60 protein-coding genes and 1 other RNA gene (2 of these 61 only partly in view) are annotated in these 54,541 nt (G+C 65.0%); 28 read left to right on the top strand and 33 right to left on the bottom strand.

Features of this window, described 5'->3' with window-relative positions; genetic code table 11:
• Positions 1–384, top strand: the 3' portion of a protein-coding gene (gene mog, locus DTA15_RS21445) for a molybdopterin adenylyltransferase (RefSeq protein ID WP_006486883.1). The gene continues 225 nt to the left of window position 1, outside the view; the window shows 384 of its 609 coding nt (coding positions 226–609); its start codon lies beyond the left edge, outside the window; its stop codon occupies positions 382–384.
• 34 nt (positions 385–418) lie between these two features.
• Here mog and orn read toward each other — a convergent pair whose 3' ends face one another.
• The gene (gene orn / locus DTA15_RS21440) at positions 419–1,039 is read right to left on the bottom strand and encodes an oligoribonuclease (protein WP_006486828.1); all 621 of its coding nucleotides are present in this window, start codon (positions 1,037–1,039) and stop codon (positions 419–421) included.
• A 125-nt stretch (positions 1,040–1,164) separates the two neighbouring features.
• Here orn and DTA15_RS21435 point away from each other — a divergent pair, with 125 nt between their 5' ends.
• From DTA15_RS21435 to DTA15_RS21425, 3 genes are all read left to right on the top strand, one after another.
• On the top strand, positions 1,165–2,424 hold the full coding sequence (locus tag DTA15_RS21435; RefSeq protein WP_006486907.1) for a M48 family metallopeptidase: 1,260 nt from the start codon (positions 1,165–1,167) through the stop codon (positions 2,422–2,424).
• On the top strand, positions 2,421–3,362 hold the full coding sequence (rsgA, locus tag DTA15_RS21430) for a ribosome small subunit-dependent GTPase A (RefSeq protein WP_006486937.1): 942 nt from the start codon (positions 2,421–2,423) through the stop codon (positions 3,360–3,362). Before DTA15_RS21435 ends, rsgA begins: the two co-directional genes overlap by 4 nt.
• A gap of 64 nt (positions 3,363–3,426) precedes the next feature.
• Positions 3,427–3,744 carry a putative signal transducing protein gene (locus DTA15_RS21425; RefSeq protein ID WP_006486909.1) on the top strand — a complete coding sequence of 106 codons (318 nt, stop codon included), beginning with the start codon at positions 3,427–3,429 and terminating at the stop codon, positions 3,742–3,744.
• Positions 3,745–3,821: 77 nt separating this feature from the next.
• On the opposite strand, the gene DTA15_RS21420 is transcribed toward DTA15_RS21425, so the two are convergent.
• From DTA15_RS21420 to rpsP, 6 genes are all read right to left on the bottom strand, one after another.
• Positions 3,822–4,760 (bottom strand): CobD/CbiB family protein, encoded by a 939-nt coding sequence (locus tag DTA15_RS21420; RefSeq protein WP_006486900.1) that lies wholly within the window; start codon positions 4,758–4,760, stop codon positions 3,822–3,824.
• 120 nt (positions 4,761–4,880) lie between these two features.
• Positions 4,881–5,567: a CoA pyrophosphatase gene (locus tag DTA15_RS21415; RefSeq protein WP_006486824.1), complete on the bottom strand. Its 687-nt coding sequence runs from the start codon at positions 5,565–5,567 to the stop codon at positions 4,881–4,883.
• Between the two features lie 87 nt (positions 5,568–5,654).
• The gene (rplS, locus tag DTA15_RS21410; RefSeq protein WP_006486838.1) at positions 5,655–6,047 is read right to left on the bottom strand and encodes a 50S ribosomal protein L19; all 393 of its coding nucleotides are present in this window, start codon (positions 6,045–6,047) and stop codon (positions 5,655–5,657) included.
• A 133-nt stretch (positions 6,048–6,180) separates the two neighbouring features.
• Complete coding sequence (gene trmD / locus DTA15_RS21405) at positions 6,181–6,975, bottom strand: tRNA (guanosine(37)-N1)-methyltransferase TrmD (RefSeq protein ID WP_006486979.1); 795 nt, start codon at positions 6,973–6,975, stop codon at positions 6,181–6,183.
• Between the two features lies 1 nt (position 6,976).
• The gene (rimM, locus tag DTA15_RS21400) at positions 6,977–7,654 is read right to left on the bottom strand and encodes a ribosome maturation factor RimM (protein WP_006493547.1); all 678 of its coding nucleotides are present in this window, start codon (positions 7,652–7,654) and stop codon (positions 6,977–6,979) included.
• 42 nt (positions 7,655–7,696) lie between these two features.
• Entirely contained in the window at positions 7,697–7,951 is a 255-nt protein-coding gene (gene rpsP / locus DTA15_RS21395; RefSeq protein WP_006476550.1) for a 30S ribosomal protein S16, read from the bottom strand.
• A gap of 152 nt (positions 7,952–8,103) precedes the next feature.
• On the opposite strand from rpsP, the gene DTA15_RS21390 reads away from it, so the two are divergent.
• Together DTA15_RS21390 and DTA15_RS21385 are read left to right on the top strand one after the other, a co-directional pair.
• A complete protein-coding gene (locus DTA15_RS21390; RefSeq protein ID WP_006486929.1) occupies positions 8,104–9,243 on the top strand; it encodes a PQQ-dependent sugar dehydrogenase in 1,140 nt (379 codons plus the stop codon).
• Positions 9,244–9,354: 111 nt separating this feature from the next.
• The gene (locus DTA15_RS21385) at positions 9,355–9,822 is read left to right on the top strand and encodes an NINE protein (RefSeq protein ID WP_006486876.1); all 468 of its coding nucleotides are present in this window, start codon (positions 9,355–9,357) and stop codon (positions 9,820–9,822) included.
• 51 nt (positions 9,823–9,873) lie between these two features.
• Here DTA15_RS21385 and DTA15_RS21380 read toward each other — a convergent pair whose 3' ends face one another.
• Positions 9,874–11,052 (bottom strand): PA0069 family radical SAM protein, encoded by a 1,179-nt coding sequence (locus tag DTA15_RS21380; protein WP_034178295.1) that lies wholly within the window; start codon positions 11,050–11,052, stop codon positions 9,874–9,876.
• A 90-nt stretch (positions 11,053–11,142) separates the two neighbouring features.
• Positions 11,143–11,631: an Lrp/AsnC ligand binding domain-containing protein gene (locus tag DTA15_RS21375; RefSeq protein ID WP_012492860.1), complete on the bottom strand. Its 489-nt coding sequence runs from the start codon at positions 11,629–11,631 to the stop codon at positions 11,143–11,145.
• Between the two features lie 146 nt (positions 11,632–11,777).
• On the opposite strand from DTA15_RS21375, the gene DTA15_RS21370 reads away from it, so the two are divergent.
• Positions 11,778–13,064 (top strand): D-amino acid dehydrogenase, encoded by a 1,287-nt coding sequence (locus DTA15_RS21370; protein WP_006486941.1) that lies wholly within the window; start codon positions 11,778–11,780, stop codon positions 13,062–13,064.
• Positions 13,065–13,290: 226 nt separating this feature from the next.
• On the opposite strand, the gene DTA15_RS21365 is transcribed toward DTA15_RS21370, so the two are convergent.
• The 5 genes from DTA15_RS21365 to DTA15_RS21345 form a co-directional block, all read right to left on the bottom strand.
• Positions 13,291–14,226 carry an electron transfer flavoprotein subunit alpha/FixB family protein gene (locus DTA15_RS21365; protein ID WP_006486854.1) on the bottom strand — a complete coding sequence of 312 codons (936 nt, stop codon included), beginning with the start codon at positions 14,224–14,226 and terminating at the stop codon, positions 13,291–13,293.
• 16 nt (positions 14,227–14,242) lie between these two features.
• On the bottom strand, positions 14,243–14,992 hold the full coding sequence (locus tag DTA15_RS21360) for an electron transfer flavoprotein subunit beta/FixA family protein (RefSeq protein ID WP_012492861.1): 750 nt from the start codon (positions 14,990–14,992) through the stop codon (positions 14,243–14,245).
• A gap of 228 nt (positions 14,993–15,220) precedes the next feature.
• The gene (locus tag DTA15_RS21355) at positions 15,221–16,015 is read right to left on the bottom strand and encodes a MetQ/NlpA family ABC transporter substrate-binding protein (protein ID WP_006486939.1); all 795 of its coding nucleotides are present in this window, start codon (positions 16,013–16,015) and stop codon (positions 15,221–15,223) included.
• Positions 16,016–16,043: 28 nt separating this feature from the next.
• Positions 16,044–16,697: a methionine ABC transporter permease gene (locus tag DTA15_RS21350; RefSeq protein ID WP_006486982.1), complete on the bottom strand. Its 654-nt coding sequence runs from the start codon at positions 16,695–16,697 to the stop codon at positions 16,044–16,046.
• Complete coding sequence (locus DTA15_RS21345) at positions 16,687–17,721, bottom strand: methionine ABC transporter ATP-binding protein (RefSeq protein WP_012492862.1); 1,035 nt, start codon at positions 17,719–17,721, stop codon at positions 16,687–16,689. Before DTA15_RS21345 ends, DTA15_RS21350 begins: the two co-directional genes overlap by 11 nt.
• A gap of 216 nt (positions 17,722–17,937) precedes the next feature.
• Here DTA15_RS21345 and DTA15_RS21340 point away from each other — a divergent pair, with 216 nt between their 5' ends.
• Positions 17,938–18,846 carry an alpha/beta hydrolase gene (locus DTA15_RS21340; protein ID WP_006486872.1) on the top strand — a complete coding sequence of 303 codons (909 nt, stop codon included), beginning with the start codon at positions 17,938–17,940 and terminating at the stop codon, positions 18,844–18,846.
• A 28-nt stretch (positions 18,847–18,874) separates the two neighbouring features.
• Here the strand turns inward: DTA15_RS21340 and DTA15_RS21335 are convergent, their stop codons facing one another.
• Complete coding sequence (locus DTA15_RS21335; protein ID WP_006486840.1) at positions 18,875–19,798, bottom strand: histone deacetylase family protein; 924 nt, start codon at positions 19,796–19,798, stop codon at positions 18,875–18,877.
• 43 nt (positions 19,799–19,841) lie between these two features.
• Between DTA15_RS21335 and mltB the strand changes: the two genes are divergently transcribed.
• On the top strand, positions 19,842–21,185 hold the full coding sequence (mltB, locus tag DTA15_RS21330) for a lytic murein transglycosylase B (protein WP_077021933.1): 1,344 nt from the start codon (positions 19,842–19,844) through the stop codon (positions 21,183–21,185).
• A gap of 77 nt (positions 21,186–21,262) precedes the next feature.
• Here the strand turns inward: mltB and cysM are convergent, their stop codons facing one another.
• From cysM to gyrA, 16 genes are all read right to left on the bottom strand, one after another.
• On the bottom strand, positions 21,263–22,165 hold the full coding sequence (gene cysM, locus DTA15_RS21325; protein WP_012492863.1) for a cysteine synthase CysM: 903 nt from the start codon (positions 22,163–22,165) through the stop codon (positions 21,263–21,265).
• A 209-nt stretch (positions 22,166–22,374) separates the two neighbouring features.
• Positions 22,375–22,722 carry a ComEA family DNA-binding protein gene (locus tag DTA15_RS21320; RefSeq protein ID WP_006486871.1) on the bottom strand — a complete coding sequence of 116 codons (348 nt, stop codon included), beginning with the start codon at positions 22,720–22,722 and terminating at the stop codon, positions 22,375–22,377.
• A 73-nt stretch (positions 22,723–22,795) separates the two neighbouring features.
• On the bottom strand, positions 22,796–23,788 hold the full coding sequence (gene rfaD / locus DTA15_RS21315; protein WP_006486849.1) for an ADP-glyceromanno-heptose 6-epimerase: 993 nt from the start codon (positions 23,786–23,788) through the stop codon (positions 22,796–22,798).
• Between the two features lie 64 nt (positions 23,789–23,852).
• Positions 23,853–24,803, bottom strand: coding sequence for a D-glycero-beta-D-manno-heptose-7-phosphate kinase (gene rfaE1, locus DTA15_RS21310; RefSeq protein WP_006486931.1), 951 nt, complete (start codon positions 24,801–24,803; stop codon positions 23,853–23,855).
• 7 nt (positions 24,804–24,810) lie between these two features.
• Positions 24,811–26,211, bottom strand: coding sequence for a UDP-glucose dehydrogenase family protein (locus tag DTA15_RS21305; RefSeq protein WP_006486856.1), 1,401 nt, complete (start codon positions 26,209–26,211; stop codon positions 24,811–24,813).
• Positions 26,212–26,301: 90 nt separating this feature from the next.
• Positions 26,302–27,474 carry a lipopolysaccharide assembly protein LapB gene (gene lapB / locus DTA15_RS21300; RefSeq protein ID WP_006486912.1) on the bottom strand — a complete coding sequence of 391 codons (1,173 nt, stop codon included), beginning with the start codon at positions 27,472–27,474 and terminating at the stop codon, positions 26,302–26,304.
• Positions 27,475–27,527: 53 nt separating this feature from the next.
• Positions 27,528–27,821, bottom strand: a complete 294-nt coding sequence (locus tag DTA15_RS21295) for a lipopolysaccharide assembly protein LapA domain-containing protein (protein ID WP_006486935.1) — start codon at positions 27,819–27,821, stop codon at positions 27,528–27,530.
• A gap of 210 nt (positions 27,822–28,031) precedes the next feature.
• Positions 28,032–28,355 (bottom strand): integration host factor subunit beta, encoded by a 324-nt coding sequence (locus DTA15_RS21290; RefSeq protein ID WP_006486894.1) that lies wholly within the window; start codon positions 28,353–28,355, stop codon positions 28,032–28,034.
• Positions 28,356–28,377: 22 nt separating this feature from the next.
• A complete protein-coding gene (gene rpsA / locus DTA15_RS21285; RefSeq protein WP_012492864.1) occupies positions 28,378–30,090 on the bottom strand; it encodes a 30S ribosomal protein S1 in 1,713 nt (570 codons plus the stop codon).
• Between the two features lie 142 nt (positions 30,091–30,232).
• Positions 30,233–30,919 carry a (d)CMP kinase gene (gene cmk, locus DTA15_RS21280; protein WP_006486962.1) on the bottom strand — a complete coding sequence of 229 codons (687 nt, stop codon included), beginning with the start codon at positions 30,917–30,919 and terminating at the stop codon, positions 30,233–30,235.
• 13 nt (positions 30,920–30,932) lie between these two features.
• Complete coding sequence (gene aroA, locus DTA15_RS21275) at positions 30,933–32,237, bottom strand: 3-phosphoshikimate 1-carboxyvinyltransferase (RefSeq protein ID WP_006486921.1); 1,305 nt, start codon at positions 32,235–32,237, stop codon at positions 30,933–30,935.
• Positions 32,238–32,250: 13 nt separating this feature from the next.
• Complete coding sequence (locus DTA15_RS21270) at positions 32,251–33,177, bottom strand: prephenate dehydrogenase (protein ID WP_006486923.1); 927 nt, start codon at positions 33,175–33,177, stop codon at positions 32,251–32,253.
• A gap of 186 nt (positions 33,178–33,363) precedes the next feature.
• Positions 33,364–34,446 carry a prephenate dehydratase gene (gene pheA, locus DTA15_RS21265; RefSeq protein ID WP_006486947.1) on the bottom strand — a complete coding sequence of 361 codons (1,083 nt, stop codon included), beginning with the start codon at positions 34,444–34,446 and terminating at the stop codon, positions 33,364–33,366.
• A gap of 33 nt (positions 34,447–34,479) precedes the next feature.
• A complete protein-coding gene (gene serC / locus DTA15_RS21260) occupies positions 34,480–35,562 on the bottom strand; it encodes a 3-phosphoserine/phosphohydroxythreonine transaminase (RefSeq protein ID WP_006486951.1) in 1,083 nt (360 codons plus the stop codon).
• Positions 35,563–35,717: 155 nt separating this feature from the next.
• The gene (locus tag DTA15_RS21255) at positions 35,718–36,317 is read right to left on the bottom strand and encodes a DUF2059 domain-containing protein (RefSeq protein WP_006486966.1); all 600 of its coding nucleotides are present in this window, start codon (positions 36,315–36,317) and stop codon (positions 35,718–35,720) included.
• Positions 36,318–36,400: 83 nt separating this feature from the next.
• On the bottom strand, positions 36,401–39,004 hold the full coding sequence (gene gyrA / locus DTA15_RS21250) for a DNA gyrase subunit A (protein ID WP_012492866.1): 2,604 nt from the start codon (positions 39,002–39,004) through the stop codon (positions 36,401–36,403).
• Positions 39,005–39,559: 555 nt separating this feature from the next.
• Here gyrA and ompA point away from each other — a divergent pair.
• The 5 genes from ompA to DTA15_RS21225 all read left to right on the top strand — a co-directional run bounded on the left by ompA (position 39,560) and on the right by DTA15_RS21225 (position 43,601).
• A complete protein-coding gene (gene ompA / locus DTA15_RS21245; protein WP_006476579.1) occupies positions 39,560–40,228 on the top strand; it encodes an outer membrane protein OmpA in 669 nt (222 codons plus the stop codon).
• A 152-nt stretch (positions 40,229–40,380) separates the two neighbouring features.
• A complete protein-coding gene (gene ubiG, locus DTA15_RS21240) occupies positions 40,381–41,079 on the top strand; it encodes a bifunctional 2-polyprenyl-6-hydroxyphenol methylase/3-demethylubiquinol 3-O-methyltransferase UbiG (protein WP_006486844.1) in 699 nt (232 codons plus the stop codon).
• A gap of 13 nt (positions 41,080–41,092) precedes the next feature.
• The gene (gene gph / locus DTA15_RS21235) at positions 41,093–41,806 is read left to right on the top strand and encodes a phosphoglycolate phosphatase (RefSeq protein WP_006486842.1); all 714 of its coding nucleotides are present in this window, start codon (positions 41,093–41,095) and stop codon (positions 41,804–41,806) included.
• A gap of 17 nt (positions 41,807–41,823) precedes the next feature.
• Positions 41,824–42,193, top strand: a transfer-messenger RNA (tmRNA) gene (gene ssrA, locus DTA15_RS21230).
• A 163-nt stretch (positions 42,194–42,356) separates the two neighbouring features.
• A complete protein-coding gene (locus tag DTA15_RS21225; protein ID WP_006486943.1) occupies positions 42,357–43,601 on the top strand; it encodes a tyrosine-type recombinase/integrase in 1,245 nt (414 codons plus the stop codon).
• 98 nt (positions 43,602–43,699) lie between these two features.
• Here DTA15_RS21225 and DTA15_RS21220 read toward each other — a convergent pair whose 3' ends face one another.
• Positions 43,700–44,326 (bottom strand): hypothetical protein, encoded by a 627-nt coding sequence (locus DTA15_RS21220; RefSeq protein WP_127837582.1) that lies wholly within the window; start codon positions 44,324–44,326, stop codon positions 43,700–43,702.
• A 340-nt stretch (positions 44,327–44,666) separates the two neighbouring features.
• On the opposite strand from DTA15_RS21220, the gene DTA15_RS21215 reads away from it, so the two are divergent.
• From DTA15_RS21215 to DTA15_RS21170, 12 genes are all read left to right on the top strand, one after another.
• Positions 44,667–44,969, top strand: a complete 303-nt coding sequence (locus DTA15_RS21215; RefSeq protein WP_006486852.1) for a hypothetical protein — start codon at positions 44,667–44,669, stop codon at positions 44,967–44,969.
• Positions 44,953–45,927 carry a coiled-coil domain-containing protein gene (locus DTA15_RS38345; RefSeq protein WP_012492868.1) on the top strand — a complete coding sequence of 325 codons (975 nt, stop codon included), beginning with the start codon at positions 44,953–44,955 and terminating at the stop codon, positions 45,925–45,927. Before DTA15_RS21215 ends, DTA15_RS38345 begins: the two co-directional genes overlap by 17 nt.
• Positions 45,928–46,130: 203 nt before the next feature.
• Positions 46,131–46,388: a helix-turn-helix transcriptional regulator gene (locus DTA15_RS21210; protein WP_006486977.1), complete on the top strand. Its 258-nt coding sequence runs from the start codon at positions 46,131–46,133 to the stop codon at positions 46,386–46,388.
• Between the two features lie 3 nt (positions 46,389–46,391).
• The gene (locus DTA15_RS21205; RefSeq protein ID WP_012492869.1) at positions 46,392–47,105 is read left to right on the top strand and encodes a KilA-N domain-containing protein; all 714 of its coding nucleotides are present in this window, start codon (positions 46,392–46,394) and stop codon (positions 47,103–47,105) included.
• Positions 47,102–47,392 carry a helix-turn-helix domain-containing protein gene (locus DTA15_RS21200; RefSeq protein WP_006486964.1) on the top strand — a complete coding sequence of 97 codons (291 nt, stop codon included), beginning with the start codon at positions 47,102–47,104 and terminating at the stop codon, positions 47,390–47,392. The genes DTA15_RS21205 and DTA15_RS21200 overlap by 4 nt, the downstream gene beginning before the upstream one ends.
• A gap of 293 nt (positions 47,393–47,685) precedes the next feature.
• A complete protein-coding gene (locus DTA15_RS21195; protein WP_012492870.1) occupies positions 47,686–47,886 on the top strand; it encodes a hypothetical protein in 201 nt (66 codons plus the stop codon).
• Complete coding sequence (locus tag DTA15_RS21190; protein WP_006493726.1) at positions 47,879–48,118, top strand: hypothetical protein; 240 nt, start codon at positions 47,879–47,881, stop codon at positions 48,116–48,118. The genes DTA15_RS21195 and DTA15_RS21190 overlap by 8 nt, the downstream gene beginning before the upstream one ends.
• The gene (locus DTA15_RS38340) at positions 48,111–48,386 is read left to right on the top strand and encodes a hypothetical protein (RefSeq protein WP_012492871.1); all 276 of its coding nucleotides are present in this window, start codon (positions 48,111–48,113) and stop codon (positions 48,384–48,386) included. The genes DTA15_RS21190 and DTA15_RS38340 overlap by 8 nt, the downstream gene beginning before the upstream one ends.
• A gap of 347 nt (positions 48,387–48,733) precedes the next feature.
• Complete coding sequence (locus tag DTA15_RS21185; RefSeq protein ID WP_006486879.1) at positions 48,734–51,538, top strand: DUF927 domain-containing protein; 2,805 nt, start codon at positions 48,734–48,736, stop codon at positions 51,536–51,538.
• Positions 51,539–51,766: 228 nt separating this feature from the next.
• Complete coding sequence (locus DTA15_RS21180; protein ID WP_006493714.1) at positions 51,767–52,105, top strand: hypothetical protein; 339 nt, start codon at positions 51,767–51,769, stop codon at positions 52,103–52,105.
• Positions 52,106–52,119: 14 nt separating this feature from the next.
• Complete coding sequence (locus DTA15_RS21175) at positions 52,120–52,329, top strand: hypothetical protein (RefSeq protein ID WP_006486834.1); 210 nt, start codon at positions 52,120–52,122, stop codon at positions 52,327–52,329.
• Positions 52,330–52,345: 16 nt separating this feature from the next.
• Positions 52,346–53,371 (top strand): phage protein, encoded by a 1,026-nt coding sequence (locus tag DTA15_RS21170; protein ID WP_012492873.1) that lies wholly within the window; start codon positions 52,346–52,348, stop codon positions 53,369–53,371.
• Here the strand turns inward: DTA15_RS21170 and DTA15_RS38335 are convergent.
• Complete coding sequence (locus DTA15_RS38335) at positions 53,362–53,760, bottom strand: hypothetical protein (RefSeq protein ID WP_034195724.1); 399 nt, start codon at positions 53,758–53,760, stop codon at positions 53,362–53,364. The two genes, DTA15_RS21170 and DTA15_RS38335, sit on opposite strands and share 10 nt — an antisense overlap.
• An 11-nt stretch (positions 53,761–53,771) precedes the next feature.
• Between DTA15_RS38335 and DTA15_RS21165 the strand changes: the two genes are divergently transcribed.
• Together DTA15_RS21165 and DTA15_RS21160 are read left to right on the top strand one after the other, a co-directional pair.
• Positions 53,772–54,482: a Gp138 family membrane-puncturing spike protein gene (locus DTA15_RS21165; RefSeq protein ID WP_006486847.1), complete on the top strand. Its 711-nt coding sequence runs from the start codon at positions 53,772–53,774 to the stop codon at positions 54,480–54,482.
• 10 nt (positions 54,483–54,492) lie between these two features.
• Positions 54,493–54,541: the start of a single-stranded DNA-binding protein gene (locus DTA15_RS21160; RefSeq protein WP_006486916.1), read on the top strand. The gene runs 362 nt beyond the window's last position; 49 of the gene's 411 nt are visible here — the first part of the coding sequence; the start codon lies at positions 54,493–54,495; its stop codon lies off the right edge, out of view.

The raw sequence follows: 54,541 nt of genomic DNA, 5'->3' as shown, positions 1-54,541 counted from the left end.
CTCGTGCTGACGACGGGCGGCACCGGCCCCGCGCGCCGCGACGTGACGCCGGAAGCCACGCTGGCCGTGGCGACGAAGGAAATGCCGGGATTCGGCGAACAGATGCGGCAGATCAGCCTAAATTTCGTGCCGACCGCGATCCTGTCGCGGCAGGTCGCGGTGATCCGAGAAACGGCCGACCATGCGGCGCTGATCATCAACCTGCCCGGCCAGCCCAAGTCGATCCGGGAAACGCTGGAAGGGCTGCGCGACGCCGACGGCAAGCCGACCGTGCCCGGCATCTTCGCCGCGGTGCCCTACTGCATCGACCTGATCGGCGGCCCGTATGTCGAGACCGACGCCGCGGTGGTCGCGGCGTTCCGGCCGAAAAGCGCGCGGCGCTGAGCGTTTGCCGGGCGCTGCGCGCGTGCCGGCCCGCTCACGCGGCCGGCGCGGATTCCCCTGCCGACACCGACGCGGCCGGAATCAGGAAATGCTCGCGGTAATACTTCAGCTCGTCGATCGATTCGTGGATGTCCGCGAGCGCAGTGTGCATCGCCCGCTTCTGGAAACCCTTGTAGATGGCCGGCTGCCAGCGGCGGCACAGCTCCTTGAGCGTGCTGACGTCGAGGTTGCGGTAGTGGAAGAATCGCTCGAATTCCGGCATCCAGCGCGCCATGAAGCGGCGGTCCTGGCAAATCGAGTTGCCGCACATCGGCGACTTGCCGGGCGACACGTACTGCGCGAGGAACGCCTGCAGTTGCGCGGCGGCGTCCGCCTCGGTCACGGTCGATGCGCGCACGCGGTCGATCAGGCCCGAACGGCCGTGCGTCGACTTGTTCCAGTCGTCCATCTTCGCGAGCGTCTCGTCGCTCTGGTGGATCGCGAACACCGGGCCCTCGACGGCAATGTCGAGCGTGGAGTTGGTCACGACGACCGCGATCTCGATAATGCGGTCGTTATCCGGGTCGAGGCCCGTCATCTCCATGTCGAGCCAGACGAGGTTCAACTCGTTGCGCACGAGCGCGGGCTGGCTGGCGGAAGCGGCGGTATCGGTCATGATTCATCCTGGAAAATGGCGGACCGGGCGCGCCGATGCAGCGCCGCCCGGGCGGCCGGCATCGCATCAGCGGGGCCGGTCCGCAAGAACATATAATTCTCGCATAGAACCCTTTGGCGCCTTCGATGTCACCCTTTTCGTTCACCCTGCTGTTCGCGCTCGCCGTACTCGCGATGGTCGTCACCAAGCTGTGGCTCGCGTCGCGGCAGATCCGCTTCGTCGCCGCGCACCGTAACGGCGTACCCGCGCAGTTCAGCGCCACCATCCCGCTGACCGCCCACCAGCGCGCGGCCGACTACACGGTCGAGCGCACCCGGCTGACGATGCTCGAGATCGTCGTCAGCGCGGCCGTGCTGGTCGGCCTCACGCTGCTCGGCGGCGTCGGCGCGCTCGACACGCTGCTGACCGGCTGGCTCGGCCGCGGCTACGGGCAGCAGGTCGCGCTGGTCGCCGCGGTGCTCGTGATCACGAGCGTGATCGACGTGCCGTTCGAGTATTACCGCCAGTTCGGGATCGAGCAGCGCTTCGGCTTCAACCGGATGACGAAGCGGCTGTTCTTCACCGACATGCTGAAGAATTCGCTGCTCGGCGCCGCGCTCGGCCTGCCGCTGCTGTTCGTCGTGCTGTGGCTGATGAACCAGGCCGGCAGCCTGTGGTGGCTGTGGACCTGGATCGTGTGGGTCGCGTTCCAGATGCTCGTGCTGCTGATCTACCCGACCTTCATCGCGCCGCTCTTCAACAAGTTCGAGCCGCTGAAGGACGACGCGCTGCGCGCGCGCATCGAGTCGCTGATGAAGCGCTGCGGCTTCGCGGCCAAGGGGCTGTTCGTGATGGACGGCAGCCGCCGCTCCGCGCACGGCAACGCGTACTTCACGGGCTTCGGCGCATCGAAACGAATCGTGTTCTTCGACACGCTGCTCGCGCGCCTGTCCGGCCAGGAGATCGAGGCCGTGCTCGCGCACGAACTCGGCCACTTCAAGCGCCGCCATGTGATGAAGCGGATGCTCGTGTCGTTCGTGCTGAGCCTCGTGCTGCTGGCGCTGCTCGGCTGGCTCGCGCAGCGCACGTGGTTCTATACGGGGCTCGGCGTCACGCCGTCGCTCGACACCAGCAACGCGGGCGCCGCGCTCGTCCTGTTCTTCCTCGCGATTCCCGTGTTCCTGTTCTTCGCGACGCCGTTCAGCAGCCTCACGTCGCGCAAGCACGAATTCGAGGCCGACGCGTTCGCGGCCAGCCAGACCGACGCGCAGGATCTCGTCAGCGCGCTCGTGAAACTCTACGAGGACAACGCGTCGACGCTGACGCCCGACCCCGTCTACACGGCCTTCTACTACTCGCATCCGCCGGCCTCGCAGCGGATCGACCGCCTGCTGCAGCACGCATGAGCCGGCCGACCTCCCGCAAGCCGGCCCCGCGCGCGTCGAGCGCGCAACGGGCCGAAGGCCGCGTGATCGCGGCGCACGGCCGCCACTACATCGTCGCCCCCGACGACGGCGGCCCGATGCTGCAATGCTTCCCGCGCGGCAAGAAGAGCGACATCGCGGTCGGCGACCGCGTCGCGTACGAACTCGCGTCGGCCGACCAGGGCGTGATCGTGGAAATCGGCGAACGGCGCAACCTGCTGTACCGCTCCGACCAGTTCAAATCGAAGCTGTTCGCCGCGAACCTCGACCAGTTGCTGATCGTGCTCGCGACCGAGCCCTATTTCAGCGAGGATCTGCTCGGCCGCGCGCTGATCGCCGCCGAAGCGAACGAGCTGAAGCCGCTCGTCGTGCTGAACAAGATCGACGTCGAGGCCGCGCTGCCGGTCGCGCGCGAACGCCTCGCCCCGTACCGCGCGCTCGGCTACGACGTGCTCGAGCTGTCGGTGAAAGGCGCGCCGGACGATGCGCGCGCGCAGCTGATGCCGCACCTCGCCGGGCATTCGACGATCCTGCTCGGCCAGTCCGGGATGGGCAAGTCGACGCTCGTGAACCTGCTCGTGCCCGACGCCGAAGCCGCAACCCGCGAAATTTCGGCCGCGCTCAACAGCGGTCGTCACACGACGACGTTCACGCGCCTGTACCCGCTGGAAGGCGGCGGTGCGCTGATCGATTCGCCGGGCTTCCAGGAATTCGGCCTCTACCACCTGACCGAAGGCCGCCTCGAGCGCGCGTTTCCGGAATTCCGGCCGCTGCTCGCGGACTGCCGTTTCTATAATTGTCATCATCTGCACGAGCCCGGCTGCGCGATCCTCGAAGCGGTCGCCGACGGCCGTATCGCGCCGTCGCGGCACGCGCTGTACGCGCAGCTCGTGCACGAGGCGAGCCAGATCGTCCGCTGACCGCGCGACGTGCACGACGGCCGGCCGGCGCCAGCCGGGCCGGCTTTCATCGACAGGAGCCGCGATGCGTTTCAAGGCACCCGACCTCGCGACCGCGCAGCATTGGGCCAACGTGCTCCAGGTAGCCGGCATCGGTTGCGAGCTGCACAACTGCTACGCGACCGGCGCGCTCGGCGGCCTGCCGGCCGATGCGTGCACGCCCGAGCTGTGGCTCGACGACGAACGTGACGACGCGTTCGCCCGCCGGCTCCTCGACGCCGCGTCGCACGGCCCGTCGGCGGGCGCGGCGCCCTGGCGCTGCCGGCAGTGCGGCGAAGCGCTCGAAGCGCAATTCACCGCGTGCTGGCAATGCGGCGCCGTGCGTGACCCGCTCGATGACTGAATGCACCGCGCTGACACACAGCGAAAAGGCCGGCATCGAGCCGGCCTTTTCATTTCATCGCGCGTCAGGCTGCCCCGTCACGACACCCAGACGGCAAGCGTCAGCATCAGCAGCAGGATCATCCACAGAATCACCGCGCGCCATACGAGGCCGACCGCCGACTGCAGCGTGCGCGGCGTGCAATCGTCACCAACCGTCAACGGGCCGCTGTCGCCGACTGCCAGCGCATCGAGGCTCGACGGTTCCGCGAGCGGCCCGGCGAGACGCGCGCCGAGCGCCCCGCTGCCGGCGGCCAGCAGTACGCCGTCGTTCGGGTCGGGCCACTGGCGCGTGTGATTGCGCCACGCGTAAATCGCATCCTCGAAATTGCCGACGATCGCGAAACCGAGCGCCGTCAGTCGGGACGGAATCCAGTCGATCACGAAGAACGCACGCTGCGCGAACGTCGAGAACGCGGCCGTACGGTCGTCGCCCGGCGTCGCCCAGCTGCGCGCGAGATATTCGGAAATCCGGTACAGCACGGCGCCGGCCGGGCCGATCGGCAGCACGTACCAGAAGAACACGCCGAACACGTGGCGATGCGACGCGACGACCGCATGGATCAGCGTATGGCGGACGATTTCACCCACCGGCATGTCGACCGTGTCGATGCCCGTCCATTCATGGAGGATTTCACGCGCGCGCGGCACGTCGTCGTTGTTGAGCGCGAGGTGGATGTCGGTGAAGTAGTGGCTGAACTGGCGGAAGCCGAGCGTGAAATACACGACGGCGACGTTCCACAGGAACGCGAGCACGAAGCTCACCTTGTACAGCAGGAAATAGATCAGCGCGACGATCAGCACCCACGGCAGCACGACCGCGAGCCATGCGAGGATCCCGTGCTTCTGCTTGCCGGCGTCGAGGCCATGCGCGACGGTTTCCGCATGAAACTGGAACAGCGCGAATACCGGATTGCTCGGCGACAACGCGCGGACCTGTTCGATGATGAGAGCGAGGAGAACCGAAAAGAAAGTCATGCGTGGCGCCGTCTTCGGAGTTATGTCATTTTTTGCATAACGATAGCACAGCGTCAGCCGCGCATGGCTGCCGGCGCGGTTGCCCGGCAGCCGGTCGCGCGCGCCAGTCGGCGCGCCCGCCTAGCCGGCGGCCAAGAAGCGATACAGATTGCGAAACATGCCGGCAGTTGCGCCCCAGATGAAGTAATGCCCGCCCGGTTCGCCATTCGGATAGGGCATGGCAAAAAAACGACGCTCGCCGCCTTCCCACCGGAACACGCGGACCTGATGGTTCGCGGGATTCATCACGAACGCGAGCGGCACTTCGAAAATCTCGGCGACTTCGAACGTATCGGCCTGCACGGTAAACGGCGGATGCACGAGGCCGACGACCGGCGTCACGCAGAAACCCGTGCCGGTCAGGTAGTCGGGCAGCGCGCCGAGAATCTCGACGCGTTCGGCGGCCAGCCCGATCTCTTCCTTCGCCTCGCGCAACGCGGTGGCGGTCGCATCGCGGTCGAACGGCTCGCGACGGCCGCCGGGAAAGCTGATCTGTCCGGCGTGGTCGTTCAGGTGATCGGCGCGCTGCGTCAGCAGCACGGTGAGGCCTGACTCGCGGACGACGAGCGGCACGAGGACGGCCGCGCTGCGCGGATCGACGCCCTCCTGCAGCCTCGCCTCGCCGGGCTCGACGCTCCATTCGAGCGTGCGCGCAAAACGTTCGCGCAGGCCGGACGGCGTCATCAGCCGGGAGTCGATGACGGGCAGGCCGGCGCCGGTGCCTTCGACCGGCAAGACTTCGGGATCGATGATGGGGCGGCGATTCAATGGGGCTCTCGGGTTCGTGTCGTATCGAGCATATTGTCGCGCCAGAATGAAAAAAGCACCCGGTTGGGTGCTTTTTCCTTACAGCTCTTACTCTTGGGAAGCTGCTGCGGCGCGATCCTTCGACACCAGCTTTTCCTTGATACGAGCCGACTTGCCCGAACGCTCGCGCAGGTAGTACAGCTTCGCACGACGCACATCACCGCGACGCTTCACGACGATGCTTGCCAGCAGCGGCGAGTACGTCTGGAACGTACGCTCGACGCCTTCGCCCGACGAGATCTTGCGAACGATGAAGTTCGAGTTCAGACCACGATTGCGAATCGCGATCACGACGCCTTCGTAAGCCTGAACGCGCTTGCGGTTACCTTCAACCACGTTCACGTTCACGATCACCGTGTCGCCCGGGGCGAAATCGGGGATCGTCTTGCCGGCGAGCGCGCGCTCGATTTCTTCCTGCTCAAGTTTTGCGATCAGATTCATTACTGACTCCTTATGCCATCGTGTCGGCGTTGGCACCCGCCTGCTTCCAGGCCTGGCCCCGATAGAGGATGGATTCACATCAGGCACCGTACACGCATGTACGGCACCGCCAATTCCCGCTCGCGCAGCCGCCTCAGGAGGCGTCCTTCGCTTCGCGTGCGAGGTTCGCAAGCCACGCCTCGTCGGCCCGGCTCAACAACTTTTCGCGGCGCGCCCGGACGATCAGGTCCGGCCGCTTCCGCAACGTATTCCTCAATGCTTCCTGACGCCGCCACTTCTCGATCTCGGCATGATGCCCGCCGAGCAACACGTCCGGCACGCGCACGCCGTCGTATTCCTCGGGACGCGTGTAGTGCGGACAATCGAGCAGACCATCGGCGAAGCTGTCCTGCACGGCCGACAGCGAATCGTTCAGCACACCGGGCAGCAACCGCACGACTGCATCCATCATCGCCATCGCCGGCAGCTCGCCGCCCGACAGCACGAAATCGCCGAGGCTGATTTCCTCGTCGACGCAACGGTCGAGCAGGCGCTGATCGATCGCTTCGTAACGACCGCACAGCACGACGACGCCGGGTTCCTGCGCCATCCGCACCGCGCGATCATGCGTGAGCGGCGCGCCTTGCGGCGACATCATCACGACGCGCGTGCTCGCGATGCCCTGCTCCGCCTGTGCCGCTTTCGCGGCATCGATCGCGGCTTCGAGCGGCCTCGCCAGCATCACCATGCCCGGACCGCCGCCGTACGGACGATCGTCGACCGTGCGGTAGTTGTCCGTCGTGAAATCACGCGGGTTCCAGGTGCGCAGCCCGAAGCGCCCCTGCTTGACGGCCCGGCTGGTGATTCCCCAGTCGGTCAGTGCGCGGAACATCTCGGGAAAGAGCGTGATGACGTCGAACTGCACCGCGCTCTCGGTAACCTGGTTCATTTCAGTAATCGGCTTCCCAGTCGACGACGATGCGACGCGCCGCCTGATCCACCGTTTTGACGTAGACGCCGACGAACGGAATCAACCGCTCGTCGGTGGTCGGCCGACCGTCTTTGCCGGTCGCCGGATACTCGACACGCATGATCGAATGCACGCCGTTGTCGATCATCCCGCTCACCTTCCCGAGCGCCACCGATTGCTCGTTGACGACCTCGAGACCGATCAGGTCGACCCAATAGAATTCGTCCGCGGCCAGTGCCGGGAAATCTTCCCGGCGCACGAACACGCGAAAGCCGCGCATGGACAGCGCAGCATCGCGGTCGCTGACGCCCGCGGGTTGCGCAACGACAGTGTCGCTGTGCGTCTTCGACTGCATGATGCGGACGGAAAGCCGCTCCGCACCGCGTTCCAGCCACCAGCGACGCGCATTGAGCAGCGCGTCGCCACCGCGACCGGCATCGGCATGCGCCGCCACCTTGACCCAGCCTTTCAGGCCGTAGGCGTCGACCACCGCCCCGACCTCGACGGCATCGTCGGGCCAGGTTTGCGTCGCGTCGGGGCCGCCTGGTTCGGCAGCCTGACCGGCGTTCGCGACCATGTCGCGCTCGACCGGTTTGCGGACGAATGCGCCGAATGACGCACGCCCGCGCCTTGCATTACCGGAATCGTGACCCGCCATCAATGCACCTCATAGCCGGCACGACCGGCACACCGTGCCATGTTAGGCAGCCGGTTGCGCCTTTTGCGCTTCCTTCACGAGACGCTGGACGGTCGGCGACAGTTGCGCGCCAACGCCTTGCCAGTACGTCAGGCGATCCTGAGCGATACGCAGCGATTCGCCCTTCGTGGCGACCGGGTTGTAGAAGCCGACGCGCTCGATGAAGCGGCCGTCACGACGGTTGCGCGAATCGGTAGCAACGATGTTGTAGAACGGGCGCTTCTTCGAGCCGCCACGAGCCAGACGGATGATAACCATATGATGTCCTTCGGGAAAACCGGGTTCGAAACTACTGAAACACGCGATTATAGCCGGAAACCAGAGGTACAACAAACACTTACGCGTAAAAATCCGCGGACGGCCCGTCCGCCGGGCCTACAATCGTCGTGTCCAGGACGCTCCCGACCGTCATGTTGCCCCTTCGCGCCGCCCTCGTGCGCCGCGCACGGCGCCCATTCGCGACGCTGCTTGCCGGCCTTGCTAGCTCCGTGTCCGCGCCGGCGTTTACCGCGCCGCTGCCGGTGAACGAACTCGTCGTGCCGCCCGGCTTCCACGTGGACGTGCTGACCGACGCCGTACCGGCCGCGCGCGAAATGGCGTGGTCGCCGCGCGGCATCCTGTATGTCGGCACACGAGACGGCCGCGTCCACGCGTTCGTCATGCACGAGGGCCGGATCAGCGCGCGCTACGTCGTCGCGTCCGGGCTCGACATGCCCGTCGGCGTCGCCTACCGCGACGGCGCTCTCTATATATCCGCCGTGTCGCGCATCGTGCGCATCGACCATATCGACGACCGGCTCGCCAGACCGCCCGCCCCTGTCGTGGTGACCGACGCGCTGCCGACCGACCACCATCACGGCTGGAAATTCATCGCGTTCGGCCCCGACGGCAAGCTGTACGTGCCGACCGGCGCACCGTGCAACGCCTGCCTCGCCGATCGCAACCGCTACGCGATCATCGCGCGAATGAACGCCGACGGCAGCGGACGCGAAGTGGTCGCCCGCGGCATACGCAATACGGTCGGCTTTGCATGGCACCCCGATTCGGGCGAGCTGTGGTTCACCGACAACGGGCGCGACATGATGGGCGACGACGTACCCGACGACAAGCTGAACCGCGCGCCCCGCGCCGGCCTCGACTTCGGCTTTCCCTACTGCCACGGCGGCGATACACCCGACCCCGAATTCGGCAGCGCCGAGGTTTGCCGCCGTTACGTGCCGCCCGTCCTGAAACTCGGCGCGCACGTCGCGGCGCTCGGGATGCGCTTCTATACCGGGCCGATGTTTCCGGCGTCGTATCGCAATAATGTCTTCATTGCCGAACACGGCTCGTGGAACCGCAGCACGAAGGTCGGCTACCGCGTGATGCGCGTGTTCGTCTCGGCGGACGGCAGCCATGCACGCCAGACGCCGTTCATTACCGGCTGGCTGCGACCCGACGGCACGGTATGGGGACGCCCGGCCGATGTACTGCCGCTGCCGGACGGCTCGCTGCTCGTCAGCGACGATTACGCAGGCGCGATCTATCGCGTGACCTATGCGGCACCTTGACGCAGGCGAGGGGTGACCGGGCCCGACCGGGCATCGTAGAATGCGTGCCGGGCCGCGCGCCCGCGCCGGCCTGCCGGCCCCGCCCATGCCAACGACAAGACGCCGCCATCCATGTCCAGCAGCACCGCATCGCCCCGCCGCTTCCGCTCCAAGACGCTCACCGCCGCCCTCGCGTTCCTGCTCGGATCGCTCGGCGCGCACCGCTTCTATCTGTACGGCTTTCGCGACGTGTACGGCTGGGCCCACCTGCTCGCGACGATCGTCGGCATCCCGGGCTTCCTCCTGCTCGCGGCTACCCAGCGCAGCGCCGGCCTCGGCTGGTGGCTCGCGGTCCCCGGCGCAATCTCGCTGCTGGCGGCGTTCCTCGCCGCACTCGTCTACGGGCTGCGTCCCGACGAAAAATGGGATGCGCAATTCAACGCGGACACCGGCAAGCACAGCAAGTCGGGCTGGACCGTGATCTTCGTCGTGATCTTCTCGCTGCTGATCGGCGCGTTCCTGTTGATGACCGCGCTCGCGCTGTCGTTCCAGACTTACTTCGAATCGCAGGTCGAAGCAGCCAAGCAGATTTCGCAGTAAGCACCACCGATACGGTCGATACGGCACACCGGCAACCGTATCGCTCGTCCATCAGAACAGGCTCAACTGCATGTCGTCGCGCGGCTTCGCGCCGGCTGAGCGAACCGCAACACGCGGCGCCGGCACCGCAGCGGCCGGCGCCCCGCTGAACCGCGACAGATCGAGAATGCCGTTCGTGCGCTCGTTCAACCCGAGCCGCTTGACCGCCTGACGGAAGCGCTGCCGCAACAGGTCGGCCCAGATCCCCTCGCCCTTCATCCGTTTCGAGAAATCCGAGTCGTAATCCTTGCCGCCGCGCATGTCGCGCACGCGGTTCATCACGCGCTCCGCACGATCGGGAAAATGCGCGGCAAGCCAGCTCTTGAACAGCGGCGCGACCTCCCACGGCAACCTCAGGATGATGTAGCTCGCATGCGTCGCACCGGCTTCCGCGCACGCCTCCAGCACGCGCTCCATGTCCGGCTCGGTCACGAACGGAATCACCGGCGCGATGCTCACGCCGACCGGCACGCCCGCCTCGCGCAGCGCGCGGATCGTGCGCAACCGCCGCGCCGGCGTGGCCGCGCGCGGCTCGAGCATGCGCGCGAGTTCGGCATCGAGCGTCGTGATCGTGACCGCCGCCATCACCTGCCCGCGTTCGGCCATCGGCGCGAGCAGGTCGAGATCGCGCTCGATCAGCGACGATTTCGTGATCGCCGCGAACGGCAGCCCGCGATCGTGCATCACCTGGACCACGCTGCGCGTGATGCGCAGGTCGCGCTCGACCGGCTGGTATGCGTCGGTGTTGACGCCGAGCGCGATCGGCTCCGGCACGTAGCGCTTGCGGGAAATCTCGCGTTCGAGCAGCTCGGCCGCGTTCACCTTCGCGTAGATGCGGCTTTCGAAATCGAGCCCCGGCGACAGCCCGAGATAGCTGTGCGTCGGCCGCGCGAAACAGTAGATACAACCGTGCTCGCAACCGCGATACGGATTGAGCGACACGCTGAACGGAATATCGGGCGACTGGTTGTGCGTCAGGATGCTCTTCGCCCGCTCCTCGAATACCTGCGTGCGCAGCGGCGCGGGGAAATCGGCATCGTCGGACTCGTGCGTCCAGCCGTCGTCCACCGCTTCGCGCTGCGCGAGTTCATACCGCCCCTGCAGGTTGTCGACCGCACCGCGCCCCTTGCGGGGCACGGGCGGCGCTATCGGAAATTCGTTGTCGGACCGATCGTCCATGTGCCCACCCATTCGCCTGCGCCCAATACTGTACATTTATACAGTATTGGGCGCAGCATGCCAAGGGCGGGATAAAGGGCCCGACAACGGGCCGCCGGCACGTCATTCGCCGACGGCGATCGTCAGCGTTTCCTTGATTTCTTCCATCACGACGTAGCTCTTCGACTGCACGGCGCCGGGCAACTGCAGCAGGATGTCGCCGAGCAGCTTGCGGTAGTCGGCCATCTCGCCGATCCGCGCCTTGATCAGATAGTCGAAATCGCCGGAGACGAGATGGCATTCGAGCACCTCATCGATCTTCATCACTTCCCGGCGGAATTGCTCGAACATGTTGCCGCCCTTGTGGCCGAGCGTGATCTCGACGAACACCAGCAGCGCGGCGCCCAGCTGGCCCGGGTCGACCCGCGCGTGATAACCGGTGATCACGCCGTCGCGCTCCATGCGCCGCACACGCTCGATACACGGCGTGACGGTCAGGCCGACCTGTTCCGCAAGGTCTTTCATCGCCATCCGGCCGTCGTCCTGGAGCAGTTTCAGGATGCGTCGGTCGAGCTTGTCGAGCGAGCGTACGGGCTGACGTTGCGTTCTCATTTGTTTATGCTGAAAACCGAAAAAATACGATAACAAAAACTGCACATTCGACAATACCATAGCTCAAAAAACTAGATCAGCTAGAGGTTACACGGAGCCGCAGGGTGCGCCCGGCCTCAACCTGGTCCCTTCCATCTGGAGCAGCTATGCGAGTCGTCATTCTGGGCAGCGGTGTGGTGGGCGTGGCAAGCGCGTATTACCTCGCGCGCGCCGGCCATGAAGTCACGGTGATCGACCGGGAAGCCGGCCCGGCGCTGGAGACGAGCTTCGCGAACGCAGGCCAGATCTCGCCCGGCTATGCCGCGCCGTGGGCCGCGCCCGGCGTGCCGCTGAAGGCGGTCAAGTGGATGTTCGAAAAGCACGCGCCGCTCGCGATCCGCCTCGACGGCACGCGCTTCCAGCTCCAATGGATGTATCAGATGCTGCGCAACTGCACGGCCGAGCGCTATGCAGTCAACAAGGGCCGCATGGTCCGTCTCGCCGAATACAGCCGCGACTGCCTGCAGGCGCTGCGTGCCGATACCGGTATCCAGTACGAAGGCCGCACGGGCGGCACGCTGCAACTGTTCCGCACGCAGCAGCAGCTCGACGGCGCGGCGAAGGACATCGCCGTGCTGCAGGAAGCGAACGTGCCGTTCGAACTGCTGTCGCCGGCCGAACTGAAAAAGGCCGAACCGGCGCTCGCCGCCGTCTCGCACAAGCTGACGGGCGGCCTGCGCCTGCCGGGCGACGAAACGGGCGATTGCCAGCTGTTCACGACGCGCCTCGCCGCGCTCGCCGAATCGCTTGGCGTCAAGTTCCGCTACAACACGCCGATCGATGCGCTCGCGATCGCGGGCGGCAAGATCGCCGGCGTGCAGTGCGGTAGCGAGACGGTACGCGCGGACGCGTACGTCGTCGCGCTCGGCTCGTACTCGACGAGCTTCATCTCGAACCTGATGAAGGTTCCGGTCTATCCGCTCAAGGGTTATTCGATCACCGCGCCGATCGTCAACGAAGCCGCCGCGCCCGTGTCGACCGTGCTCGACGAGACCTACAAGATCGCGATCACGCGCTTCGACCAGCGCATCCGCGTCGGCGGCATGGCGGAAATCGTCGGCTTCGACAAGAAGCTGCGCGCGGCACGCCGCGAAACGCTGGAGATGTGCGTGAACGACCTGTTCCCGGGCGGCGGCGACACGTCGAAGGCGACGTTCTGGACGGGCCTGCGCCCGATGACACCGGACGGCACGCCGATCGTCGGCCGCACGCCGGTGTCGAACCTGTTCCTGAACACCGGCCACGGCACGCTCGGCTGGACGATGTCGTGCGGCTCGGGCCAACTGCTCGCGGACCTGATCTCGGGCAAGATGCCCGCGATCCAGGCCGACGACCTGTCGGTGCATCGTTACCTGAAGGACGTGCCCGGCCAGACGCGCCCGGCATACGCGTAAGTCGGAACGGCCCGCGGCGATGCGGGCCCGTTGCATCAGCGAGAAAGGCGCCCGAGGGCGCCTTTCTCTTTTGGGCGACTGCGAGCGTGCGAGCGCCGCTCGGCACGAGACGATCGCGGATCGTCCAGGCGCACGCCGCTCGCGCCTCTTCCGCGATGACACAACAAAAAGGGGCGCTCGTCGCGCCCCTCTTCTCGTGTGCTTACCGCTGAAGCATCACACCGCGTCAGCCGAGCTCGGTCACGAGTTCCGGCACGAGCGCGAACAGATCGCCGACGAGGCCGTAATCGGCCACGCTGAAGATCGGTGCTTCGGGATCCTTGTTGATCGCGACGATCACCTTCGAATCCTTCATGCCGGCCAGGTGCTGGATCGCACCCGAAATGCCGACCGCGATGTACAGCTGCGGCGCGACGATCTTGCCGGTCTGGCCGACCTGGTAGTCGTTCGGCACGTAGCCGGCGTCGACTGCCGCGCGCGATGCGCCGAGCGCTGCCGACAGCTTGTCGGCCAGCGGCTCCAGCACCTTCGTGTAGTTCTCGCCGCTGCCCAGGCCGCGGCCGCCCGACACGATGATGCTCGCCGACGTCAGTTCCGGACGGTCCAGCTTCGTCACTTCGCGGCTCACGAACTGCGACTTGCCGGCGTCGGCCGCCGCTTCGATCTTGTCGACCGCCGCGCTGCCGCCTTCCGCCGCCACCGGATCGAAGCCCGTTGCACGCACCGTGATGACCTTGATCGGGTCGCTCGACTGCACCGTCGCGATCGCGTTACCCGCGTAGATCGGGCGCTCGAACGTGTCGGCCGAATCGACTGCCGTGATGTCCGAGATCTGCGCGACGTCCAGCTTCGCCGCGATACGCGGCGCGATGTTCTTGCCGTAGGCCGTCGCCGGCGCGAGGATGTGCGAGTAGTCCTTCGCGATGTTCAGCGCGGTCGCTTCGACGTTTTCCGCCAGGCCTTCGGCCAGTTGCGGCGCGTCGGCCAGCAGCACCTTCGACACGCCTGCGATCTTCGCTGCAGCGTCTGCCGCCGCTTGCGCGTTGTGGCCCGCGACCAGCACGTGGATGTCACCACCGATCTTCGCTGCCGCCGCCACCGTGTTCAGCGTCGCGGCCTTGATCGACGCGTTGTCGTGTTCTGCAATCACCAGAATCGTCATTTCTTTCCGCTCCCTCTTACAGCACCTTGGCTTCGGTCTTCAGCTTCTCGACCAGCGTCTTCACGTCCGGCACCTTCACGCCGGCTGCGCGCTTCGGCGGCTCGACCACCTTCAGCGTCTTCAGACGCGGCGCGACGTCCACACCGAGGTCTTCCGGCTTCACGGTTTCCAGCGGCTTCTTCTTCGCCTTCATGATGTTCGGCAGCGTCACGTAGCGCGGCTCGTTCAGGCGCAGGTCGGTCGTGACGACCGCCGGCAGCGTCAGCGACAGCGTTTCCGCGCCGCCGTCGACTTCGCGCGCCACCGTCGCCTTGCCGTCGGCCACCGTCACCTTCGACGCGAACGTCGCTTGCGGCAGGCCTGCCAGCGCGGCCAGCATCTGGCCCGTCTGGTTCGAATCGTCGTCGATCGCCTGCTTGCCGAGGATCACGAGCTGCGGCTGTTCCTTGTCGACCAGCACCTTCAGGATCTTCGCGACGGCCAGCGGCTCGACGCTGTCGTTCGACTCGACGAGGATCGCGCGATCCGCGCCGATCGCCAGCGCCGTGCGCAGCGTTTCCTGCGCTTGCGTGACGCCCACCGACACCGCGATCACTTCGGTCGCGACACCCGCTTCCTTCAGGCGCACGGCTTCTTCAACGGCGATTTCGTCGAACGGGTTCATCGACATCTTCACGTTCGCGATGTCGACGCCCGTGTTGTCCGACTTCACGCGGACCTTCACGTTGTAATCGACCACTCTTTTCACTGGCACCAGGATTTTCATGCACACGCTCCAAAGTTACGAATACGACCAGAGGCCATTTTATAGCGAGGCCTCATGACTGCGCGGCCAGGCGGACCCAACCATGATGGTTGTCGAGGATACCGCTTCTTGGCGACGCGCCAATGATAGCGAACGGTCGTTCTATTTTAAAAGAGAAAAAACCCGGACGCAAAGCCCGGGTTTTCGATCATCGACTCTAATCCCGCCGGGCATCCCGTGCTTCGCCCGTTACCAGGCGGCGATGACCGCGCCGCCGAACTTGCCTTCGATGAACTGCTTCACGTCGGCCGAGTGATACGCCGCAATCAGCTTCGCGACCCACGGCTTGTTCCGGTCCGCCTCGCGAATCGCGAGGATGTTCGCGTACGGGCCGTTCGGGCCCTCGATCGCGATCGCGTCCTGTTTCGGCTTCAACCCCGCTTCCATCGCGTAGTTGGTGTTGATCGCGGCCGCGTCGACGTCGCCGAGCGAGCGCGGGATCTGCGCCGCGTCGAGCTCGACGATCTTCAGCTTGCGCGGATTGTCGACGATATCGAGCGGCGTCGCCTTCAGCCCCGCATCCGCGCGCAGCTTCAGCAGCCCCTGCTTCTGCAGCAACAGCAGCGCGCGACCGCCGTTGGTCGGATCGTTCGGAACCGCGACGCGCGCGCCCGGCTTCAGCTCGGCCAGCGACTTCACGCGCTTCGAATAGATGCCCATCGGGAACGTGACGGTATCCGCGACCTTGATCAGCTTGTAGCCGCGATCCTTCACCTGCGCCTGCAGATACGGATCGTGCTGGTAGCTGTTCGCGTCGAGGTCGCCCGACGCGAGCGCGGCGTTCGGCTGCACGTAGTCGGAGAATTCGACGATGCGGATCTCCAGGCCGCCCTTCGCCGCGACCTGCTTCACCACTTCCATGATCTGCGCGTGCGGGCCGCCCGTCACGCCCACCTTGATGGTTTCGGCCCGGGCGTGCGCGCCCGCGAACAGTGCGGCCGCGCCCAGCGCCGCGGCAAATTTCAGCATGAAGCGTCGTTGCATCGTGTCTCCCCTATCGGATCGGTCTGTCTTATTTGTGGCTCAGCCGGCGCACCAGCCAGTCGCCGAACGATTGCACGATCTGCACGAACACGATCAGGATCGCGACGACCGTCCACATCACTTCCGGCAAATAGCGCTGGTAACCGTAGCGGATGCCGAGATCGCCGAGGCCGCCGCCGCCGATCGCACCCGCCATCGCCGAATAGCCGACCAGCGACACGAACGTGATCGTCAGGCCCGCGACGACGCCCGGCAGCGATTCGGGCAACAGCACCTTGAATACGATCTGCGACGTGGTCGCGCCCATCGATTGCGCGGCCTCGATCAGCCCGCGGTCGACTTCGCGCAGCGCCGTTTCGACGAGACGCGCGATGAACGGCGCGGCCGCGAGCGTCAGCGGCACGACCGCCGCGGCCGTGCCGATCGACGAGCCGGTGACGAGCCGCGTGAACGGAATCACCGCGACCAGCAGGATGATGAACGGCGTCGAGCGGACGGCGTTCACGATGCCGCCAAGCACGCGATTCACCGCGAGGTTCTGCAGCACGCCCTGGCGATCGGTCAGGTAGAGCAGCACGCCGAGCGGCAGGCCGACGAGCGCGCCGACCGCTCCGGAGATGCCGACCATGATCAGCGTCTCCCAGAAGGACTGCACGAACATATCGAACATCTCACTCAACATACGAAAGCTCCTCTACCACCACGCCTTGCTCGCGCAGGAACGCGAGCGCCTGCCCGACCTTGCCCGGCTCGCCGCCCGCGAGCACCGCGAGCGAACCGAATGCCTGCCCCTGGATCTCGTCGATCTGGCCATGCAGGATGTTGAAATCGAGTTCGTACCGGCGGATCGTCTCCGACAGGATCGGCTGGTCGACCCCCGAGCCCGTGAAGGCGAGCCGCAGCAGATGGCCGCTGCCCGTCTTCAGCCGCTCGGCCACGCGCGCCTTCAGCGCGGGCGGCAGCTCCTGCGCGATCACGTCGCCGATCAGCGCGCGCGTCACTTCGTGATGCGGCTGCAGGAACACGTCGATCACGCGACCTTCCTCGACCACGCGTCCCGCATCGAGCACCGCGACGCGATCGCAGACCTGCTTGATCACTTCCATCTGGTGCGTGATCAGCACGATCGTCAGGCCGAGCTCGCGGTTGATGCGCTTCAGCAGGTCGAGGATCGAACGCGTGGTTTCGGGATCGAGCGCGGACGTCGCTTCATCCGACAGCAGTACCTTCGGCTGGCTCGCCAGCGCGCGAGCGATGCCGACGCGCTGCTTCTGGCCGCCGCTGATCTGCGATGGATAGCGATCCTTCTGCGCGGACAGCCCGACCAGATCGAGCAGCGGCAGCACGGCGGCTTCGATGTCGGCACGGCTCGCACCGGCCAGTTCGAGCGGCAGCGCGACGTTGTCGAACACCGTGCGCGACGACAGCAGGTTGAAGTGCTGGAAGATCATGCCGATCTCGCGGCGTGCCTCGCGCAGCGCACCGGCCGACAGCAGCATCAGGTCGCGCCCGCCGACGACGACATTGCCTTCGTTCGGCCGCGTGAGCAGGTTGATGGTGCGCACGAGCGTGCTCTTGCCGGCGCCGCTTCGGCCGATGATGCCGAACACCTCGCCTTGCGGGATCGTCAGGTTGACGTTGCGCAGCGCATCGACCCAGCCGCCCGGGCCGGGGAAACGCTGCGAGAGATTGCGTAATTCGATCATGTAAACAAAACGGCGGCCGGCCGGCGAGTTGGCCCGCCAGTCGGCCGCCGATGCATCTGGAATAACCGGCGATTTTACCGCAAACCCCTCATTCCCCTTAATAATCGATTTCGATCTTTTCATAACCGGACGAAATTAGAGGGGCGCCGCTGGGCTCGCGCGGGAAGGCCGCGTCTATGATCCGGAACACCGACCAACGAACAGGGGACACGCCAGATGAGTATCACCACCACGCCGGCCGCCGCACCCGCCGCCACCGGATCGGCACCCGCGCCGCGCATGGGCCGGCTGCGTACCGCGGACGGGCTCGAATTGGCGTCGTACCGCTGGCCGGCCGGCGACGGCACCGCGCCGCCGCGCGCGACGATCGCGCTGGTGCATGGCCTCGCCGAACACGCGGGCCGCTATGCCGCGCTCGCCGGCCGGCTGAATGCAGCCGGCATCGACGTGCTGGCGATCGATCTGCGCGGGCATGGCCAATCGCCCGGCAAACGCGTGTGGGTCGAGCGCTTCGACGGCTACCTGAACGATGCGGATGCGCTGGTCGCCGAAGCCGCGCGTGGCGATGCGCCGCTGTTCCTGATGGGACACAGCATGGGTGGCGCGGTCGCGGCGCTCTATGCGATCGAACGCGCACCGGCCCGTGGCCATGGGCTGACAGGCCTCGTGCTGTCGAGTCCGGCGCTCGCGCCGGGGCGCGACGTGCCGCGCTGGATGCTTGCGGTCAGCCGCGTCATCAGCCGGGTGTGGCCCACGTTCCCCGCGATCAGGATCGATGCGGCGCTGCTGTCGCGCGATCCGGCCGTCGTCGCCGCCAATCGCGCCGATCCGCTCGTGCATCACGGCGCGGTGCCCGCCCGCACCGGCGCGGAGATTCTCGACGCGATGGCGCGCATCGAGAATGGCCGCGGCGCGCTGCGGGTACCGGTGCTCGTCTATCACGGCACCGAGGACAAGCTGACCGAACCCGACGGCAGTCGCGCGTTCGGCGCGCGCGTCGGCTCGCCCGACCGTACGCTGACGCTGTACGAAGGCGGTTTCCACGAAACGATGAACGATCTCGAACGCGATCGCGTGATCGACGCGCTGATCGCGTGGATTCATGCGCGCGTGCCGGCGCACTGAACACGCCGGCCCGCCGGTCAAGCGGAAATCAGATCCCGGCCAGCACGCGCAGGTGCGCGACTACGCTGCGCCCGAGCGCGGACAGGTTGTAGCCGCCTTCGAGGCAACTGACGATGCGGCCCTGCGCATGCCGGCGCGCCACGTCGACGATCTGCGCGGTCAGCCATTCGAAGTCGGCTTCGACGAGGCCGAGATTGCCGATGTCGTCCTCGCGATGCGCATCGAAGCCGGCCGACACGAACAGCATCTGCGGCTTGAACGCGTCGAGACGCGGCAGCCAGAACATGTCGACCGCTTCGCGGATCGCCATCCCGTTGCTGCGGGCTGGCATCGGCAGGTTGACCATGTTCGGCGCCTGATGATCGACGCCCGAGAACGGATACAGCGGATGCTGGAAGAAGCTGCACATCAGCACGCGCTCGTCGTTCGCGAACGCCGCCTCGGTGCCGTTGCCGTGATGCACGTCGAAATCGATGATCGCGACACGCTCGATGCCGTGTACGTCGAGCGCATGCCGCGCGGCGATCGCGACGTTGTTGAAGAAGCAGAAGCCCATCGCGCGCGCCGGCTCCGCATGGTGACCGGGCGGACGGACGCCGCAGAACGCATTCGCATAGCGGCCTTCGATCACCGCGTCGGTCGCCGCGATCGCCGCGCCGGCCGCGCGCAGTGCCGCGCGCCACGTGTCGCGATTCATCAGCGTATCGGGATCGATCTCGACGTAACCGTCGACCGGCGTCATGCTGCGGATGTAGTCGATGTGCGCCTGCGTATGCACGCGGCCCAGCGCGACCTCGCTCGCGAATGGCGCGGTTTCGTGCACGATCAGGTCGTCGATGCGGCTCGCAATCAGTTGATCCTGGATCGCCGACAGGCGGGCCGGACATTCCGGATGCCATTCCCCCATCTCGTGCAGCATGCAGTCGGGGTGCGTGTAGAAAGCGGTTGCCATAAGCTGTCATCCGCGGCGCACGATGCGCCGCAGGTCTCCCTCAATGATGTCCATCGTCTGCCGCGAATTCGCCGCTAACTTACCACAACGGGGGCCAGCTTCGTCCCGGCGCGCCGGATGCGTCGGGTATACTGCGCCGAACACCATCGCCCTGTCCGCCCGCTTCGACATGAATTCCAGCAAGCCTGCCGCCCTTCTCTCCGCGCTGTTCCGTGTTCGCGCTCCGCTCGTCGTCGCTGCCATCGCCGCGGCTCTCGGCACCGCGCCTGCCATGGCGCAGACGCAGCCTGCGAAGTCCGCCGGCACGCTCGTCGCCCAGGCCCAGCCGCAGCAGCCGACACCGCAAGGTCAGACCTTCGAAGAGGAAATCGTTCCACAGCGTTACGCGAGCAACGCGAAGGTCGACGCGTTCATCGACGAGATGGTGAGTCGCAACGGCTTCGATTCGGCGAGCCTGCATGCGCTGTTCTCGCGCGTCAGCTACTCGGCGACGGCCGTCAAGCTCGTGAGGCCGGCCCCGTCGCCGACGGTCAAGAACTGGCGCGTGTATCGCTCGCGCTTCATCGAGCCGATCCGCATCAACGCGGGCGTGAAGTTCTGGAAGGCGAACCAGGCGACGCTGCAGCGCGCATCCGAGCAGTTCGGCGTGCCGCCCGAGGTGATCGTCGGCATCATCGGCGTCGAGACCATCTACGGCCGCTACATGGGCAATTTCCGCGTGCTCGACGCGCTGACGACGCTCACGTTCGACTACCCGGACACGCCGAATCGCGACAGCCGCCAGGCAACCTTCCGCAAGAACCTCGAAGACTTCCTGGTCTGGACCCGCGACAACCAGCTCGACCCGACCACCGTGCTCGGCTCGTACACCGGCGCGATCGGGATTCCGCAGTTCCTGCCGAGCAGCATCCGCGAATATGCGGTCGACTTCGACGGCACGGGCCATGTCGATCTGCGCAGCAGTCCTGTCGATGCGATCGGCAGTGTCGCGAACTACCTGAAGCAGCACGGCTGGGAAACCGACCGCCCGGTGGTCTGGCAGATCACGCCCGACACGGGCAGCCTGGGCATCGCACAGGCCGCCGCCGACGGCCAGCCCGAACCGCACTGGGCGCTGTCGCAACTGCTGCGCGCGGGCATGACGCTGAACGAGCCGACGGTCAACATCACGACCGAAGCCGGCACGCCGGTGACCGTGGTCGACCTGCCGACGCCGGGGCGCGCGACCGAATACATGCTCGGCCTGAAGAACTTCTATGTGCTGACGCGCTACAACCGCAGCTTCTTCTACGCGCTCACCGTGTACCAGCTCGGCGAGGCCGTGAAAGCGCAGATGGAAGCGAGCGGCGCGCTGCAGCCCGCCGCTGGCGAGGCTCAGTCGCAATAAGCGCCGGCCAGCCAAAGAAAAAGCGCCGCACGAGCGGCGCTTTTTTTATCGCGGCGCGAATCGCGCCTCTCTCTCGCTCAAGCCGGAAACACGCCCGTGGACAGGTAACGGTCGCCGCGATCGCAGACGATGAACACGATCGTCGCATTCTCGACCTGACGCGCGATGCGCATCGCGACTTCGCATGCGCCGCCCGATGAAATCCCCGCGAAGATGCCTTCGACCGCCGCGAGCCGGCGCGCCATCGTTTCCGCCGCGGCCTGGCTCACGTTTTCGACGCGATCGACGCGGCTGCGATCGAAGATGGTCGGCATGTAGGCTTCCGGCCACTTGCGAATGCCCGGAATACGCGAGCCGTCTTCCGGCTGCGCACCGACGATCTCGATCGCCGCATTCTGCTCCTTCAGGTAGCGCGATGTGCCCATGATCGTGCCCGTCGTGCCCATGGCGGACACGAAGTGCGTGACGCGCCCTTCGGTATCGCGCCAGATCTCCGGCCCCGTTGCTTCGTAGTGCGCGATCGGATTGTCGGGGTTGCCGAACTGGTCGAGGATCACGCCCTTGCCTTCGCGCTGCATCTGCTCCGCGAGGTCGCGCGCCAGTTCCATCCCGCCCTTCACCGGCGTCAGGATGATTTCAGCACCATAAGCCGCCATGCTCTGGCGGCGCTCGACCGACAGATCCTCCGGCATGATCAGCACCATCTTGTAGCCGCGGATTGCTGCGGCCATCGCGAGCGCGATGCCTGTGTTGCCGCTCGTCGCCTCGATCAGCGTATCGCCCGGCTTGATGCGCCCGCGCGCCTCGGCCTTGCTGATCATCGACAGCGCCGGGCGATCCTTCACGGAACCGGCCGGATTGTTGCCCTCGAGCTTCGCGAGCACCACGTTGTTGCGAGCGCGAATCTCGTCGTCCGGCAGGCGGACCAGTTGCACGAGCGGCGTATTGCCGATCGTGTCTTCGATAGTTTTGTAAGCCATGGGTATACCGTGAGTACGAGGCCGATCAATCGATCGATTGTAAACCAGCACCGGCACGCGCGCCGGCAACCCCATTGCGCCGATGGAATACGCGTGCCGCGGTTCGTGATCGCCCCGCACGCCGCCCCACGCAAAAAACCCGCGGCATGCCGCGGGAAGCCGTCGCAACGACGGCGACTGAAGGAGCGCTTTGTCGGTTGCGTGACGCGTTATTTCTGCGCGGTGCGGGCCGGTGCGACAGCAGGCTTCGCTGCCGCCGGCTTGCCCGCGGCGGCGGGCGTCGTACCGGCGCCGGCCGCCGCACCGATCGTCAAGCCTTCCTGCTGAAGCCGCTCGACGGTGTGCCCGCCCATGCCCTTCACACGCTTGGCGAGATCGTCCGCATTCCTGAACGGACCGCGTGCGCCGCGCTCGTCGAGAATCGCCTTCGCGCGTGCCGGGCCGATGCCCTTGATGCCGACGAGCGCATCCTCGTTCGCGGTGTTGACGTCGACGGCCGCCCAGGCCGACGCTACTGCGCCGAGCATGACCGCTGCGGCAAACCATTCCCTGAACATGTGCTGGATCTCCGAAGAAAACGGCCGGCGGCTGCCGACCGTGAGACCCAGTCTATCGATGCAACGCGCCGGTTTAAACCTGGCCGGATAGCCAACGCACGTAACGATCGACGCCTTCCTGCACGGTCAGGAACGGTGCGTCGTAGCCAGCCGCGCGCAGTTTCGTCTGGTCGGCCTGTGTGAAGCACTGGTACTTGCCGCGCAGCGCATCGGGGAACGGCACGTACTCGATCAACCCTTGCTCGACCTGCTGCGCGAGCGTCAGCGGCGGCTGGTTGTCGAGCGCGCGCAACGTGTTCACGACCGTCGAAGCGATATCGTTGAACGGCTGCGCCCGGCCCGTGCCGAGATTGAAGATGCCCGACTTCTCCGGATGGTCGAAGAAGAACAGATTCACCTTGGTCACGTCCTCGACCGACACGAAATCGCGCGTCTGCTCGCCCGGCGCATAACCGTTGTATTCGCCGAACAGCTTCACCTTGCCTTCCGCGCGGAACTGGTTGAAGTTGTGAAACGCGACCGACGCCATGCGGCCCTTGTGCGTCTCGCGCGGGCCGTACACGTTGAAATAGCGGAAGCCCGCGATCTGGCTCTTCGCGCTCGGCAGCACGCGACGGATCACCTGGTCGAACAGGAACTTCGAATAGCCGTACACGTTCAGCGGCGCCTCGACGTCGCGCTCCTCGACGAAACGCGTCGAGCCGCCGTAGATCGCGGCCGACGATGCATACAGGAACTGCGTGCCCTGCATGAGGCAGGTATCGAGCACCGCGCGGCTGTAGCGGAAGTTGTTGTCCATCATGTAGCGGCCGTCGGTTTCCATCGTGTCCGAACAGGCGCCTTCATGAAATACCGCGCGTACCTTGCCGAAATCGCCGCGCGCAAAGCGCTCGACGAATTCGGTCTTGTCGAGATAGTCGTCGATCTCGCAATCGACGAGATTGCGAAACTTGTCTGCGCGGGTCAGGTTGTCGACCGCGATGATGCGCGTCTCGCCGCGCTCGTTGAGCGCCTTGACGATGTTCGCGCCGATAAAACCGGCTGCGCCGGTGACGATGAGGGTCATGATCGTCCTGCCTGAAAAGTGCGAGCCCACTCGGGCGACGCGCTCGTCGCGCCGCCGAATGCGCTCAGTGAAACAGTTCGTCGTAATCCACCGTGGCCGTGCCGAGCTTGCCGACCACGATGCCTGCCGCGCGATTCGCGAGCACCACCGCGTCGACGAGCGGCACCCCGGCGCCGAGCATCGTCGCGACCGTCGCGATCACGGTGTCGCCCGCGCCCGACACGTCGAACACTTCGCGCGCGAGCGCCGGCGCATGCAGTTCGCCGCCTGCGGAAAAGAGCGTCATGCCCTCTTCCGAACGGGTGAGCAACAGTGCGTCGATGTCGAGCTCCGCACGCAGATTCGCGACGCGCGCGCGCAGGTCGTCTTCCGATTTCCACTGCCCGACCACCTCGCGCAGTTCCGCGCGATTCGGCGTGATCAGCGATGCGCCGCGATAGCGTGCCCAGTCGTCACCCTTCGGGTCGACCAGCACCGCCTTGCCCGCCGCACGCGCCTTCTCGATCATCGTCGTGACGTGCGTGAGGCCGCCTTTGGCGTAATCCGACATGAGCACGACGTCGTGCTGCGGCAGCAGCACATCGAAGCGCGCGAGCCCCGCAAGCAATACCTCGTGCGTCGGCATCGCCTCGAAGTCGACGCGCAGCAGTTGCTGCTGGCGCGCGAGCACGCGCAGCTTGATCGTGGTCGGCAGCGCCGGATCGCGCTCGAGATGCGGCGTCACGCCGCTGCTGCCGAGCAACTCGACGATCCGCTCGCCGGGTTCGTCGCAACCGACGACGCACAGCAGCCCGGCCTGGCCGCCGAGCGTCACGGCATTGCGCGCGACGTTGGCCGCACCGCCGAGCCGCTCCTCCTGACGCTGCACGTGCACGACCGGCACCGGCGCCTCAGGCGAAATGCGGTCGACGTTGCCGAACCAGTAACGGTCGAGCATCACGTCGCCGACGACGAGCACACGCGAGCGCGCGAGTTGCTCGCGCGGCACCGGAACGACTTCGCGAAGAGTATTCATCGTAGGTTCAGCCACGGGAGGACAACTGGGGATCGACATACGGCCGGCCGATCGCGTAGTAGTCGATGCCCAGCTCGGCCATCGCATCCGGCTCGTACAGGTTGCGCCCGTCGAAGATCACCGGTGCCTTCAGCTCCGCCTTCAGGCGCGTGAAATCTGGGCTGCGGAATTCCTTCCATTCGGTCACGATCACGAGTGCATCCGCACCGGTGACCGCGACGTCCTGCGTATCGACGAGATGCAGCCGCGCCAGTGCGTCCGCATCGTCGCCGAAATCCAGCGCGAACACGCGGCGCGCTTCGTCGACTGCGACCGGATCGTAGGCGCGCACGGTCGCGCCGCGTTCGAGCAGCGCGGCGATCAGGCGACGGCTCGGCGCTTCGCGCATGTCGTCGGTGTTCGGCTTGAACGCGAGGCCCCAGACCGCGAATTCGCGGCCCGTCAGGTCGGCGCCGAAGCGCTGCTCGATCTTGCCGATCAGCACGTCCTTCTGCGCATGGTTGGCGGCCTCTACGGCCTCCAGGATACGCAGCGGCTGGCCGTTCTCGCCCGCGGTGCGGATCAGCGCCTGCACGTCCTTCGGAAAGCACGAGCCGCCGTAGCCGACGCCGGCATACAGGAAGTGATAGCCGATGCGCGGATCGGAGCCGATCCCGCGGCGCACGGCCTCGATGTCGGCGCCGACCTTGTCGGCGAGATTCGACATTTCGTTCATGAACGAGATGCGCGTCGCGAGCATCGCGTTCGCCGCATACTTCGCGAATTCCGCCGAACGCACGTCCATGTAGATCGTGCGCTCGTGGTTGCGGTTGAACGGCGCGTAGAGCTTCTTCATCTTCTCGCGCGCGATCGTGCCGGTTTCGTCGTCGTCGACGCCGATGATGATCCGGTCGGGGCGCATGAAGTCCTCGACCGCGGCGCCTTCCTTCAGGAACTCCGGGTTCGACACGACCGAGAAGCGGTGCGCGACGCTGCCCGCGAGCCCGCGTGCCGCAAGCGCTTCGTCGACCACGCCGCGCACGCGCTGCGCGGTGCCGACCGGCACCGTCGACTTGTCGACGATCACCTTGAAGCTCGTCATGTGGCGACCGATGTTGCGCGCGGCCTCGAGCACGTATTGCAGGTCGGCCGAGCCGTCCTCGTCGGGCGGCGTGCCGACCGCGATGAACTGGATCTCGCCATGCGCGACGCTCGCCTCGATGTCGGTCGAGAAGCGCAGGCGCCCCGCCGTGCGGTTGCGCGCGATGATGTCCAGCAGCCCCGGTTCGTGAATCGGCATCCCGCCGTTGTTCAGGATGTCGATCTTGCGCGGATCGACGTCGAGACAGAAGACGTCGTGACCGATCTCCGCGAGGCAGGCGCCCGTGACGAGACCGACATAGCCGGTGCCGATGATGGTGATTTTCATAGATGTTCCGGTACTTCCCGGTAATGGACTAACTTGGCCGCCGGGACGAGCCCGGCGGCAACCGCAGCGCGTTGGCTCCGCGTGCCGGGATCAGCCCGGCATCGCAGGTTCGACGCGGCGCGGCGCATAGGTTTCCCAGCCGCTGCATCCGGGGCACTGCCAGTAGAAGAGCCGTGCCCGGAAACCGCAATTCTGGCACGTATACCGTGGCAGATTTTTCGTGCGCTGCTTGATCAGCGCACGCATCATTTCAAGTTCCTTACGACGCGGTTCGTCGGCCGCCGCGATCTGCGCATCGAGCAGATGCAGCATCCCGGACAGGTTCGGCGACTTTTCCATTTGCGTGCGCGCGAGCGTGTGGGCCGCATCCTGGCCGCACAATCCGGCGATATGCTGATAGGCGATGTCGAGCAGGTCGTTCGACGGATATCGATCGACGTACCCCATCAGCAATTCCGCGCCCTCGACGTTCTTGCCAAGCGCGACGTACGCCTTCATCAGCTTGTCCGCGACGAGCGGCAGATACGCCGGATTCTGCGCTTCGACGCGCTTCCAGTGCTCGATTGCGGCCGCGTGATCGCCCGCCGCCTCGGCCGCGTCGCCGGACAGGACCGTCGCCCGGACGTTCTGCGGATTCACCGTCAGCGCGAGGCGCAACTGTTCGGCCGCCGCGGCGGCGTTCTTGCGCTGCAGCGCGTCCTGCGCGAGTTCGCAGTGGAACTGCGCAATTTCGGTGCCGAGCGGCTTGTCGCTCATCGATTCGATGCGCCTCGCGGTATCGATCGACTTGTTCCAGTCCTTCTCGATCTCGTAGATCGTCAGCAGCGCCCGCTGTGCGCCAAGCGCGTAGTCGCCGTCGGCGAGCTTGTGGAACGCCTCTTCGGCGCGATCGAGCAGGCCGGCTTTCAGGAAATCCTGGCCGAGCTCGTACAGCGCGTGGTCGCGCTCGTTGACCGGCAGATCGGTGCGGCTCAGCAGGTTCTGGTGCACGCGGATCGCGCGATCGGTCTCGCCGCGACGGCGAAACAGGTTGCCCAGCGCGAAGTGCAACTCGACCGTTTCGGGATCGAGCTTGGCCACCTCGATGAACGCATCGATCGCCTTGTCGGGTTGTTCGTTCAACAGAAAATTCAGGCCGCGAAAATACGAGCGCGGCAGGTTGGCACTCTCCGACAGGAGATTCTTCAGGTCATAGCGTGACGCCGCCCACCCGAGCGCGAACGCGACCGGAATCGCGAGCAACCACCAGAAATCCAGATCCATGCGAAATATCGAAGCAGAGACGAAAACCGCGCGATGATCGCGCGGCGTCCGTGTTAAATGACGGGCGGCATCGGCGGCTGGTCGATGACGGCAGGCGTTTCGCGCGCCGCACGCAGATCGCGCTTCAAACGCCCGTTCTCGATGCGCAGCCGGAAGATCGAAGGCAGCGCGGACAGCAGGCCGGCCAGCAGCCCCACGGCGAAGAATGCCAGGCCGATCAGGATCAGCGGCGCTTGCCATGCGTAGCCGGCAACGAAATTCAGCGTCGCGGTTTGTGTATTGGCCAGCGCAAGCACCAGCAGCAGGACGAACACCAATACCCGGATCAGCCAGACGATAAACTTCATGAAGCCCTCTCTTTGTTGAGGTTTGCCGCGGCGCGCGACTCCCCTTCGTCGCACCGAATCGACCCGTATTGTAAAGGAAGCGTTTCCGCGACTGCGCAGATCCTGTGCGCCACGTTGCGCGTCAGGTTGCCGGAAATGAAAAAAGCGCCCGCAAGGGGCGCTTTTCTTTTCAGCCTTCGCCGGACAGGTTCCGGGTAAACCGAACGACGCTCAACGCTCGTCGTCCGGATCGTCAGCCTTCAGCGGTTCACCGGCGCGGCCGTCGACGCGTTCACGCAATTCCTTGCCAGGCTTGAAGTGCGGCACGAACTTCTCGGGCACCTGCACTTTCTCCCCCGACTTCGGGTTGCGTCCGACGCGCGCCGGGCGACGATTGAGGCCAAAGCTGCCGAAACCCCGAATTTCAATGCGATGCCCTTTCGCCAGGGCGTCGGACATCGCATCGAGCATCGTTTTCACCGCGAAATCCGCGTCCTTGAGGACAAGTTGCGGAAATCGCGATGCCAGCTGCGCGACCAACTCGGATTTGGTCATACTTCAGCAGACCTCGTAAGGCTTACTGGTTCTGGCCGTCGAGCTTCGCCTTCAGCAGCGCGCCGAGGTTGGTCGTACCGGTCGCAGCAGCGCTGGAGTCCGACTGCAGGCCGCGGATCGCTTCCTGTTGTTCAGCCGAATCCTTCGCCTTGATCGACAGGTTGATGCCGCGCGACTTGCGATCGATGTTGATCACCATCGCGTTGACCTTGTCGCCCTCCTTCAGCACGTTGCGTGCGTCTTCGACGCGATCCTGCGAGATTTCCGACGCACGCAGGTAGCCTTCGACGTCGCCCGTCAGCGTGACGACCGCACCCTTCGCATCGACCGTCTTCACGACGCCGTCGACGATCGAGCCCTTGTCGTTCATTGCAACGTAGTTGCTGAACGGGTCGCCTTCGAGCTGCTTGATGCCGAGCGAAATGCGCTCCTTCTCGACGTCGATACCGAGCACGATTGCTTCGACTTCGTCGCCCTTCTTGTACTTGCGAACGGCTTCTTCGCCGGCTTCGCTCCACGACAGGTCCGACAGGTGGACCAGGCCGTCGATGCCGCCCGGCAGACCGATGAACACGCCGAAGTCGGTGATCGACTTGATTGCGCCCGTGATCTTGTCGCCCTTCTTGAAGTTGCGGCTGAAGTCATCCCACGGATTCGGCTTGCACTGCTTCATGCCGAGGCTGATACGACGACGGTCTTCGTCGATCTCGAGGACCATGACTTCGACTTCGTCGCCCAGCTGGACAACCTTCGACGGCGCAACGTTCTTGTTGGTCCAGTCCATTTCCGACACGTGGACGAGGCCTTCGATGCCCGATTCCACTTCGACGAATGCGCCGTAGTCGGTGATGTTCGTGACCTTGCCGAACAGGCGCGTGCCCGACGGGTAACGGCGCGAGATGCCTTCCCACGGATCGTCGCCCAGTTGCTTGATGCCCAGCGAGACGCGGTTCTTCTCTTGGTCGAACTTGAGGATCTTCGCGGTGACTTCCTGGCCAACCGACAGGACTTCGCTCGGGTGACGCACACGACGCCATGCGATGTCGGTGATGTGCAGCAGGCCGTCGATGCCGCCGAGGTCGACGAACGCGCCGTAGTCGGTGATGTTCTTGACCACGCCGTTGACGATCGCGCCTTCCTTCAGCGTCTCGAGCAGCTTCGCGCGCTCTTCGCCCTGGGTTGCTTCGATCACTGCACGACGCGACAGCACGACGTTGTTACGCTTGCGATCGAGCTTGATCACGCGGAACTCGAGCGTCTTGCCTTCATACGGGGTCGTGTCCTTGACCGGACGCGTGTCGACCAGCGAACCCGGCAGGAACGCGCGGATGCCGTTGACCATCACGGTCATGCCGCCCTTCACCTTGCCGGTGATCGTGCCGGTGACGAGCTCGTTGTTGTCGAGCGCCTTTTCCAGCGACAGCCACGATGCAAGGCGCTTCGCCTTGTCGCGCGACAGGATCGTGTCGCCGTAGCCGTTTTCGAGTGCGTCGATCGCGACGGACACGAAATCGCCCGACTGCACCTCAACCTCGCCCTGATCGTTCAGGAATTCCTCGATCGGAATGTAAGCCTCGGACTTCAGGCCTGCATTGACGACCACGAAGTTGTGGTCGACGCGCACGACTTCGGCGGAAATCACTTCGCCGGCGCGCATGTCTTGGCGGGTCAGCGACTCTTCGAACAGAGCCGCAAAGGATTCGGTATTCGGGTTGGAGGTTTGCAGGTCGGACATAAAAATCTGATTGTGCATGGCTCGCTGTGCCACGCCGGCCGGAATGGCAGGCTGAAAGGGCCAGATCGAGGACCACACGGGGTTAAGGGTTCGAAACACGCTCCGCGCTTGCGACGCGGAGCACCTACCGCTGCCCGCCTACTCAGGCGGGCTGGCCGAGCGCCCGGTACCACTGCAGCACCTGATCGACGGCTTCATCGACCGAAAGTGCCGACGTATCGAGCAGCTTGGCATCTGCCGCAGGCTTCAGCGGCGCGGCCGCGCGATTGCTGTCGCGCGCGTCACGTTCACGAAGATCCCGGAGCAAGTCATCTATATTAGCAGAAAAACCTTTTTGCATCAATTGCTTATGCCGCCTGGTCGCGCGCGCCTCGGCGCTGGCCGTCAGGAACACCTTCAGCACGGCGTCCGGGAAGATCACGGTGCCCATGTCGCGCCCGTCCGCCACGAGGCCCGGCGTCTTGCGGAACGCGCGCTGGCGCGCGACGAGCGCGGCGCGCACGGGGCCGTGCACGGCAATGGCCGACGCGCGGTTGCCGACCGCTTCGGCGCGAATGTCGTTCGACACGTCGACGCCGTCGAGTTGCGCGCACCCCTCACGGAACGTGATGTGCAGATCGTCGATCAGCTTCACGAGCGCGTCGATGTCCTCCGCCGCGATGCCGTAGCGCACGCTCGCGAGCGCCGCGAGCCGGTACAGCGCGCCGCTGTCGAGCAGGTGGAAGCCAAGGTGCGCGGCGACGAGCGCCGCGACGGTGCCCTTGCCGGAAGCGGTCGGGCCGTCGATCGTGATGACGGGAGTCGGGTGAAAGGGTCGGGTCGATTTCATCGGAACAGTCGGGTCAGGCTTTGGCGAGCGCGGCGAAGCGGTCGAAATAGTCGGGGAACGTCTTGCCGACGCACTTCGGATCGTTGATCCGCACGGGCACGCCGCCCAGGCTGACGAGCGAGAAGCACATCGCCATCCGGTGATCGTCGTACGTATCGATCGCCGCGTTCGGCGTGAGCTTGGCCGGCGGCGTGACGACGAGATAGTCGGGGCCTTCCTCGACGATCGCGCCGACCTTGCGCAGCTCGGTCGCCATCGCGGCGATGCGGTCCGTCTCCTTCACGCGCCAGCTCGCGATGTTGCGCAGCGTGCTCGTACCGTTCGCGAACAGCGCCGCGACCGCGATGGTCATCGCGGCGTCGGGAATCAGGTTGAAGTCCATGTCGATCGGCTCGAGCTTGCCGTGATCGTGGCCGATGCCGCGCACGTCGATCCAGTCGTCGCCCATCGTCACGTTCGCGCCCATCTGCATCAGCGCATTCGCGAAGCCGACGTCGCCCTGGATGCTCGCGCGCCCCACGCCCTCGACCCGCAGCGGGCCGCCGCCGAGCGCGCCGGCCGCGAGGAAGTACGATGCGGACGACGCGTCGCCCTCGACCATGATCCGCCCCGGCGAGCGGTAGCGGACGCCGGCCGGCACCACGAAGCGCTGCCAGCCGTCGCGCTCGACGGTCACGCCGAAGCGCGCCATCAGCCGGATCGTGATGTCGATGTACGGCTTCGAGATCAGCTCGCCGTCGACTTCGACGACGGTCCGGCCGTCCTTCGCCTTCACGAGCGGCAGCGTCATCAGGAGCGCGGTGAGGAACTGGCTCGACACGTCGCCGCGCACGCGGATCGGCGCATCGACCGAAATCGTCGCGGGCTTGATCCGCAGCGGCGGGTAGCCTTCGTTCAGCTCGTAGTCGATCTGCGCGCCGATCTGGCGCAGGCCGTCGACGAGATCGCCGATCGGCCGCTCGTGCATGCGCGGCACGCCGTGCACACGGTAGTCGCCGCCGTTCACCGCGAGTGCGGCGGTCAGCGGCCGCACGGCCGTGCCCGCGTTGCCGAGGAACAGATCGGCCGTCTTCGCGGTGAACGCGCCGCGCGTGCCGGTGACGACACAGGTGTCGCCGTCGCGCGCGAGCTTCACACCGAGCTTGCCGAGTGCGTCGAGCATCACGCGCGTGTCGTCGGAGTCGAGCAGGTTGGTGATCGTCGTTTCGCCTTCGGCGAGCGCCGCGAGCAGCAACACGCGGTTCGAAATGCTCTTCGAGCCGGGCAGGCGCACGGTGCCCGATGCGCTGGAGTACGGGCCGAGATCGAGGTAGTCCATGGGAATCGTCCTGTTATTTCTTGACCGGTTCGGCAGCGGGCGTGCCGCCGCGTTCCTGCCATGCCTTGCGCGCGGCGCGCGAGCGCGTGAAGACGGCTTCGAGCGCCGCGCCGTCGCCAGCATCGATCGCCGCGCGCAGCCGCGTGAGCACGCGCGTGTAGCCGTCGAGTTCGTCGAGCAGCGCCGCGCGGTTCGCGACGCATACGTCGCGCCACATTTCCGGGTTCGACGCCGCGATGCGCGTGAAATCGCGGAAACCGCCGGCCGCGTACGAGAATTTCAGCTCCGCGTCGGCCTCGCCGAGAATCTGCTCGACGAGCGCGAACGACAGCACGTGCGGCAGATGGCTGATCGACGCGAATACGCGATCGTGCTGTTCGGTGCTCATCATGCGCACGTCGGCGCCGGTCGCGCGCCACATCGCGTCGATCCTGGCCACCGCGTCGGGCGCATTCTCCGGCAGCGGGCACAGCACGACGTTGCGGCCGACGTAGAGGTCGGGCAACGCCGCCTCGACGCCGCTCGACTCGCGCCCCGCGATCGGATGACCCGGCACGAACTGCGCGATCCGCGCGCCGAGCGCGTCGCGCGCGGCCGCGACGACATCGGACTTGGTGCTGCCCGCATCGGTGACGATCGTCGCGCCGTCGAGCCACGGCGCGATACGCGCGAGCAACGGGCCCGTCTGCGCGACGGGCGCGGCCAGCAAGACGAGATCGGCGCCGGCGAGCGCGTCGCGCACCTGCACGTCGTCGTCGAGTGCCGCCGCGCGATCGATCACGCCGAGCGACAGCGCGCGCTCGACCGATGCGCGCGAGCGGCCCACGCCGACGATCTCGCCCGCGCCGCCCGGCGCGCGCTCGCGCAGCGCGCGGGCCAGCGATCCGCCGATCAGGCCGACGCCGAAGATGACCAGTTTGTTGAATGCAAAGCCTGACACGACAAGAGCCAAGTTACGCGCACGAAACGACGCCCGCACGCGGAATTCCAGATTCCGGGCACCGGGCCAGCACCCGGCGCAGCCTGCACCGGATACCGCCCGAACCCGCCTTCGGCAGCGCCGACCGGCCTGCCCCACCCGCCCGGCCGCCACGCCTGCCTCAAGCAGGCGCTGGGCCGCCGCGCGTCAGCGTGCGCGCGGATACGAACCGAGTATCTTCAGGAACGCAGCCTTCTGGCCGAGCTCCGTCAGTGCGGCCGCCACCGCCGCATCGTCGCGGTGCCCTTCGATGTCGATGTAGAAGTAGTACTCCCACGTGCCGACGCGCGCCGGACGCGATTCGAAGCGCGTCATCGACACGCCGTGCCGCGCGAGCGGCTCGAGCAGCTTGAACACGGCGCCCGGCTCGTTCTTCACCGACACGATCAGCGACGTCTGGTCGTGACCGCTCTGGCCGGCCGGCTGCTTGCCGATGATCACGAAGCGCGTGCGATTGTGCGGATCGTCCTGGATCAGCGAGAACGCGATCTGCAGGCCGTAATGCGCGGCTGCACGATCGCCCGCGATCGCGGCGACGGTCGGATCGGCCGCCGCAAGACGCGCGGCCTCCGCGTTGCTCGCGACGGCCTGCCGCTCGAGCTGCGGCGCATTCGCCGCGAGCCACTGCTGGCATTGCGCGAGTGCCTGCGCGTGCGCGCAGACGCGCTTCACGCCGTCGAGCGTGCCGCTCTGCGTGAGCAGGTTGTGATGGATCGGCAGCGCGAGCTCGCCGCTGATCAGCAGCTGGGTCTGCAGCAGCAGGTCGAGCGTGCGCGATACGGCGCCTTCGGTCGACTTCTCGACCGGCGCGATGCCGAACGCGGATGCCCCAGCCTCGACCGAGCGGAACACCTCGTCGATCGACGGGCACGGCAGCCCTTCGATCGACTGGCCGAAATACTCGAGCATCGCCTGCTCGCTGTACGTGCCGACCGGCCCGAGGAACGCGACGTGGATCGTCTGCTCGAGCGCGCGGCTCGCCGCCATGATCTCGCGCCAGATCGCGCTGATGTGCTCGCTCGCGAGCGGCCCGGCGCTCATGTCCTGCAGCCGCGCGATCACCTGCAGCTCGCGCTCCGGCCGGAACACCGGCGCGTTGAAATGCTTCTTGACCTCGCCCACCTCGAGCGCCACCGCGGCGCGCTGGTTCAGGAGCGCGATCAGCTGCGCGTCGATCGCGTCGATGCGGTCGCGCAGCGGTTTCGGGCGGGAATTCAGTTCGTCGTCCATGCGTTTTGCCGTGCTGATTGAACAGCGCCGCCGTCAGGCGTCGCGCTGCTCGAAGTCCTTCATGTACTCGACGAGCGCCTTCACGCCCTCGAGCGGCACCGCGTTGTAGATCGACGCCCGCATGCCGCCGACGGACTTGTGGCCCTTCAGCTGCAGCAGCCCGCGCGCCTTTGCGCCGGCAAGGAAGTCTTCGTTGCGCGTTTCGTCGGCCAGGAAAAACGGCACGTTCATCCGCGAACGTGCTGCCGGCTCGACCTTGTTCAGATAGAAACTGCTCGCATCGATCGTGTCGTAGAGCAGCTTCGATTTTTCGATATTGCGGGCCTCGATCGCTTCGAGGCCGCCCTGCCGCTTCAGCCACTGGAACACGAGGCCCGCGATGTAGATCGCGTAGGTGGGCGGCGTGTTGTACAGCGAGTTGTTCGCGGCGATGGTCTTCCATTCGAACGCCGACGGGCAGATCGACAGCGCACGATCGAGCAGATCCTCGCGCACGATCACGACCGTCACGCCGGCCATCCCGATGTTCTTCTGCGCGCCGCCGAACAGCACGCCGTACTTCGCGACGTCCATCGGGCGCGACAGGATGTGCGACGAGACGTCCGCGACCAGCGGCACGTCGCCGAGATCGGGGATCTCGAACGTCTCGACGCCGTCGATCGTCTCGTTGGTGCACAGGTGCACGTAGGCCGGATCGTCCGACAGCTGCCATTCGGCGCGCGTGGGCGCACGCGTGAAGCCGTTCTCCGTCTTGCCGCTCGCGGCGAGATGCGGCGTGCAGAACTTCTTCGCCTCGCCGAACGATTTCTGCGACCACGAACCCGTCACGACGAAGTCGGCCGTGTTGCGCGCGCCGAGCAGGTTCATCGGCACGATCGCGTTTTCCGCGATGCCGCCGCCCTGCAGGAACAGGATCCGGTGGCTCGCCGGCACGCCGAGCAGGTCGCGCAGGTCGGTCAGCGCGGCCTCGTGGATCGACATGAATTCCTTGCCGCGATGGCTCATCTCCATCACGCTCATGCCGCTGCCATGCCAGTCGAGCATTTCGTCGGCGGCCTGCCGCAGCACTTCCTCGGGCATCGCCGCAGGGCCGGCGGAGAAATTAAAGACGCGCATCGTGAAAACCTCGGGAGGGACGCGACCGGCTTGCCGCCGGCAAAACGCGCCAGAAAAGAAATGGCCGCTTGCGCTCGCGCGCAAACGGCCATTATCGCACTGTCGTCAGGCTCCCGCCAAACCCGGCCGAACGGCCGGGGGCGCGCCCGGACAGCTTACTTGCCCGGCTTGACTGCTGCGACTTCCTTGTCAGCCTGCGTACGCGTTGCCTGGATCGCTTGCGGCATGTACTTCTGCATCAGGCCGTTGACCACGTCGCGACCGACCTGATCCTGAACCTGGATGAACTTGCGGCCCGTCGGGCTCTTGTAGAACGTCGTCAGATCCTTGATCTCCGACGTGCTGTAGTACTTCGCGTACGCGTCGTACTGAGCCGACATCGCGTCGCTCTGGAACTGTTGCGTGCCGAACACCTTGCCTGCGCCGTCGACCAGCTTCGGCACCGCGTTCTTCTGCAGCGTCGGAACGGCAGCCTGCTTCTGCTTGTCGTTCAGCGTCTTGTTTTCCGACAGCGCGTCCGACAGGATCGCCGGCACGAGTTGCTTGGCCTGCATTTCGGCGCTGTTGCCGATTGCCGACACGAGCTTCGGCGCGTCGATCGCGTCGAGCAGATCCTTGATCGCCGCCTTCTTGTCGGCGTCGATCGGCGCAGCTGCCGCCGGTGCAGCCGGTGCGGAATTCGACAGCGCCTGCGCCATCGCGAACGTCGGCACCAGTGCAGCCAGCAGGACCAGTTGCTTGAATTGCTTTTGCATCATCACTCCCTTTTGGAAATATGAATGGTTGCTCGCCGGCCGCGGCGCTTTTCGCCCGCGGCGGCCAGAGTCTCATCCGTTCTTCAGGCTTCGCCGTCCGACGCCTCGTCGGCCTCGCCCTCTCCCTCTTCGGCCTCGGCGATCTGCTGCAGGCCAGAGAGCTTGGTACCCTCATCGAGACTGATGAGTGTAACACCTTGCGTGGCGCGCCCCATCTCGCGAATCTCGGATACGCGGGTGCGAATCAACACGCCGGCCGTCGTGATCAGCATGATCTGATCCTCGGCGTCGACGAGCGTTGCAGCCACGACCTTGCCGTTGCGCTCGGACGTCTGGATCGCGATCATACCCTTCGTGCCGCGGCCATGGCGCGTGTACTCGGTGATCGGCGTGCGTTTGCCGTAGCCGTTTTCGGTAGCGGTGAGCACGGTCTGCTCCTCGCTGCCCGCGACCAGCAGCGCGATGACCTGCTGCCCGTCCTCGAGCTGCATGCCGCGCACGCCTCGCGCCTCGCGCCCCATCGGGCGCACGTCGTTCTCGTCGAAACGCACGGCCTTGCCGGAGTCCGAGAACAGCATCACGTCGTGCGCACCGTCGGTGATCGACGCGCCGATCAGGTAGTCGCCCTCGTCGAGGCCGACCGCGATGATGCCCTTCTTCATCGGGCGGCTGAACGCTTCGAGCGGCGTCTTCTTCACGGTGCCGAGCGACGTCGCCATGAAGATGAACTTGTCGGCCGAGAATTCCTTGACCGGCAGCACGACGTTGATCTTCTCGCCTTCCTGCAGCGGGAACATGTTGACGATCGGACGGCCGCGCGAGTTGCGCGAGCCTTGCGGCACCTCATAGACCTTGACCCAGTACACGCGGCCGCGGTTCGAGAAGCACAGGATGTAGTCGTGCGTGTTCGCGATGAACAGCGTCTCGATCCAGTCGTCTTCCTTCATCTGCGTCGCCTGCTTGCCGCGACCGCCGCGCTTCTGCGCGCGGTACTCGGACAGCGGCTGCGACTTCACGTAGCCCGCATGCGACATCGTGACGACCATGTCCTGCGGCGTGATCAGATCCTCGGTGTTCAGCTCGGTCGCGTTCAGCTCGATCCTCGAGCGGCGCGCGTCGCCGAATTCGGCCTTCACCGCGGTCAGCTCCTCGCCGATCATCGTCGTGATCCGCTCGGGGCGCGCGAGGATGTCCAGCAGGTCGGCGATCTGCGCCATCACGTCGCGGTACTCGCCGATGATCTTGTCCTGCTCGAGGCCGGTCAGGCGCTGCAGGCGCATCTGCAGGATTTCCTGCGCCTGCGTGTCGGACAGGCGGTACAGCCCGTCGGCCTGCATCCCGAACGCCGGGTTCAGGCCTTCCGGACGGTACGCGGAACGGCCGCCGGCCGCCGCGTTCTCGCTCTCGGCGCGCGTCAGCATCTCGCGCACGAGTGACGAATCCCACGGCTTGGCCATCAGTTCCTGCTTCGCGATCGGCGGCGTCGGCGCGGCCTTGATGATCGCGATGAACTCGTCGATGTTCGCGAGCGCGACCGCGAGACCTTCGAGCACGTGGCCGCGTTCGCGGGCCTTGCGCAGTTCGTAGATCGTGCGGCGCGTCAGCACTTCGCGTCGGTGCGACAGGAAGCACTGCAGGATTTCCTTCAGGTTCAGCAGCTTCGGCTGACCGTCGACCAGCGCGACCATGTTCATGCCGAACGTGTCCTGCAGCTGCGTCGCCTTGTACAGGTTGTTCAGCACCACTTCCGGCACTTCGCCGCGCTTGAGCTCGATCACGACACGCATGCCGCTCTTGTCGGACTCGTCGCGGATGTCGGAAATGCCTTCGAGCTTCTTCTCGTTGACGAGCTCGGCGATCCGCTCGAGCAGCGAGCGCTTGTTCACCTGGTACGGCAGCTCGTCGACGATGATCGCCATCCGCTGGCCGCGGTCGATCTCCTCGAAGTGCGTGGCCGCGCGCATCACGACGCGGCCGCGCCCGGTGCGGTAGCCGTCGCGCACGCCGGCGACGCCGTAGATGATGCCGGCCGTCGGGAAGTCCGGCGCCGGGATGATCTCGATCAGCTCGTCGATCGTCGCTTCCGGGTTGCCCAGCAGGTGCTGGCACGCGTCGACGACTTCGTTCAGGTTGTGCGGCGGGATGTTGGTCGCCATGCCGACCGCGATGCCCGACGAGCCGTTGATCAGCAGGTTCGGGATGCGCGACGGCAGGACCGACGGCTGCATTTCGTTGCCGTCGTAGTTCGGCTCGAAATCGACCGTTTCCTTGTCGATGTCGGCGAGCAGCTCGTGACCGATCTTCGCCATGCGAATTTCGGTGTAACGCATCGCCGCGGCATTGTCGCCGTCGATCGAGCCGAAGTTGCCCTGCCCGTCGATCAGCATGTAGCGCAGCGAGAAATCCTGCGCCATCCGCACGATCGTGTCGTAGACCGCGGTATCGCCGTGAGGGTGGTATTTACCGATCACGTCACCGACGATACGCGCCGACTTCTTGTACGCACGGTTCCAGTCGTTGTTCAGTTCGTGCATCGCGAACAACACGCGCCGGTGCACGGGCTTCAGGCCATCGCGGACATCAGGGAGGGCACGTCCGACGATCACGCTCATCGCGTAATCGAGATACGAACGGCGCATTTCCTCCTCTAGGGAGGTGGGCAGGGTCTCTTTGGCGAATTGATCCATGTATCCGTATCGTTTCGGAGCGAAGACGGCGAACGCCTTTCGCGTGGGCGCTGCATGCGCAACGCAACGCGAGATTCTAACATGCGCCCATCAGCCGCCAATTCGCCTTCCCCTCTATATATAAATAGTAAAAATCGCGGCCGCGACGAATCGGCCGCAATCGCATCGCACCCACGCGTGGGCGACTCGGCGTGTGCGACTCGACGTCGCAGGCGATCGCATCACCGTGTTTCACGCACACGAGTAAACAACTGCACGCATTCGCGCAATTTCGCCGCCCCACTCTTGACAATCTCTAAAAGTTACGGCAGGCCGGTGTTGCGCATGCACCACAAAGTTGAAGCGATCTTGGGGTGGGGAGGATTTTTTTTCGTAGGAAGGGAACGATATGGCAAAATGCCAACGCACTGAAAGTTAGACGCTGCTCGAAGTCTACACAGAGCGGTGCCGCGTTTTTTGTGCCGCACCAATGTTATACTTCGAGCAATGTATGACTTGTCACCGTCAACAGGCTCGCAGTAAACCTGCGGTAATCTCAATTTCGAGAGGAGAAATATGAATAAACTTTCAAAGCTCGCGTTCATTGCAGCTACCGCAGTTATGGCTGCATCCGCTTCGGCACAGTCGGTGCCGGCGTCGCGTCAAGCCGTCAATGACAACTGGGTGAACGGCACGGGCGAATGGGTGTGGATGAACGGCACGAACGAGCTCTGCTGGCGCGATGCGTTCTGGACGCCGGCCACCGCCAACGCGAAGTGCGATGGCGCACTGGTCGCCCAGGCACCGCAGCCGCCGGTCGCTCCGGTCGCTCCGGCCATCACGAGCCAGAAGATCACGTATCAAGCTGACGCACTGTTCGACTTCGACAAGGCAACGCTCAAGCCGCTGGGCAAGCAAAAGCTGGACGAACTGGCTTCGAAGATCGAAGGCATGAACACGGAAGTGGTCGTCGCAACGGGCTACACGGACCGCATCGGTTCGGACAAGTACAACGACCGTCTGTCGCTGCGCCGTGCGCAAGCCGTGAAGTCGTACCTGGTCAGCAAGGGTGTGCCGGCCAACAAGATCTACACGGAAGGCAAGGGCAAGCGCAACCCGGTTACGACTGGCTGCAACCAGAAGAACCGCAAGCAACTCATCGCCTGCCTCGCACCGGACCGCCGCGTGGAAGTCGAAGTGGTTGGTACGCAGCAAGTGCAGAAGACGACCGTTCCGGCAAACTAAGCCGCGGTTTTCGACTGCTTCAAAGCCCCGCTCCGGCGGGGCTTTTTCATTGACGCCCGTCCAGGCGCTCGCTGGCCTCGTGGTCCGCCCGCTTATATACTCGGGGCTGACGCACCGAAGCACCGCCCTCCTCTCGTAGCCCGTTTGCCGACATGACCAACGCCGATCCGCACGAACTCCAGAAATTCAGCGACCTCGCCCACCGTTGGTGGGATCCGAATGCCGAATTCAAACCGCTGCACGACCTGAACCCGGTCCGGCTCGGCTGGATCGACGCGCATGCGCATCTGGCCGGCAAGCGCGCACTCGACATCGGCTGCGGCGGCGGCATCCTGTCCGAATCGATGGCCGGGCTCGGCGCCCAGGTGAAAGGCATCGACCTGTCGACCGAAGCGCTCGGCGTGGCCGACCTGCACAGCCTCGAAAGCGGCATTTCGGTCGATTACGAGGCGATCGCCGCCGAAGCGATCGCCGCGCGCGAACCGGGTACCTACGACGTCGTCACCTGCATGGAAATGCTCGAGCACGTGCCGTCGCCGGGCGATGTCGTGGCTGCGTGCGCGACGCTCGTGAAGCCGGGCGGCTGGGTGTTCTTCTCGACGCTGAACCGCAACCTGAAGTCCTATCTGTTCGCCGTGATCGGCGCCGAGTACATCGCGCAAATGCTGCCGAAGGGCACGCACGATTACGCGCGCTTCATCCGCCCGTCGGAGCTGGCCGGCTTCGTGCGTGCGACGGATCTGCACATCGTCGAGATCAAGGGCATCACGTATCACCCGATCGGCAAGCGCTTCGCGCTGTCGAACGACACCGACATCAACTACCTCGTCGCGTGCCGCCGCGGCGCGTGACTCCCCGACCGGCATGACGACTCCCCTTTCGACCGTGCGGATCGCCGACGAACCGCGCCTGCTGCACTGCGATGCGGTCCTGTTCGACCTGGACGGCACGCTCGCCGACACGGCGCCCGATCTCGCGGCAGCCGTCAACAAGATGCAGCGCGAACGCGGCCTGCCCGAAACGTCGCTCGACGTGTTGCGGCCGCTGGCCTCGGCCGGCGCGCGCGGGCTGCTCGGCGGCGCGTTCGGTATCGACCCGCACACGCCGGGCTACGACGCGATGCGCGACGAGTTCCTCGCCAACTACGCGACCGATCTGTGCGTGCATACCACGCTGTTCCCGGGTATCGGCGACGTGCTCGACGAACTCGATGCGCGCGGCGTGCGCTGGGGCATCGTCACGAACAAGGCGATGCGGCTCACGGCACCGCTCGTCGAGCTGCTCGGCCTCGCGTCGCGCGCCGCATGCGTCGTCGGGGGCGACACAACGCCGCACTCGAAGCCGCATCCGGCCCCGCTGCTGCATGCAGCCGGCCAGCTGACGCTCGCGCCCGCGCGCATCGTCTACGTCGGCGACGACCTGCGCGACATTCAGGCCGGCAGCGCCGCCGGCATGGCCACGGTCGCGGCCGCATACGGCTATTGCGGCGACGGTATCGCGCCGACCGACTGGCAGGCCCAGCACCTCGTCGACACGACGCAGGAACTGCGGGACCTGCTGCGCGATGTTGGGCTATAATGTTTGATCTTATCCGCGGGGGCGACCTGGTTTCGACAGGGGTTGTGAAGCGGCTAGGGCATGTCGAGGACCCGTCACCTCGTTAATCAATGGGAAAATCGTAACTGCAAACGACGATACGTTCGCACTGGCAGCCTAAGGGCCGCCGTCCTCTGCCTAGTTCACTGACGGGCTAGTGTCGCAAGACCGGTAGCAATACCGACAGAGGTCATTTACGTCAGTTAAGCCCTGTCGGCGTCGCGACGCCAGGGTCGAAAATCTAGCGAATCGCCGTAGTGCAGCGTGTTCGTCCGCGTCGCTGCGGTTAAATCAAAAGACTGGACTAAACATGTAGAACTAGTCGTGGAGCGCTTCTGGACGCGGGTTCGATTCCCGCCGCCTCCACCAAATTCCCGCCAAAGCTTTACCAGTGACAGCAAGAAACCCGTGACAGCTCAAGGCTTCGCGGGTTTTTTACTTCCAGCAACGCCAAAGTTTCACCATCGACAGCCGGGGGTATTTGGGGGTATTTTCGGGGGTATCAGACATACCCCCGTGCACAGATACCCCCATGCCACTGACCGACACGACCATCCGCAACACGAAGCCGGCCGAGAAGCCCGTGAAGCTGTTCGACGGCGGTGGCCTGTTTCTGTTGGTCACGCCGGCCGGACAGCGCTATTGGCGACTCAAGTACCGCGCTGCCGGTAAAGAGAAACTTCTGGCGCTCGGCGTCTATCCTGACGTGACGCTAGCGGCGGCGCGCCGTAAGCGCGACGAGGCCCGGGAAAAGCTGGCCGCTGGCATCGATCCAGGCGAGGCAAAAAAGGCCGAAAAGCGTACGGCCAGGCTGAGTGCCGAAAATTCGTTCGAGGCTGTCGCGCGCGAGTGGCATATCAAGTATGCGCCCACCTGGTCGGAAAGCCACGGCTCGCGAATCCTGCGCCGCCTAGAGGTAGACGCCTTTCCGTGGATTGGCAGCAAGCCCATTGCTGAGCTCGCCCCACCAGACGTGCTCGAAGTGCTGCGCCGGGTGGAAAAGCGCGGCGCACTCGAGACGGCGCATCGCCTGCACGCGAACGTCAGCCAGGTGTGTCGCTATGCTGTCGCGACCGGCCGCGCCCAACGAGACGTGACGGCCGATCTCCGCGGAGCCCTTCCGCCAGTGCAACAAGAACACATGGCAGCGGTCACCGACCCGAAACAGGTCGCCGAGCTGCTGCGCTCCATAGACGGCTATCAGGGCACATTCCCCGTGCTGTGCGCGTTGCGCCTCTTCCCACTGCTCTTCCAGCGTCCCGGTGAGCTGCGCGCCGCCGAGTGGTCCGAGTTCGACCTAGACGCAAGCACGTGGGAAATTCCGAGCGAGCGGATGAAGCGCACCAAGCAAGGCAAAGCGTCCGGCGGCGCGCACATCGTCCCACTGTCGGCACAAGCGGTCGCTATCCTGCGCGATCTGCACGCCTTGACGGGCAACAGCCGGTTCCTGTTTCCGAGTGTGCGGACGAAGGACCGCCCCATGTCCGACAACACCATCAACGGTGCGCTGCGCCGGCTCGGCTACGATGGCGACACGATGACCGGTCACGGCTTCAGGGCGATGGCTCGAACGATTCTCGATGAAGTGCTCGGCGTGCCGGTTGCGATTGTGGAGGCACAACTGGCGCACGCCGTGAAGGATCCACTCGGCCGTGCGTATAACCGCACCGCTCACCTGCCCCAGCGCCGCGAGATGATGCAGCGCTGGGCCGACTACCTCGACCAGCTCAAGGCAGGTGCCGAAATCATCCCCATCACGGCCGCGATGGGCAAATGACGTCGGACAGCCTGATATGGCTGCATGACTCTTCTCTAACGTCGGAGAGATCGGCTGGGCTGCGTGACAAATCCTAGCGCCGCGATGCATGGATCGCGCTATGACCGCGGCTCGCAAGCGAAGGCACAACGGCATACGTCAGCGTCGCACGTTGGTAGCGGCAGCTCAGGAGCCTCCTCGAGCGGCAACCTTCGGCGCAGCCGTTTCGCCGCGGCGCACGCGTCGGGATCGCCCAACGGCTCGATTGTCACGAGGCCCCCGCCGGCTTTCCGGAAGCGTGTCAGGGCTCGGCGGCGCGACACCTCGAAAGACACTGCGTCCAGAATCTGTGCCAGCGCCGATTTCGGTTCGATAGTCGGCAACACTTCCGGCCGGAAAAATTCGACAAACTCGCGTGTGTATTTCATCCGCGTATTCAGGCCCAGCGCACGTTTCTCCCCGACGGAAAGCGGCTCGTCGCCTTGCGTAGCGCCGGCGATGCTGGTTCGCTGAAACAAACCGATGTTGCCGCGCAACTTGGTCATCAACTCTGGAATTTTTCCGGGTACGACGAGGCCGGACGCCTCGATTCGGGACTGGAGTAACCGAGTCACTTCGTCGGCGTCGTCCCGCGCCTCCCGAACCATCTCTGCATCAGGCTCGATCGCTACCGGATTGGAGCGCGCCGCCGGCATCTCACGAGGGGCTTCCTTGCCTCCACCGAAAATCCATCTGAGCAGTCCCATGTGCCTCCCCCGCCCGGCCAATCCGGGATCGCTCAGTATCGCAAAAGCAGGCCGCGCGCGCACGGCTAACACAATCGATGTGCAACAAGTGCAACGCGTGCAACACGACGATCAGCAAAGGAGCGCAGGTGTTGCACGTCGGCTCGATCGCGTGCAACCGGTGCAACAGCAGCGCGCGACCCTGTACAAAAAAACAGTACAGAGAATTACAATGTCCGGCAATCTTTGCCAATTGTAGGCAACAGACCGTTCAAACCGCGCCTAGGGTAGCTCCCGAAACCCCGGTCCCTTGCCGGGTTGGCGCGGTTCCCACACAGGGGGCTTTGCGTGAAGGGACGCAATGGGTATCAAAGAGGACCTTGCCGAGCGTAAGGCCGGCTTCGTCAGTTTGCGCGCGCTGCTGGAAGACATATGCGCCCATGAGAACGTGACGCTTCAGGAGGCCGCAACTTGGCTTTCCGAGAAGCTGGCTCCGCTGGATGAAGACGATTCGCCGACATGGCATGAATTTGAGCCGGGAAGAGGCGTTCACGGTATTACCGGATCGCGCTCGACGACCGCGTGGCGCGCGCTTCAACACATCGTCCGCGAAGGAAAATTCGCAACATCATGGGAGCTCAATCCTGATGACATTCCGTTCTAGCGAGTACGACCAGCTTGGCTTCAAGGCTGACGAGATTTATCCGTTTCTCGAGCGACACGGGGTTAAGTTGCCGCGCCAGGGAGGCGTAAGTGCACCGACGGATGAGCGGCCGGCCCAACGAGAATTTCCCGGTTGGAAACGCGTGATGAGCGTCCTTCCGTACTTGTCGTTGAGCGAAGCGGCACACGCCTTTGCCGACGTAGACCCGCACGCTTCCGGATACAAATCCGACGACGAAGAGGCGGAAATTCATAGATGGCGCACCGTGCTTTCCCGCGCGCTCTACGCCACCGATTCCGGCGATCGCCTTGAGGCTGAATCGGAAGGGGGAGACACGCCTGATTGGTACATCAAGCCGGCAAATCTAGCGGCGTGGTGCGCAAGGAAAGGACTCGAGTGTCCGCTGCCGGCCTCCACTGCTCTGCCCTCCACCTGTTTCGAATCGCTTGACCACTTGCGCGCCATAGAGACCGAGCGAGATGCAAAACGAGCAGAGAACGATCGCCTTCGTACGGAGATTGCACGCCTCTCCGAACGCATCGTCGGAAAAAATCGTGAAATCGCCAGCCTCGAACGCACAATCGTACGAAATTCTCTGTTGGCGTCAGCGCGTCAAGAGGATCTGGAACGACGACTGGCTGACGCGACGGCGATGCGCTCGAATCATCCGCCCAGACTAGACCAAACATCGGGCGGCTCCATGTCACGAGAAATCGACGAACTCAAAGCACTCGTGCCCCCACAGCCGATGTGGCTCATGGAAATATCAATCGCAGTCCAGAGGCGCTACTGGGGTGATAACTGGAAAGCCGATGACCGCGACACATGGGCATCGCAAGCCGACATTCTCGAATGGCTCAAGCAGACTTACCCTACCTTGAGCGAAGCGCAGCGAAAGGCGGTGGAACTGGTCGCCTGCCCCGTTGACCGTAATCCTGCCGCCAAAAGACAACCCTGATGGGTGGGTGTGCGTACCCTGAGGGTCACAGTCATCAATGCAAGAACCATTAGGGAGAAAATCCTTATCCCACAAGGCTGCGAACAACCCTGAGGGTTCGGCGATCCGCCGACCCTGAACCTTCAGGGTATTGCCCTGAGGGTAGCGTCGTCGCTTTCAATGCAGCCATTGCAAACAACGCCCAACCGGGCAAAGGAACTGCAATGGCAAGCAATGCCGCAACCGCGCAGCCAGCCGGCGGCGCACCTCTTCCCGTTCCCTCGGCGCTCCCGGCCGATGGCTTCACGCGCTGGAACGACCTGAAAGCCTTCGTGCCCTTCTCGCGCGAGACGCTGCGAAAACGTGAGCTCGAAGGCCGCTTTCCGCGCCGCCAGCACCTGTCCCAACGCTGCGCAGCATGGCCGAATCGCGAACTGCATCGTTGGTTCGCGGATCCCAGCGGCTACCGCGCGGAGGGTTGATTGATGGCAACGACCCTCCAAAAGAAAAAGGGCCGCACTCCCGCGAAGAGTGCAGCCCCGACGACCCGCGCTGATGATAACAGGGCGGTGCGCTTCCTGAGCGTCGAGTTCGACGGCGAGCCGGTGCAGTTCACAGCCGACGACTGGATCAACGGCACTCAGGTCGCTGAACGCTTCGGCAAGCGGTTGCGAAACTGGCTGCGCCTCGCTGAAACGAAGGCATACATGCGCGCCTTGGCCGCTGCTATAAATAGCTCAGATGTGAGCGGTTTAATCCGCCGTCAGCCAGGCCGTGCCGGTTACACGCTCCTGCACCCGAAGCTCGCCGTGGCGCTGGCCCGCTGGTGCGACGTGGAGTTCGCCGTCTGGTGCGATCTGCAGATCGACCACATCCTGCGCGGCGGAGTCAGTCTCTGGTGCAAGGCTACTGCCGAGCGTAGCGATACGACCGACCGCGAACCCCTGCTGACCGCCGCCGCCGCGATCGTCGCCCGGCATCGCCTCCCGTTCGGCCCCGTGTACGAAGCGCTCGACCTGTTCGTCGGCGTCGCCCATGCGCGCGAAATGACGTGCGAGCAGGTCGCGCAGGCAACCGAGTTCGGTAAGCGCCTGCTCTCGGGCAATGCGACGCCGGAGGATTTTGCCGCCATCGAGCGCAACCGCGCCCAGCTCGGCAAGGCAACGACGCAACTCCCGCTGATCGGAGGTGCGGCATGAACGCGCGTCAGCACGCCCTTTCCCTGATCCTCGCCCGTCTGCCCGGCAACGATGCCGGCACGCAGCGCGCCCGGATGCTAGCCGCGATGCGCGAGCTTGGCAGTATCACGACCTTCGAAGCCATGCGATTCCTTGACGTGTTCGACCCGCGGCCGCGCATCCACGAACTGCGCCATCGGCACGGCCATCACATCACGACCGCCATGCGCGCCGAACAGACCGAATCCGGCGTCCTGCATCGCGTCGGCGTCTACTTCCTGTCATCGGGCGGAGGTGGAACATGCTGAACGTTGCCGGTACTTGTAAACCTCTGGCGATCCGCTATACTGGCTTTGCGTCCGAGACAACGGGCGCCGGGCGTGGAAACCCGTGGACCATAGGCGGACGAACCGCCGCACACGCGGCTATTTTTTCGTTTGCGCGCTTCTGCACGCCAGTTTTCTATGGCGGGCCGGGCGAGGGCCAGCTTCGGCTGGGCCGGTTTCCTATGGGCCGGTTTTCCACCCCTTGCCGTCGGGCCCGCCACCCCTCACGTGGAAATGAGCGGCGGGCCTCCATTCAGACCATAGGAGGCCGCTTCATGCGCCAGCTTCAACACGCCCATGCTCCGGGCATCACGTACCGCTCCCAGACCCCGAATAGCGCTGCTGTCCTCGAGATCGTGTCGGCAACTCTGCGCGCCGCCGCGCTCGCGCCGACCGTCGATGCTGCGCTCGACACCTGCGGCGACGCCCTCGCCCGCGTGGCTGACCTTGCTCGTGCGGAGGTGCGCCATGGCTGACAAGATCACGACGCTCGATGACGCCCTGAGCGACAGTATCGATAGCGCCAGCTGTTCCAAGGAAGGTTTCGAGCAGCTCGCGAAGATCCTCGAAGCGATCGAGCACGTTGCAGGCCTCACCTGCTCCCCGCACCTCCAAACCATCGCCCAAGCCGGCATAGAAACGGCCGAGCGAGCCTATAGCGATCACCGCCGGTTCGAAAATGCCCGCGGGGAGGTGTTGCATGGCTGATTTCCGCTGCCGACCAGGCGATCTGGCCCGCGTCGTCCATTCGACCAATCCCTCCCTCATCGGTCGAATCACCATCGTTGAGAGGCTTCGCTCGGACACTCGGTGGAACGTCACGTTGCTCGGCGATCCCGCCTTTGGTTTCGCGCGCAACGGAGCGCCCGTCATCACCAACAATTTCGCGTTCCGCGACTCGTCGCTGGTGCCGCTGCGTGGCGAAGAGCCAGAATCGACGGAACAAACGCGCGAGGTGTCCCATGACCATGCGTAAGACCACCTCCCCCGATTTGCCGAACACCAGCGTCGAACTGCAATGGCTCGGCGATTCGCTGCTGGCCGACCCGCTACCGGTCGCCTCCAAGTTGGCAGCCGAGACGGGCGCATTGTTTCCCTTTCGTTGCGGGACACGCTGGCGTGCGCCGACCGCGTCGACACATTGGGATTGGTCCGTATCGTGTCAGCGCTGGAACACAAAAGCGCTAACGGCTCCCTTCTCGTCGACGACCTGGCCGCATGGCGCGCCGACCGTGAGCGTGTCATTGCACTGCTATCGGCACGCAAGGCACGTGTGTCTTTGCGTAGAAATCACGATGAGGACTACTTACCTGAGGAATCTGCATGAGCGCTGTCTATGACGAGCAACAGCGTGTCGAAGCCGCACTCGCCTGTATCCCGCCGGATGTGTCGCGCGAGACGTGGTATCGCATCGCCGCCGCTCTCAAACATGAAATGGGCGATGCTGGTTTCGATCTGTTCGACGGATGGAGCCGCGGCCATGACGGCTACGCAGCGTCCGACGCGCGCGACACGTGGCGCTCGCTCAGCACGTCGGGCGGCATCACGATAGGTACGTTGTTCCACATCGCCGAGCAACACGGTTTCAACACTCGCGCGCACCGACCGACGCCGGCCGATCCTGCCGAGCTGGAGCGGCGGCGCGCAGCACGTCAGGCCCGCGATGACGCCGAAACGCAAAAACGCGAGCTGGCCCGGAACAACGCGGCCGCGCTCTCTCTGACGCTCTGGATGAAATCGGAAGCCGCACGCGACGACCATCCCTATCTGATGCGTAAAGGCCTGTCCGCGCCGCCCACCCTGCACGAAATCGACGCCGACAAGCTGGCGCGGTTGCTGAACTACACGCCCAAGGCGAACGGCGAGCCGCTTAGCGGCCGGGTGCTGCTGGCTCGCATCCACATCGGCTCGATGCTCACCAGTCTCGAGCTAATCGATGAGGCAGGGCGGAAATCGGCATTGGCTGGCGGCGCAAAATCGGGCGGTTGGTGGGCCGTTACGCCGCTCCCGGCATCGATCGACCGGCTGCTGATCGCCGAGGGCGTGGCAACCACCCTGTCCGCGCACGTCGCGACCGGCATCGCCGCCGTTGCGGCGCTCTCGTGCGGCAATCTCAAGAAGGTTTCGGAGGCAATGAGGCAACAACACCCCCATGCGGAAATCGTAGTTCTGGCAGACCTCGGTAACGGGGAGCAGGATGCCGAGCGCGCCGCGCTAGCGGTCGGTGGCAAGCTGGCCCGCCCCGACTTCGGCGATGCGCGACCAGACGACGCTACCGACTTCAACGACCTGCACGTGATGCGCGGCGCGGATGCCGTACGCGCGTGCATCGACGCTGCGCAAGCGCCGGCCACTGAGCCGACCGCCGCGGCGAACCTGATAAAACCTGATGCCGGCGACGATCTGACGTTTCCCGGACTTGACGAGCGCCCGTGCTGGCGTGTGTATGTCGCCTGGATTGTGGTGAGTGGAAACAGGATCAAGCCGGGCGTCTACTGGCACGGTGTGAAGCCGGGCCGGGGTGACGCGCCGCCGGAGCTGATCGACAAGTGGATCTGTTCGCCGATGAAGGTCCACGCCGTGACACGCAACCGGGAGGATGCCGAGTATGGCCGCCTGCTGGAAATCCTGTCCCCTGCCGGCCACTGGAAGAAATGGGCGATGCCCATGTCGATGCTGGCGGGCGACGGGAGCGAGGCCCGTGCCGTGCTGCTCAGTGAGGGGCTAGTGTACGATCTGCACGACCGCAGCGCGATCCTGCGCTATATCGCCGGGCAGTATCCGAAATTCACGATGCGCGCCGCCAGCGTGACGGGCTGGCACGACGATGCGTTCGTGCTACCCGACACCGTGATCGGCGCGGACGACATTTGGTTTCAGGCGTCCGGCCGCGTGGCCCCCTACGCCACGGCTGGCACGTTCGAGGGATGGCGCGAGCTGGCAGCACTGGCGGTCGACAACCCTCTGTTGATGCTCGCCATGTCGGCAGCAATGGCCGGCCCCCTGCTCGGCCCGCTGAACATCGACGGCGGCGGCGCGCACCTCTACGGCGACTCGTCGTGCGGCAAGACAACCGCCTTGCTGGCTGGTATCAGCGTATGGGGCGGCGCGTCGTTCAAGCGCACCTGGCGGGCGACGGCGAACGGTCTTGAGGGTGCCGGCTCCCTGCACTCCGACACGCTGCTCGCACTGGATGAGCTTGGCGAGATCGACCCGCGCAACCTGTACGAATCCGCGTATGCGCTCGTCAACGGCATGGGAAAAACGCGGGCCAACCGGCACGGCGAGGCACGGCAGCCGGCCCGCTGGCGCGTGTTCCTGCTGTCCACGGGCGAACTGACCATCGCGGCCCGCATGAGTGCCGGTGGGATCGAGGCGAAGGCCGGGCAGGAGCTGCGCATCCTCGATATTCCGGTGACGGGTGCCTACGGTCTGTTCGAAACTCTGCACGGTCGAGCATCCGGCGGCCTGCTGTCGGACGACGTGCGCAATCTTGCTGCGAAGCACTACGGCCACGCCGGGCCGCGCTTCATCGAGGCGCTGGTGCGCGAACTGCGCGCTGGCTTCCGCCCGGCCGACGCCCTGCAACCGCTGATCGAGAAATTCGACGCGGCGGAAGGTCAGGAACGCCGGGCGGCGCGTACCTTCGCCGTGTGTGCGCTGGCGGGCGAGATGGCCGTCGCATGGGAAATCGTGCCTTGGGGCTCAGACGAGCCGACGCGCGCCGCCATTCACGCTTTCAACCTCTGGCGTGGCCGGCGTCAGGCCGGCGGCCAGAGCGCCGAACACGCCGCCATCCTACGCGCCGTGTCCGACTTCATCGACCGGCACGCCGACAGCAGGTTTTCGAACATCGAGGGCGGCGCCGACATGATCCGCGACCGGGCTGGTTACTGGAAGCAGGACGGCGAGCGGCGTCTCTATCTGTTCACGTCAGGTGGATTACGCGAGGCAACCAAGGGCCACGACTTCAGCCGGGCGCTGGGCGCATTGGACCAAGCAAAGGCGATCGCAGCACGAGACGCGGGAGACAAGGGGAAGCGCTCCAAAAAAACGCGCATCCCGGGCGGCGACTCGATTTCGCTCTACCACATTGACCGCAGCGTGCTCGGGGAGGATTCGCAGTGACCCGCCATACCTTCAACCAAGGGAACACGGGGAACAGAGGGAACACCCCCGCCGGACAAGGGTTTGCGCCGTTCCCCGCCCTCCCTGTCGCGGGGGAACGGAGGGAACAGCGCGGGTCGTCGTTCCCTCTGTTCCCCGCATCGAAAACCAGCAGGGAACGCCCGAAAGCCTTGCTGCATAAGGCCGTTCCCTGTGTTCCCTCTGTTCCCCTCGATTTGGGAGACAGACATGCGTGCTGATGAGAATCCGCGCCGCCCGGTCGGCTGCGAGTACGGGGCCGAGCTGATGCTTGCATGGGGGCGGCGCGTATCCGCCGCCGAGGTTCGCAACATGCGCGGCGAGCTGTTCGACCTGATCCATGAATTGGCCGAGGTCGAGGGATGGGCAGACGAACGGCGCGACCGTGTGCTCTACCCGGCGTTGTGCGGGTCGCTCGGCGACCTGCTGCCGGACTTGCATCACTTCCGCCAGCGCGTGGCCGACACTCGAGCGGCAACCGCGGCGCGCAATGTGGCGGAAATCGTTGAATCGGGGCTGCTGCTCACGAAAGCGCCCCGGCACCCCTGAAAACTGGAGGAATCATGGCGAAAGAGAAAGACGATGACTTTTCTTGCGAAATGGCGACGAACGGAAAGAACTCGTTCTGGCGTGTCGACGACAGCCTCGGGCGCGATCACGGCACCTACGACCGTGCACACGCCGCCGATGTGCAAGATCGCGTCTGGAAGGAGAACCCGGACCTCGAATGGGTATGCATGACTCTCGTTCCCGCAGTCGGCGCAACACATTGAGAAATCGGAGATTGAAATGTCAGTGGAACAGTACCTGCGGAAAGCGTCGCTTGTGATCGGCGGCGACGACGGGAACGGCCTGGACTTCTCAGATATGCGATTCACGTTCGAGATCCGGCGGGGAGATGCTGAAACGCCGAACTCCGCCCGCATCAATGTCTATAACCTATCCAAAAACACCGCAAACCGTGTCGGTGACGAGTTCTCGCGCGTTGTTGTGTCGGCAGGCTACGAAGGCGGCTGCGGGCTGCTGTTCGACGGATCCCTGATTCAAGCGAGACAAGGACGCGAAAGCCCCACCGACACCGTGCTACGCCTCACATGCGCCGACGGAGACCGGGCGTACAACTTCGCCTATGTCAACACGACTCTCGCGGCAGGCGCGACGCACGCCGATGTGATCGAGGCTGCGTTGACGGCGATGCAGCCGAAAGGGGTTACACGCGGCTATATGCCAGATCTGCCGGGCAACCCATACCCGCGCGGGCGAGTGCTGTTCGGCATGGCGCGCGACGTGATGCGGTGCACGGCGCGCGACTTGGACATGGACTGGAGCATCCAGGACGGGAAGCTGACGATGATTCCGAAAACGTCGTTCATTCCCGGCGAGATTCACGTCGTCACAGCCGAGACCGGCATGATCGGTATGCCCACGCAGATGAAGAACTACATCGTGGTGAAGATGCTGCTGAACCCGCGTATCAGAATTGGAAGCGTAATTCAGCTCAAAAATGCGAGTGTGCAGCAATACGAGTTTGGCCTAGGCATCAAGGATCAGCCACAGAATCGATTCGATGCGCTGCATAACAAACTAAACAATCCGACCGGAGAATACGGCTTCTATCGCGTCATGATTGCAGAACACCGGGGTGACACCCGCGGCAACGACTGGTACACCGAAGCAACGTGTATCGCTGTGGACGCCTCCGCACAAGTCGATCTATTGGGAAAGGGAACGCGAGATGCTATTGCGCCCGCCCCACCAAAGATCGACCCCAACAACCCGTTTCCCCGTCCGGGCCCGGTAAATCCCTACGGCTGATACTTGCTGTAGCTCGGATATTGAAGCGTCGCGCTACCGTCTTTGTTGAGGGTCGCCCGTCCGAACACCACTGTCGACATTTCCTTTTGCCTACCGTCCGGATCAATGAGAACCACGGAATCTCCCAGCAGAAGCCCCCAGCAGCCGACAGAAAGGCCATCGCCGGTTCGCACTTCCAAGCGTCGCATATGTTCTGCGTTCACGATGGGCAAGGGACATTTCTTGCCAGCGTACAGCGTATATATCATGTTTTGAATATCGATCACGTCACCGGCTTTCGCTTGACCAGTCGGCGCCACAAACACGTCATTGGACGATTGCTTTGGCGGTGCGGCAATAGCCAAGGTCGTTGCAAACAGTGCGGCGACGGCAACAATTTTTCTCATCATTTAGGTGCTCAATGGACAAAATCGAGATGGCTGGAGATTTACTCGAGATGACTCGTACGATCAAGGATAGCGTGAAGCGTGAAACTTGGTCTGCGCTGCCTGGGGTAATCGAATCCTTCAACCCGGATGCGATGACGTGTACGGTTCAGCCGGCAATCAAATTGCGGTCGCGTGACGAGCAAGGTCAACTCAGCAGCCTTATGCTTCCGCTGCTGGTCGATTGCCCCGTCTATTTTCCCGGCGGCGGTAGATGCACCTTGACCTTCCCAGTCACACGTGGCGACGAGTGCCTGATTGTGTTCGCGGATCGCGCCATCGACGCCTGGTGGCAGTCGGGAGGCGTGCAAGAGACCGTCTCGACGCGCGTTCACGATCTGTCTGACGGCATGGTGTTCGTCGGCTTCCGATCCCGGCCGCGAGTGCCGGGTGCAATCAGCACGACGACCACTCAGCTCCGCACCGACGACGGTTCGATGCACGTCGAGCTCGACCCGGCCGGCGGCGTGGTGTCGCTGAAGGCACCGACAGAGATCCTGATGGACGCTCCTGTCGTTCGCCTCACCGGAGCGATGGCGGTCGAGAATCAGGGCGGCGCGGATACGTCCGTGTCGATCAACGGGAAAACGAGCTTCAACGGCCAGGTCTTCGCGAACGGCAAGCGCGTCGACGACACGCACACGCACCCCGACGCCCAGGGCGGCAACACCGGCCCGGTCAACTAATGGAGGCATGATGATCGACGGACTGATTAGCGGGAAACTCTACGGCACGGCAGCCGAGC

Source organism: Burkholderia cenocepacia (assembly GCF_900446215.1).
GTDB lineage: Bacteria > Pseudomonadota > Gammaproteobacteria > Burkholderiales > Burkholderiaceae > Burkholderia > Burkholderia cenocepacia.
Note: the sequence above shows the minus strand (reverse complement) of the source record. Positions and strands in the feature narration are given on the sequence as shown.

Coding starts and splice junctions, on each gene's coding strand:
- orn (WP_006486828.1), bottom strand. CDS start 1,039: ATGACCGATACCGCCGCTTCCGCCAGCCAGCCCGCGCTCGTGCGCAAC.
- DTA15_RS21435 (WP_006486907.1), top strand. CDS start 1,165: ATGTCACCCTTTTCGTTCACCCTGCTGTTCGCGCTCGCCGTACTCGCG.
- rsgA (WP_006486937.1), top strand. CDS start 2,421: ATGAGCCGGCCGACCTCCCGCAAGCCGGCCCCGCGCGCGTCGAGCGCG.
- DTA15_RS21425 (WP_006486909.1), top strand. CDS start 3,427: ATGCGTTTCAAGGCACCCGACCTCGCGACCGCGCAGCATTGGGCCAAC.
- DTA15_RS21420 (WP_006486900.1), bottom strand. CDS start 4,760: ATGACTTTCTTTTCGGTTCTCCTCGCTCTCATCATCGAACAGGTCCGC.
- rplS (WP_006486838.1), bottom strand. CDS start 6,047: ATGAATCTGATCGCAAAACTTGAGCAGGAAGAAATCGAGCGCGCGCTC.
- trmD (WP_006486979.1), bottom strand. CDS start 6,975: ATGAACCAGGTTACCGAGAGCGCGGTGCAGTTCGACGTCATCACGCTC.
- rimM (WP_006493547.1), bottom strand. CDS start 7,654: ATGGCGGGTCACGATTCCGGTAATGCAAGGCGCGGGCGTGCGTCATTC.
- rpsP (WP_006476550.1), bottom strand. CDS start 7,951: ATGGTTATCATCCGTCTGGCTCGTGGCGGCTCGAAGAAGCGCCCGTTC.
- DTA15_RS21390 (WP_006486929.1), top strand. CDS start 8,104: ATGTTGCCCCTTCGCGCCGCCCTCGTGCGCCGCGCACGGCGCCCATTC.
- DTA15_RS21385 (WP_006486876.1), top strand. CDS start 9,355: ATGTCCAGCAGCACCGCATCGCCCCGCCGCTTCCGCTCCAAGACGCTC.
- DTA15_RS21380 (WP_034178295.1), bottom strand. CDS start 11,052: ATGGGTGGGCACATGGACGATCGGTCCGACAACGAATTTCCGATAGCG.
- DTA15_RS21375 (WP_012492860.1), bottom strand. CDS start 11,631: ATGAGAACGCAACGTCAGCCCGTACGCTCGCTCGACAAGCTCGACCGA.
- DTA15_RS21370 (WP_006486941.1), top strand. CDS start 11,778: ATGCGAGTCGTCATTCTGGGCAGCGGTGTGGTGGGCGTGGCAAGCGCG.
- DTA15_RS21365 (WP_006486854.1), bottom strand. CDS start 14,226: ATGACGATTCTGGTGATTGCAGAACACGACAACGCGTCGATCAAGGCC.
- DTA15_RS21360 (WP_012492861.1), bottom strand. CDS start 14,992: ATGAAAATCCTGGTGCCAGTGAAAAGAGTGGTCGATTACAACGTGAAG.
- DTA15_RS21355 (WP_006486939.1), bottom strand. CDS start 16,015: ATGCAACGACGCTTCATGCTGAAATTTGCCGCGGCGCTGGGCGCGGCC.
- DTA15_RS21350 (WP_006486982.1), bottom strand. CDS start 16,697: ATGTTGAGTGAGATGTTCGATATGTTCGTGCAGTCCTTCTGGGAGACG.
- DTA15_RS21345 (WP_012492862.1), bottom strand. CDS start 17,721: ATGATCGAATTACGCAATCTCTCGCAGCGTTTCCCCGGCCCGGGCGGC.
- DTA15_RS21340 (WP_006486872.1), top strand. CDS start 17,938: ATGAGTATCACCACCACGCCGGCCGCCGCACCCGCCGCCACCGGATCG.
- DTA15_RS21335 (WP_006486840.1), bottom strand. CDS start 19,798: ATGGCAACCGCTTTCTACACGCACCCCGACTGCATGCTGCACGAGATG.
- mltB (WP_077021933.1), top strand. CDS start 19,842: ATGATGTCCATCGTCTGCCGCGAATTCGCCGCTAACTTACCACAACGG.
- cysM (WP_012492863.1), bottom strand. CDS start 22,165: ATGGCTTACAAAACTATCGAAGACACGATCGGCAATACGCCGCTCGTG.
- DTA15_RS21320 (WP_006486871.1), bottom strand. CDS start 22,722: ATGTTCAGGGAATGGTTTGCCGCAGCGGTCATGCTCGGCGCAGTAGCG.
- rfaD (WP_006486849.1), bottom strand. CDS start 23,788: ATGACCCTCATCGTCACCGGCGCAGCCGGTTTTATCGGCGCGAACATC.
- rfaE1 (WP_006486931.1), bottom strand. CDS start 24,803: ATGAATACTCTTCGCGAAGTCGTTCCGGTGCCGCGCGAGCAACTCGCG.
- DTA15_RS21305 (WP_006486856.1), bottom strand. CDS start 26,211: ATGAAAATCACCATCATCGGCACCGGCTATGTCGGTCTCGTCACGGGC.
- lapB (WP_006486912.1), bottom strand. CDS start 27,474: ATGGATCTGGATTTCTGGTGGTTGCTCGCGATTCCGGTCGCGTTCGCG.
- DTA15_RS21295 (WP_006486935.1), bottom strand. CDS start 27,821: ATGAAGTTTATCGTCTGGCTGATCCGGGTATTGGTGTTCGTCCTGCTG.
- DTA15_RS21290 (WP_006486894.1), bottom strand. CDS start 28,355: ATGACCAAATCCGAGTTGGTCGCGCAGCTGGCATCGCGATTTCCGCAA.
- rpsA (WP_012492864.1), bottom strand. CDS start 30,090: ATGTCCGACCTGCAAACCTCCAACCCGAATACCGAATCCTTTGCGGCT.
- cmk (WP_006486962.1), bottom strand. CDS start 30,919: ATGAAATCGACCCGACCCTTTCACCCGACTCCCGTCATCACGATCGAC.
- aroA (WP_006486921.1), bottom strand. CDS start 32,237: ATGGACTACCTCGATCTCGGCCCGTACTCCAGCGCATCGGGCACCGTG.
- pheA (WP_006486947.1), bottom strand. CDS start 34,446: ATGGACGACGAACTGAATTCCCGCCCGAAACCGCTGCGCGACCGCATC.
- serC (WP_006486951.1), bottom strand. CDS start 35,562: ATGCGCGTCTTTAATTTCTCCGCCGGCCCTGCGGCGATGCCCGAGGAA.
- DTA15_RS21255 (WP_006486966.1), bottom strand. CDS start 36,317: ATGCAAAAGCAATTCAAGCAACTGGTCCTGCTGGCTGCACTGGTGCCG.
- gyrA (WP_012492866.1), bottom strand. CDS start 39,004: ATGGATCAATTCGCCAAAGAGACCCTGCCCACCTCCCTAGAGGAGGAA.
- ompA (WP_006476579.1), top strand. CDS start 39,560: ATGAATAAACTTTCAAAGCTCGCGTTCATTGCAGCTACCGCAGTTATG.
- ubiG (WP_006486844.1), top strand. CDS start 40,381: ATGACCAACGCCGATCCGCACGAACTCCAGAAATTCAGCGACCTCGCC.
- gph (WP_006486842.1), top strand. CDS start 41,093: ATGACGACTCCCCTTTCGACCGTGCGGATCGCCGACGAACCGCGCCTG.
- DTA15_RS21225 (WP_006486943.1), top strand. CDS start 42,357: ATGCCACTGACCGACACGACCATCCGCAACACGAAGCCGGCCGAGAAG.
- DTA15_RS21220 (WP_127837582.1), bottom strand. CDS start 44,326: ATGGGACTGCTCAGATGGATTTTCGGTGGAGGCAAGGAAGCCCCTCGT.
- DTA15_RS21215 (WP_006486852.1), top strand. CDS start 44,667: ATGGGTATCAAAGAGGACCTTGCCGAGCGTAAGGCCGGCTTCGTCAGT.
- DTA15_RS38345 (WP_012492868.1), top strand. CDS start 44,953: ATGACATTCCGTTCTAGCGAGTACGACCAGCTTGGCTTCAAGGCTGAC.
- DTA15_RS21210 (WP_006486977.1), top strand. CDS start 46,131: ATGGCAAGCAATGCCGCAACCGCGCAGCCAGCCGGCGGCGCACCTCTT.
- DTA15_RS21205 (WP_012492869.1), top strand. CDS start 46,392: ATGGCAACGACCCTCCAAAAGAAAAAGGGCCGCACTCCCGCGAAGAGT.
- DTA15_RS21200 (WP_006486964.1), top strand. CDS start 47,102: ATGAACGCGCGTCAGCACGCCCTTTCCCTGATCCTCGCCCGTCTGCCC.
- DTA15_RS21195 (WP_012492870.1), top strand. CDS start 47,686: ATGCGCCAGCTTCAACACGCCCATGCTCCGGGCATCACGTACCGCTCC.
- DTA15_RS21190 (WP_006493726.1), top strand. CDS start 47,879: ATGGCTGACAAGATCACGACGCTCGATGACGCCCTGAGCGACAGTATC.
- DTA15_RS38340 (WP_012492871.1), top strand. CDS start 48,111: ATGGCTGATTTCCGCTGCCGACCAGGCGATCTGGCCCGCGTCGTCCAT.
- DTA15_RS21185 (WP_006486879.1), top strand. CDS start 48,734: ATGAGCGCTGTCTATGACGAGCAACAGCGTGTCGAAGCCGCACTCGCC.
- DTA15_RS21180 (WP_006493714.1), top strand. CDS start 51,767: ATGCGTGCTGATGAGAATCCGCGCCGCCCGGTCGGCTGCGAGTACGGG.
- DTA15_RS21175 (WP_006486834.1), top strand. CDS start 52,120: ATGGCGAAAGAGAAAGACGATGACTTTTCTTGCGAAATGGCGACGAAC.
- DTA15_RS21170 (WP_012492873.1), top strand. CDS start 52,346: ATGTCAGTGGAACAGTACCTGCGGAAAGCGTCGCTTGTGATCGGCGGC.
- DTA15_RS38335 (WP_034195724.1), bottom strand. CDS start 53,760: ATGATGAGAAAAATTGTTGCCGTCGCCGCACTGTTTGCAACGACCTTG.
- DTA15_RS21165 (WP_006486847.1), top strand. CDS start 53,772: ATGGACAAAATCGAGATGGCTGGAGATTTACTCGAGATGACTCGTACG.